Below are 56,858 nucleotides of genomic sequence, written 5' to 3'. Positions count from 1 at the left end.
CGCGACCTGGCCGCCGCGTACGCCCCGGCCAGGGAGAAGTCCCCCGTGGCGCGGCTGCTGGCACCGGGGCTCGGCCACCTATGGGCCGTCACCCGTTACGAGGAGGCGAGGGCGGCGCTGGCCGATCCGCGCCTGGAGATCAACTCGGGCAGCTTCCTGCGTCCCGGCGTGCCCGAGCACTGCGCCCGCTATATGCGCACGATGTCCGAGATGAACGGTCCCGAGCACACGCGGCTGCGGCGGCTGGTCGCGCCCGCGTTCACGCCGCGTCGGGCCCTGGAGTTCGCGCCGCGCGTCGAGGCCATCGTCGGACGCCTGCTCGGCGAGCTCCAGGAAGGCAAGGCCGACCTGCTCGCCGGCTTCGCCAGGCCGCTGCCCATGGAGGTGATCTGCGAGCTGGTCGGCATCCCCGCCGCCGACCGCCCCGCCTGGCGCGAGTACGGCGCCGCCGTCGCGACCGGTCACGGTGAGGCGTTCGCGAAGGCCATCCCGGCGATCATCGAGGGCGCGAAGGCGGCGATCGCCGAGGCCCGCAGGGCGCCGTCCGCGAACGTGGTCTCCGACCTGGCCCGCATCGCCGGCGAGGACGGCGACCGCCTCTCGGACGACGAGCTGGTGACGATGGTGTGGCTGCTGGTCCTCGCGGGCCAGACCCCCGCGAACCTCATCGCCAACGCCCTGGTCACGCTGTTCCAGCACCCCGATCAGCTCGCCGCGCTGCGCGCCGACCCCGCGCTGATGCCGCGCGCGGTGGAGGAACTGGCCCGCTGGTGCACCCCGCAGATCATGACCGTGCCCAGGTTCGCGGCGGAGGACGTCGAGATCGGCGGCGTGCGCATCCCCAAGGGCGAGCCGGTGACCGTCTCGGTCGTGGCGGCCAACCGGGACCCGCGCGCGTTCGACGACCCGGACAGGTTCGACATCACCAGGGAGCCGGTGCCGCACCTCGGCTTCGGCCACGGGCCGCACTTCTGCGTGGGCGCCGGGCTGGCCCGCGTGGAGGTCGCGGTCGCGCTCGGCGCGCTGCTGCGGCGCTTCCCCGGCATGGAACTCGCGGGCGAGGCGGCGTACCTGCCGGATCCGGGGACGCAGCGGCTCGCGGCGCTGCCGGTGACGCTGGGGGCGGCGCGGCGCTGAGGACCGGCGCGGACGACCTCATCGCCCAGATCGACGTCGGGCTCGGCGGCGACACTACTGCCGGCCCGGCCGGATCACGGCTCGCCCGCCGCGCACCTGGCGCGTCAAACCTGGCGGACGCCGTCGCGCCAGACCGCCCAGACGAGCGGCACGCCCGGCCGGTAGGCCAGGTGGACGTGGCTCGGCGCGTCCAGCAGCACCAGGTCGGCGCGGGCGCCGGGCGACAGCCGCCCGATGTCGTCGCGGCGCAGCGCCCTGGCGCCGCCCAGCGTCGCCGCGACCACCGCCTCGTCCGGCGTCATGCGCATCTCGCGCACGGCCAGCGCCACGCAGAACGGCATCGAGCTGGTGAAGCTCGACCCCGGGTTGCAGTCGGTCGACAGCGCCACCGTGACACCGGCGTCGAGCAGGCGGCGCGCGTCCGGGTACGGCGAGCGGGTGGAGAACTCCGCGCCCGGCAGCAGCGTCGCCACCGTCGAGCCGCTCGCCAGCGCGTCCACGTCGGCGTCGTCGAGATGCGTGCAGTGGTCGGCCGACGCCGCCCCCAGCTCGACCGCCAGCCGTACGCCGGGTCCGGGACCGAGCTGGTTGGCGTGCACGCGCGGCGTCAGACCGGCCCGCAGCCCCGCCTCCAGCACCGCGCGCGACTGGTCGCCGTCGAACGCGCCCCGCTCGCAGAACACGTCCACCCAGCGCGCGTGCGGGGCGCACGCCTTCAGCATCGGCCCGGCGACCAGCTCCACGTACGCGTCGGGGTCGCCGGCGTACTCGGCCGGCACCACGTGGGCGCCCAGGTACGTCACCTCATCGGTGTGACCGGCCGCGATCCGCAGCGAGCGGGCCTCGTCCTCCACCGTGAGCCCGTAACCCGACTTGACCTCGATCGTCGTGGTGCCCTGGCGCAGCGCCTCGGCGACGTACCTGGCGACGTTCGCGTCCAGCTCGGCGTCGCTCGCCGCGCGGGTCGCCGCCACCGTCGTACGGATGCCGCCCGCCGAGTACGGCTGCCCCGACATGCGCGCGTCGAACTCGGCGGTGCGGTCACCGGCGAACACCAGGTGCGCGTGCGAGTCCACGAACCCGGGGATCGCGGCCCGCCCGCCCGCGTCCACCCGCTCGTCAGCGTCGGGCACGCGGGACTCAGGCCCCGCCCAGACGACGCGGCCCTCGTCGAAGACGACGGCGGCGCCGGTGATCGTGCCCAGCTCGGGATCGTTGGTGAGCAGGCTGCCGATCCCGGTGATGGCGACGGACGCGACGGACGCGACGGACGCGACGGACACTGCACGGCTCCTTTCGTTGGGGATGTCGCGGAATGCTACGGGCGGGTGACGCGGGCGATCGCGCGGGACAGCGCGCCGGGCACGTCCGGCACCAGCAGGTGCGCACCGTCGCGGACGACGGGACGGCCGCCGACCACGACGTGCCGGACGTCGGCGGCGGACGCGGCGAACACCGCCGTCTCGGCGCCCAGCTCCGGCGGCGGCCCCGCCGTGCGGACGGAGTCGAGCGCGACCGTGACGAAGTCGGCGGGCGCGCCCGCCTCGATCCGGCCCGCCTCCGGCCAGCCCAGGCTCGCGTGCCCGTCGAGGGTGGCGGCGCGCAGCAGCGCGGCGGCGCTCCACGTGCCGCGGCGCAGCGTGCGCAGCCGCTCGTCCAGCTCCACCGCCCGCGCCTCCTCGAACAGGTCGATCACGGCGTGGCTGTCGCTGCCCAGGCTGATCGGCGACCCGGCGGCGGCCAGGTCGGCGGCCGGGCCGATGCCGTCGGCCAGATCCCGCTCGGTGGTGGGGCACATGCAGACCGTGGTGCCCGAGCCGCCCAGCGTGGCGATGTCGTCGCCGGTCAGGTGGGTGGCGTGCACGGCGGAGGTACGCGGGCCGAGCGCGCCACGGTCGGCCAGCAGCCCGGCCGGGGTGCGGCCGTGCGCGGCCAGGCACGCCTCGTTCTCGGCGGGCTGCTCCGACAGGTGCACGTGCAGCGGCGCGTCGCGCTCGGCCGCCCACCGCGCCACGGTCGCGATCTGCTCGGCGGGCACCGCGCGTACCGAGTGGACCGCCGCGCCGATGCGGGCGTGCGCCCGCTCCTTCAGCTCGCTCGCGCGGGCCGCCCACGCGTCCGCGTCGCCGTCGCTGAAGCGGAGCTGGTGCCGCTCGGGCGGCGCGCCGAACCCCGACGACAGGTAGCAGGTGTCCAGCAGCGTGATCCTGATCCCGGCCTGCGCCGCCGCCTCGATCAGCGCCTCGCCCATGGCGTTGGGGTCGCCGTACGGCGTGCCGCCGGGGGCGTGGTGCAGGTAGTGGAACTCGCCGACGCAGGTGATCCCGGCCAGCGCCATCTCCGCGTAGACGGCCCTGGCCAGCTCCAGGTACGCGTCGGGGTCGAGCCGCCCGGCGACCTCGTACATGGTCTCCCGCCAGGTCCAGAACGTGCCGGAGCCGCGCTGCGCGATGCCGCGCAGCGCGCGGTGGAAGGCGTGCGAGTGCGCGTTCGCCAGGCCGGGCAGCGTCAGCCCGCGCAGCACCTCGGCCCCGGGCGGGGGAGCGGCGAGGCCCGTACGGACGCCGCAGACGCGCCCGCCGGACACTTCGATCACCACCCCTGAGGCGACCGCGCCCCCGACCCAGGCGTGCTCGGCGAAGAACGTCACCGGCATGCCAGCCCCTCCAGCACGTCGGCCAGCGCCTCCACCCCGGCCACGCAGTCGTCCTCGCGAGCGTGCTCGGCGGGGGAGTGGGACACCCCGGTCGGGTTGCGGACGAACAGCATCGCCGTCGGCACCTTCGCCGCCAGGATGCCCGCGTCGTGCCCGGCGCCCGTGGGCAGCACCGGCACCTCGTACGCGCGGCGCGCGGCCAGCAGCCGCACCAGTTCGTCACGGAGCGCGGGCGCGAAGTCCACGACCGGCGTGAACGACTCGCGCTCCAGCCCGACCTCCACACCCTCGCGGGCGGCGTGCTCGCGCGCCGCCTCCTCGATGCCGGAGAGCAGCCCGGCGAGCGCGTCCTCGTCGGCGGCCCGCGCGTCCAGCCAGGCCCGCACCAGGCTCGGCACCGCGTTCACGCCGTTCGGCTCGACCAGCAGCTTGCCGAACGTGGCCCGCGCGCCCGCCGCCGCGGCCCGCTCGCGGGCGGCCAGCGCGGTCGCGGCGTAGGCGAGCATCGGGTCGCGACGGTCCTGCATGCGGGTGGTGCCCGCGTGGTTGGCCTCGCCGCGGAAGTCGAAGCGCCACCGCCCGTGCGGCCAGATCGCCGACGCCACGCCCACCGGCGAGCCGGTATCGGCGAGGTAGCGGCCCTGCTCGACGTGCAGCTCCACGAACACGCCGACGCGGGCCAGCCGCTCGTCGTCGGGGCCGATCGCCTCCGGGTCGTAGCCGGCACGCTCCATCGCCTGCGCCAGCGTCACCCCGTCGGCGTCGCGCAGCGCGGCCGCCCGCTCCGGCGTGAGCTGACCGGCCGTCAGCCGCGAACCCGCACAGGCCACCCCGAACCGGGCGCCCTCCTCGTCGCCGAAGTTCACCACCGCGACAGGACGCGACGGGCGGGCGCCGCGCGCCGCCAGCTCGTCCAGCGCGGCGAACGCCGACACCACGCCGAGCGGCCCGTCGAACGCGCCGCCGTCCGGCACCGAGTCCAGATGCGACCCGGTCACCACGGCGTCGCCCGCCGCCGGATCGCCCAGCCAGGCCCACTGGTTGCCGTTGCGGTCGGTCTCGACCGCGAGGCCGCGCGCCTGCGCCTGCTCGCGGAACCAGGCGCGGCACTCGGCGTCCGCGCCGGTCCAGGCGAAGCGCCGGTAGCCGCCGGAGCCGGCGTGCCGGCCCACCGGCAGCAGCTCCGCCCACATCTCCTGGAACGACGACGGCATCAGGACTCCTTCATCGGCACCCGCACGCCGGTGCGGCGGGCGACCTCCTCGGCCTCCTCGTACCCGGCGTCCACGTGCCGGATCACGCCCATCCCCGGGTCATTGGTGAGCACCCGCCGGATCTTCTCCCCGGCCAGCGCGGTGCCGTCGGCCACCGTCACCTGCCCGGCGTGGATGGACCGGCCGATGCCGACGCCGCCGCCGTGGTGGATCGACACCCACGACGCGCCGGAGGCCACGTTCACCATGGCGTTGAGCAGCGGCCAGTCCGCGATCGCGTCGGACCCGTCGCGCATGCCCTCGGTCTCCCGGTACGGCGAGGCCACCGACCCGCAGTCGAGGTGGTCGCGGCCGATCACGATCGGCGCGCGCAGCTCGCCCGAGGCCACCATGTCGTTGAAGCGCTCGCCCGCCCGGTCCCGCTCGCCGTAGCCGAGCCAGCAGATCCGCGCCGGCAGGCCCTGGAAGTGCACCTTCTCACCGGCCATGCGGATCCAGCGGGCCAGCGGCTCGTTCTCCGGGAACAGCTCCAGGATCGCCCGGTCGGTCGCCGCGATGTCGGCCGGGTCGCCCGACAGCGCCGCCCACCGGAACGGGCCCTTGCCCTCGCAGAACAGCGGCCTGATGTAGGCGGGCACGAACCCGGGGAAGTCGAAGGCCCGGTCGTAACCGGCCAGCTTCGCCTCGCCCCTGATCGAGTTGCCGTAGTCGAACACCTCGGCGCCGGCGTCCTGGAAGCCGACCATCGCCTCGACGTGCCGCGCCATCGACGCGCGCGCCCGCTCGGTGAAGCCGGCCGGGTCCTTGTCCCGCTCGGCCGCCATGTCCTCGAACGCCACCCCGAGCGGCAGGTACGCCAGCGGGTCGTGCGCGCTCGTCTGGTCGGTCACCACGTCGATCGGCGCGCCCTCGGCCAGCATGCGCGGCACCACGTCGGCGGCGTTGCCGAGCAGCCCGATCGACAGCGGCCTGCGCGCGTCCCTGGCCTCGGTCGCCAGGCGCAGCGCGTGCGCCAGGTCGTCGGCCTGGACGTCCAGGTAGCCGTGGTCGAGGCGGCGCTGGATGCGCGACGGGTCGCACTCCACGCAGATCGCGACGCCGCCGTTCATGGTGACGGCCAGCGGCTGCGCGCCGCCCATGCCGCCGAGCCCGGCGGTCAGCGTGATCGTGCCGGCGAGCGACCCGCCGAACCGCTTGGCCGCCACCGCGGCGAACGTCTCGTAGGTGCCCTGCAGGATGCCCTGCGTGCCGATGTAGATCCACGAACCCGCGGTCATCTGGCCGTACATGGTCAGGCCCGCCGCCTCGAGACGGCGGAACTCCTCCCACGTCGCCCAGTCACCGACCAGGTTCGAGTTCGCGATCAGCACGCGCGGCGCCCACTCGTGCGTCGTCATCACGCCGACCGGGCGGCCCGACTGCACCAGCATCGTCTCGTCGGACTTCAGCGTGCGCAGCGTCCGCACGATCGCGTCGAAGGAACGCCAGTCACGGGCGGCGCGGCCGGTCCCGCCGTACACGACCAGGTCGTCGGGGTGCTCGGCCACCTCGGGGTCGAGGTTGTTCTGCAGCATCCGCAGCGCGGCCTCCTGCTGCCAGCCCAGGGCCGTCAGCTCGGTGCCGCGGGCGGCCCTGACCGGGCGTGCGCCTTCCATGATGCTTCCTCTCTGTCTGTCGGCTGTGTCAGCGAGCCTGTACGGGCTCGGAGGACGGATAGATCATTTCCACGGGCGGCTTCGAGGTACGCCTGGCCCACGGGTAGTACAGCGCGGCGGTGGCCACCAGGCCGACGATCCACGAGATGTCGGCGCCGCCGAGCAGCTCGGTGATCGGGCCCGTGTACAGCTTCTGCGCGAGGAACGGGATCTGGATCACCACGCCGAAGGCGTAGCTGACCAGCGCGGTCATGTTCCAGCGGCCGTAGCGTCCCGCCGGGTCGTACAGGGCGGGGATGTCCACCCGCTCCTTGGAGATCAGGTAGTAGTCGGTGAGGTTGATCGCGCTCCACGGCGTGAACACCATCAGCAGCGCGAGCACGAAGTTCTTGAAGTTGTCCAGGAAGTCCGCGCTGGCCAGCAGCGCCACCGCGATCGAGACCGCGGTGAAGCCCACGATGTACAGGGCGCGGACCACGGGGGAGACGCGCGAGCGGCCGTTGAACGCGGTCACCGTCGTCAGCAGGCACATGAAGCCGCCGTAGGCGTTGAGCGTGTTGACGGTCAGCTTGCCCACCACGATCACGATGTAGATGAGCAGCGCGATGGCGGCGGGCCCGGCCAGCTCGCCGACGAACCCGACCTGGTCGCCGACGAACACCGCGCCCGAGACGGCCGCGATCAGCGCGCCCAGCGACATCGCCCACTGCGAGCCGATCACGCTGCCGAGGAACGTGCCCCAGAACGTGGCCCGCTCGCTGGTGCTGCGCGGCAGGTAGCGCGAGTAGTCGGCGACGTACGGGCCGAACGTCAGCTGCCAGGCCGCGCCCAGCCCCACGGCCAGCAGGAACGTCGGTACCTCGAACGGCTTGGCGCCGATGACGGCGCCCACGTCGTACGTGGTGAACACCTTGACCAGCAGGTAGCCGAGGCCGGCGATGCCGACCACGGTCGCGATCCTGCCGACGCTGTGGATGAGCCGGTAGCCGGTCACCGCGACGATCGCCGTCAGCACGCCGAACAGCAGGATGCCCGCGGTCGTCGGCAGGTGCAGGACCCGGGCGAGCGCCTGCCCGGCCAGCACGCTGCCGGTGGCGGCGAAGCCCAGGTACATCAGCACGACGAGGACGAGCGGCAGGACCGCGCCGAGCACGCCGAACTGCGCCCTGCTGGAGATCATCTGGGGCAGGCCGAGCCGCGGCCCCTGTGCGGAGTGCAGCGCCATCACCGCGCCGCCGAGCACGTTGCCGATCAGCAGGGCGATGATCGCCCAGAGGGCGTCGGCGCCGAACACGACGGCGAGCGCGCCGTCCACGATCGCCGTGATCTGCATGTTCGCGCCGAACCAGAGAGTGAATTGGCTGCGCGGCGTGCCGTGCCGCTCGGCGTCCGGGATCACGTCGATCGTCCGGCGCTCCACGGCTGGAGCCGCGCCCAGGGTTTGGTGGTCTTTCATGGCGGTCCGCCTCTCGCGCGTCACGCGCCCTGGGGGATACGGGGGGTCGAGGGGAAATGTACAGTCCTGTATATACAGATCGCTACCCTGGGAGGGAAGATAAACTTCGGTCATCGGTCACGGAGATCTCTCCGCCCGCTGTCCCCCGACCCGAGGATCCGCCGCGACATGGTGCCCATCTCGGTGGTCGAGTCCGAGCTCGCCGCCCAGTTCCAGCAGCTCGGACCCGCGTCGGCGCCCGCGTACGAGCGGGTCAAGAAGGTCATCGCGGCCGGCGTGCGCTCCGGCCGCTGGGCCCACGGCCAGCAGCTTCCCTCCGAGCACCAGCTCGTCAGCGCGCTCGGCCTGTCCCGCATGACCATCAACCGCGCCCTGCGCGAGCTCATGCACGAAGGGCTCATCGAGCGCAGGGCGGGCGTCGGCACGTTCGTCGCCGTGCCCAAGGCCGCCTCCGCACTGCTCCAGGTCAGGAACATCGCCGACGACATCCGCCGCCACGGCCACCGCCACCGCACCGAGGTGGTCTTCGTGCGCGAGGAGTCGTCGGAGGACGCCGACCCCGAGCTGCGCGACGCCGCCGGGCCGGTCCTCTACCGCTCGCTCATCGTGCACTTCGAGGAGGACACCCCGATCCAGCTCGAAGACCGCCTGGTCAACCCGGCCGCCGTGCCCGGCTACCTGGAGCGCGACTTCACCCGGCAGACCCCCCACGCCTACCTCAACGAGGTCGCCCCGCTCACCAGGGGCGAGCACATCGTCGAGGCCGTGCTCGCCGACGCCGCCGAACGCCGGCTGCTGCGCATCGGCCGCTACGAGCCGTGCCTGCTCGTACGCCGCCGCACCTGGTCAGGCGATGTGCTGGTGAGCGTGGCCCGGCTGCTCCACCCCGGCTCGCGGCACCGCCTCGAGGGCTCCTTCGGGGCCGACTGGTCGCTCGGCCACGCCGTCGATCGCTGACCTCAGCGGGTCGCCTCGATGAGGGCGCGGTGCGACGGGATCAGTCCTTCCGGCAGGTCGCCGGGGTCGCACCAGCGGGCCTCGAGGATCTCCATCGAGTTCAGCCGCAGGGTGCCGCCGCCTTCGTACACGGCCGCGTACGCGACCTCCATCCTGAGCCGGAACCCGCTCCTGAGCTGCACCAGCTCGCCCACCCGCACCTCGAGCCCGGTCTCCTCGCGCACCTCGCGCGCGACCGTCTCCTCGAACGTCTCCCCGCGCTTCGCGCCGCCCGTGGGCAGTCCCCACGGGCGATTCTCCCCCAGAACCGGTGCCGCAGCAGCAGCACCCTGCCCTCGCGGTCGCGCACCACCCCGGTCACCCCGACCATGAACTTGTCCTGCGTCAGGTAGAGCAGCCGCCACTGCACCGACCCGCGCAGGCTCCGCCACAGCCGCGCGATCAGTCTCTTCACCCGGGTCCTCTCAGGTGGGCAGCGATGCGGTGGTGGTGAAGGTGGGGGCGAGGTGCGCGGTGTCGTTGAACCTGCGCAGGATCCACCGCTTCTCGGTCAGCACCAGGTGCGACACCGAGGCGTTGTCCACCCCCAGGAACGCGAACGGCCGCGACCCGCTCGCCGCCGCCAGCGCCTCCGCGATCACGCCGCCGTGGGTCACCACCACGATGCGCTGGTCGGGGTGGGCGCCGGCCAGCTTCTCCAGCGCCTTGCGCACCCGGGCCGAGAAGGCCGCCGCGGGCTCCGCGCCCGGGATCACGTCCCAGCGCTCCTCCGCCGACATCCTGCGGGCCAGCGGATGGCCCTCGGCCACCATGCGGCGCAGCAGCCCGCCCTCCCACTCGCCCAGATGCACCTCGCGCAGCTCCGGCTCCACCACCGGCGTCAGGCCCAGGCGGGCGGCCAGCGGCGCGGCCGTCTCGGAGGTGCGGCGCAGCGTGCTCACGTAGATCGCGTCGATCGGCTCGGCGGCCAGCCGCAGCGCCACCCGCTCGGCCTGCTCGCGGCCCTCCGGCGCCAGAGCGGGATCGCCCTGCCCGTCGACCAGGGGGAACGGCCGGTCGGGGCGGGCCGGCTCCGACTCGCCGTGCCGCACCAGCAGCACCTCGGTCGCGCCCGGCGGCGTACGGAACCGGTGTTGCCGGTACTCGACCGGCTCGTCGCGCTCACTCCTCACAGTCACCGGACCTTATCCCTTTCCCGCGCCCCCGTCATGATCGTCTCGTACGTGCGTGATTGAATCGGCGATCGCCCGGCCACGAAAGGGGAGCGCATGGCGGTGGACAGGAAGCGAAGCGTGATCTTCGGCGAGGCCGTCGAGCAGTACGAGGCCGCCAGGCCCGGCTACGCCGAGCGGCTCGTCACCGACGTCCTGGACTACGCCCCCTCAGGACCCGTGCTGGAGGTCGGCGCGGGGACGGGCAAGGCCACCGCCGGCTTCGCCGCCCGCGTGAGCGACCTGACCTGCGTCGAACCCGACCCGAGGATGGCGGCGGCGCTCACCGCCAAGTGCCCCGGCGTGCGGGTGGTGAGCGGGACCTTCGAGGAGTACGTACCGGATCGGCCCTTCGCCCTGCTCTACTCCGCGCAGGCCTGGCACTGGGTGGACCACGACCTGCGCTGGGACCTCGCCTGCGCGGCGCTCGCCCCCTCCGGGGCGCTCGCGCTGTTCTGGAGCCACTACGTGCCCGCCGACCCCGAGCTGCACGCCGCCCTCGTCCGGCTCGCCCACCGCTACGGCGTCACCAGCCAGAGCCTCCACCAGGACGAGGGCGACCGCGCCGCGGAGGCCCATCGGCTGCTGGCCGCCGATCCCCGCTTCACCGGCCTCGACCGGCGCCGCTACACCTGGACCGAGCGCTACGACACCGCCCGCTTCGTCACCTTGGCCGGCACCCTGTCCGCGTACCGCATCCTCGCGCCGGACGTGCGGGAGCGGGTACTGGGGGAGATGGGTGCGCTGGTGGGCGACGGCCTCGACATGACCTTCACCACCGACCTCGTCCTCGCCCGCCGCACCTGACCGCCTGTCCGGTCCCGCACCTGACCGCCTGCCCGCTCCCGGACCTGACCGCCTGCCCGGTCCCGCGCTCTGCTCCGGCCCGGATTCGCCGCCCCGCGCCCGGTCGCGGGGCGGCCAGAAGCGCTCTGGTACTGTGACGTCCGCAGACGTGATCGTTAGATCTCCGGGTTCGTCCCGGGGAGGTGAGACCCATCACCGCCGTGTCAGGCCGGGTGCTCCCTTCCAGCGACCGTGCGGCCCACCGGGACTAGGTGACCGCGGGAGCGCCCGACGGCATCCCGAAAGGCTCCCATGCCAGTCTCCTCCTCGTCCCTCCCGAACGAACGCATCGTCGCCAGGCTGCGTGCCGCGGGATGCGTCTTCGCCGAGGACGAAGCCGCGCTGCTCGTCTCCACCGCCGCCACCGGCGCGGCACTCGCCGCCATGCTCGAACGCCGGGTCGCGGGCGAGCCCCTGGAACACGTCCTCGGGTGGGCGTCGTTCTGCGGGCTGCGCATCCACGTCGAGCCGGGCGTGTTCGTCCCCCGTCCCCGTACCGAGTTCCTCATCGGACGCGCCGTCGCCCTGGCCCGCGAGGTGCCGGGCAGGCCGGTGATCCTCGACATGTGCTGCGGCACCGGCGCGATGGGCGCCGCCATCACCGCCGCCCTCGCGGGCACGGTGGAGGGGCCGACCGGGCGGGTGGAGCTGCACGCGGCCGATCTCGACCCCGCCGCCGTGCGCTGCGCCCGCCGCAACCTGCCCGGCGCGTGCGTCTACCAGGGCGACCTGTACGACCCCCTGCCCCCGTCACTGCGCGGCCGGGTGGACATCCTCATCGCCAGCCCGCCGTACGTCCCCTCGGAATCCCTCGCCCTCCTGCCCCCTGAGGCCCGGCTGCACGAGCCCCGCTCCGCCCTGGACGGCGGCGCGGACGGGCTGGACGTCGTACGCCGGGTGATCGACGGCGCCCCCTCCTGGCTGGCCCCCGGCGGGCGCCTGCTCGTGGAGACGAGCCGCGACCAGGCGGCGGCCACGGCCGCGGCGGTGTCGGCGGCGGGCCTGCTCGCCAGGGTCGCCACGTCGGAAGAGTTCGACGCCACCGCCGTCATCGGCACCCTCCGCCGCCCCACCTCCTGATCTTCCTCGGGAGCGGGACGCGGCGTCAGATGCCGTGGATGCGGCGGCCGGTGACGTGCTGGGGCGTGATGCGGATGTAGAGCGGCCGGTCGCCGCCCGCCCACGGCGTGACGCCCGTACGGGCCAGCTCGGGCGTGTCCTCAGGCGGCATGTGGTGCGCCGGCCCCTGGATCAGCACGCTCCACCCCTCCCTGGCGGCCTCGTCGATGTGGTCGATCTGGAACGCGATGACGATGTCCACGCCTTCGAGCCCCGTACGCAGGTCCTGGTCCATGGGCCCGCCCGTGGCGGTGCGGAAGACGATGGCCCCGTCGTGCAGCTTGTAGTTGACGGGCAGCACGGTCGGCCCGTGCGAGCCGTTGAACGCGACCCGCCCGATGCCGCCGGGCGCGATGAGCCGCAGCGACTCGGCCTCGTCCAGCGTCTCCAGGGTCGGGTGCGCGGTGGCGGGGCCGCGCCCGGGCGGCCGGTCCTGCCCGCCGCCGAGCAGCTCGTCCACCGTGGTCTGCAGCGCGTCGGCGAGCCGGTAGAGCACGCCGCCGTCGGGCGTGTCGGCGTGCTCTTCGAGGTATTCGAGATACCCCGGCGACATGCCGGCGCGCTCGGCGACCTGCTCGCGGGTCAGGCCGAGGCGTTCGCGGTGGTGGATGATGCGTCGTCCGAGGTCGCCGGTGCCGGACATGATGGCGTCTCCTAGCGTGAAGGTGCGGCACGCGGTCCCGTTCACGCGTGCCTCGTGGTGGTCGGCGTCGATGAACAGCCGCCGGCCCCGGTAGCAGACGGGCATGGACACCTGGCCGAGCCGGCCGGGCAGCAGCGGGTCGAGGTACAGCCCGTCGCGGTGCGGCTCCAGCCCGAGGTAGCAACGTTGCAGCAGGTCGAGGGTGCCGCCCATGGCGCCCAGGTGGATGCCTTCCGCGGTGGTGCCGCCCTGGACGTCATTGAGGTCGCTCTGCAGCGCCTCGATGAAGAACTCCCACGACCGTTCCCTGTCGAGACGGGCCAGCGCCCAGGCGTGCACGACGGCGCTGAGCGTGGAGCCGTGGCTGGTGCGCCTCAGGTAGTACGCGATCGTGCGGGGGATGAGGCCGTCGTCCACCTGGTAGCCGAGGTGCTGGAGCAGCCCGGTCAGCTCGTCGGCGGTCAGCAGGTAGCAGAGCATCAGCGTGTCGGCCTGTTTGGACGCCTTGTAGCGGTTGACGTCGTCGCCTTCGGCCTCCAGCGCCCGGTCCAGCCGGCGCACGCCCCGGTAGCGGCTCCAGTCCAGCTCGTCGAGGCCGGCGTAGCCGGTGAACTGGCTGATGACGCCGTCGTGGAAGTCGACCCGCAGCCGGCCGCCGACGTCCTCCCAGCGGGCGAGCTCCCCGGGGCGCAGCACGATGTCGGGGCAGATGACGGTGGTCTCCTGGGCGCGGTGCATCAGCCAGGCGGTCATCACGTTGGTGTAGGCGTTGTTGTCCAGTCCTGGCCGCTTGGCGCCCGGGCAGAACTCGTGGTACTCGTCGGGCCCCATGACGCCGCGGATCTCGTAGCGGCCGTCCACCTCGGTGGCGAGCGAGGCGAAGAACCTGGTGATCTCCAGCAGCAGCTCGGCGCACCAGGGCGGCATCGAGCCGGTGGCCAGGTAGTGCTGCCACACGTTGTAGGCGACGGCCAGGCCGACGTGCCGCTGCAATCGCGAGTGGTCGGGCAGCCAGCGGCCCGAGCTGGGGTTGAGGTGCAGGGTCTGGGTCTCCTCGCGGCCGTCGCTGCCGCTCTGCCAGGGGAACATGGCGCCGTCGAGCCCGGACTGCCGGGCGGCGTCCCTGGCCTCGGGCAGCCGCCGCCACCGGTAGCGCAGCAGCCCTTCGGACACCTCGGGGAGGCGCAGGCCGAGCCAGGGCTGCACGAACAGCTCGTCCCAGAACACGTGCCCCCGGTACGCCTCCCCGTGCAGCCCGCGCGCGGGCACCCCGGCGTCGAGGTCGGCGGTGTGCGGGGAGAGCGTCTGCAGCAAGTGGAAGATGTTCACGTGGACGAGCCGCGACAGTTCGGGGCCGTCCACGTCGACCTTGGCCCGGCTCCACAGCCGCCGCCACGCGGCCATGTGGCGGGCCAGCAGCTCGGGGAAGAACGGCGCCCTGCGCACGTGCCGCAGCGCCGACGAGCGGGGGTCGTGGCAGGCGTGGTCGCGCGACGACGTCAGCGCCACGGTCTTGACCAGCCGGACCGGCCGCCCCTCCGGCAGATCCAGGACGTGGTCGGAGCCGATGTGGTCGCGCGCGAGCACCGGCCGCGCCGGCGGGCCCGTCTCGGCGTCGATCCTGGCGGCCAGCGCCACGGTGATCCGCGACGAGCGGGTGACGGCCGTCAGCCAGGCGAGGTGGTCCTCAGAGCCGGTCTCGTGGCAGGTCAGGTGGTCGCCGCGCAGGTCGCGGTAGCGGGCCACGCCCTCGTTGGCGACCCGTCCCTCCAGGGCGGCCCGCACCCGCAGCGGTCCCGACCAGTTCTCGGCGGTGAACGTGTTCTCCTGCGCCGCGAGGTACGGGTCGTCCATCGACACCAGGCGGCGCTGGCGTACGAGGGTGACGCGGCCGTCATCGTCGCGCCAGCGCAGCTCCCGCAGCAGCACGCCGCGCCGCATGTCCAGCTCGTGCCGGTAGAGCAGGAGATCGGCCGTCTGCGGCCGGAACCAGTCGCCGCCGGGCGTGGCGAACCACAGCGGCAGCCAGTCGGGCAGGTTGACCATGTCCTCGTTGGTGACGCTGTGTCCGGCCACGAGCGAGTCGATCCTGTCGTAACACCCCGCCAGATACGTGCCCGGCGTGCGCGGCTCGCCGTCGGGCGTCGCGCCGCGCGTGGCGAAGCGGCCGTTGCCCAGCGTGCACAGCGCCTCGCGCAGCCCCTCGCTCTCGGGGTCGAACCCCTCGTACGTCAGCGTCCAGGCGCTCATCGCCGGCCCACCGGCACCCGCCCCGCGACGTCGGCCTCCGCCAGGTCGGACACCACCGCGTCGGCCCCGGCGGCGAGCAGCGCGGCGGCCCGCGTACCCGTCCTGTCCACCGCGACGATCCGCCCGAACCCGCCCCTGCGGGCCGCCTCGACGCCCGGCACCGCGTCCTCGACCACGCCCACCGCCAGGGGCGGCAGGCCGAGCCGCCGCGCGGCCTCCAGGAACAGCGCCGGATCCGGCTTGCCCGGCGCGCCGAGCCTGGCCGCGTCCGTGCCGTCCACCAGCACGTCGAACAGGTGCAGCACGCCCGCGGACGCCACCATCGCCCGGCAGTGCCTGCTCGCCGACACCACCGCGGTGCGGCAGCCGCGCCGCCGCAGGTCGTGCAGCAGCTCGACCGTCGAGGGGAACGCGGCCACGCCATGCTGTTCGATCTCGCTGACGAACAGCTCGTCCTTGGCCCGGCCGAGCCCGTGCACGGTCGGCGCGCCCGGCTCGTCGTCCGGCCCGCCCTCGGGCAGCGAGATGCCGCGCGAGGCCAGGAACGTGCGCACGCCGTCGAGCCGCGGCCGCCCGTCCACGTAAGCCAGGTAGTCGCCGGGCACGTCGAACGGCGCGGAGCGGCCGCGCAGGAAGCCGTCGAACACGTGCTTCCACGCCGCCGCGTGCACCCGGGCGGTGTCGGTGACCACGCCGTCGGTGTCGAAGACGACGGCCCGCAGGCCGGTCAGGTCGAAGGTGGTCATGCCGGGACGCTACCCGCGCAGGCCCGCCTCAGCCATGGACCTTGGACCTCACCTGGCGGGACCTTCGCAGGCCGCGGACGCGAACCACCACCGCCCCGGGTACGTCTACCTCATCAGACGGCCCTTGAGCAGGAGGTACCGCATGGAAGCGATCACCCGGCGCGTGCTGCCCCTGCTGGCCGCGATCACCCTCGGCGCGGCGGGCTGCGCAGGCGCCTCCGGCGGGCAGGCCACCGCCAGGGTTGGCCCGGGCGGCGAGCCCACGCCGTCCGCCACCGCGCCGGTGCCCGCCTCGGGCACACCCGCGCCGTCGGCCACCGTTCCCGTGCCCACCTCGGGCAAGCCCTCGCCGGCCCCGCAGAAGTCCGGCGCCTCGGCCTCCACCCGCCTGCTCATCGCCGGCCGCTACCAGCCGCTGTGGCCGTTCTCCGGCCCCGACGAGGTCGCCGCCTGGCAGCGCGCCTACCAGGCGGACGGGCACCAGCCGTGGCACCTCGACCCCGCCGAGACCGCCATCGCCTTCTCCCGCGACTTCCTCGGCTTCACCGAGATCGACCAGGTCGTCAAGACGGTCGTGGACGGCGAGCACGCCCGCGTCCACGTCGGGCTGAAGGGGGAGGGGTCCGAGCCGATGGTGGCGGCCGTGGTCCACCTCATGCGGTACGGCTCCGGCGACCAGGCACCCTGGGAGGTGGTCGGCACCGACGACACCACGCTCTCGCTCACCACGCCCGCGTACGGGGCCTCCGTCACGTCGCCGCTGACCGTCGGCGGCCGCATCACCGGCGTGGACGAGAGCATCAGGCTGCGCGTCCTGCGCCCCGGCGCCGACGCTCCGCTCGGCGAGCGCTGCTGCGTGGCCGCGGGCGGCGAGAAGGCGCCCTGGTCGGCCACGCTGTCCTTCAAGCCGGATCACGGACGTACGCTGACCGTCGTCGCCTCGACCGGCGGCCACGTCGCCGAGGTCGAACGGTTCGCGGTGACCGGGGTGACCCTGCCGGAGTGACCGGGTGACCCTGCCGCGGTGACCGGGGCCGGCCTGGTGCGGTGACCGGGAATCGGCCTGACGCGGTGGCCCGGCACCCGGCCGTACCGGACGTGCGATAGTAAGTGAACGCACATTCGGTAACGCGTTTTCCCCGGAGGCACCACCATGGGCAGGCCCCGCACGACCAGCGACGAGGCGATCCTCCAGGCCACCGCCCGCGCGCTCGGCAGGCACGGCCCCCAGGGCCTCACGCTCGCCGCCGCCGCGAGCGAGGCCGGGCTCGCCCCCGCCACGCTCGTCCAGCGGTTCGGCTCCAAGCGGGGACTGCTGCTCGCGCTCGCCGCGCACGCCGCCGACACGGCCGGGCGTCCGTTCGAACAGGCCAGGCAGGAGCACGGCTCGCCGCTGGAAGCGCTCCGCGCCGCGCTGATCCACCTGTCGGAAGGCGTGGCCACGCCGGAGGACCTCGCGGGCAGCCTCGGCTTCTTGCAGCTCGACCTCACCGACCCCGAGTTCCGCGCACACGCCGCCGAGCACGCCCGCCGCGTACGCGACGAGATCGCCGCCCTGCTCGACGCCGCCGTCACCGGCGGCGAGCTGGCCACGGGCACCGACGCCGCCGCGCTCGCCAAGGCCGTCCACGTGGCCTACAACGGCGCGCTCATCCTGTGGGGGCTCACCGGAGACGGGCCGCTGCCCGCCGCGATGGCCGAGGCCATCGACCAGGCACTCCGCCCCTATCTGACCGCCTGAGCTCTGGCCGCCTGAGCCTTGGTTGCCTGATCCCTGACCGCCTGACCCCTGGCACCCTGAGCGCTGGACGCCTGAGCTCAGGGCGGCTGAGGCCGGGAAGACAGCCGACCGCCGGTCACGTCTAACCTGGCGGTCGAAATCACTCGAATCCGCGACGCACCGGACTCAGACGGGACCGGCGGCCCCGACGCGAGAGATGATCGACAGGCGAACGACCAGCGCGACGCTTCGAGGTGTTCATGAGTCACGTGGAAGAAACGGCAGAATCCGCGCCGGGCTCGCTGGCCGAGCTGGCCCGCCGCTACGGCCTGCGCCCCGCCATCGCGCGGCCGCCGTTCCCCGTCTACCTGCGCCAGCTCTGGCAGCGGCGGCACTTCATCCTCACCTACGCCATATCACGTAACGTCTCGAAGTACTCGGGCTCAGCGCTCGGCCAGCTCTGGCAGGTCATCACCCCGCTGCTGAACGCCGCCATCTACTACGTGATGTTCGGTCTCATCCTGGGCGGCAGAGCCGGGGTGGAGAACTATCCGGCGTTCCTGCTCACCGGGATGTTCGTCTTCACCTACACGCAGCGCACGGCCACCGCGGGCGCCAAGTCGATCTCCGGGAACCTGTCGCTCATCCGCGCCCTGCACTTCCCGCGCGCCTCGCTGCCCCTCGCGTACACGATCCAGGAGCTGCAGCAGCTCGCCGTCTCCATGAGCGTGCTGCTGGTCATCGTGGTGATCACCGGTGAGCCGCCCACCTGGTTCTGGCTGATGATCCCCGTCGTGCTGGTGCTGCAGACGCTGTTCAACATCGGGGCCGGACTCGTCCTCGCCCGGCTCGGCTCCCAGGTGCGCGACCTCAACCAGCTCCTGCCGTTCATCATGCGCACCTGGTTGTACGCCTCAGGCGTGTTCTTCGCCATCCACGACAAGGTGGTCAACAGCGCCGGGCTGCCCGAATGGGTGGCGACCGTGATGTACCTCAACCCGGCGGCCTCGTACATCGAGTGGATGCGCGACATCCTCATCGGCAGCCACACGCCGCCGCCGATGGTGTGGGCGGCGTGCCTGGCCTGGGCGGTCCTCGCGCTCGTCATCGGCTCCTGGTACTTCTGGCGCGCCGAGGACCGCTACGGCCGCGGCTAGGAGCCGCTTCCGCAGATGAAGCCTGCCCGGCTCACCGCGATGAGCCGGGCCCGCCTCACTTGCCCGTACGGCTCGTCGTCTTGCGCGGAACCCGGGTCTCCCCCTCGCTCGGCGTCTCGACCAGCGGCGTGTCCACGAGGTGCTCGACCAGGAACCAGACCTGCATCTCGCCGGTCCTGATCACCTCGGAGACCAGCAGGTCGTTGGTGCCGTCGTCACCCAGCTCGGCGGCGCGCGAAGCCGCGTCCCGCGCCGCGAGCAGGATGGTCTCGTGCGCCTCGACCAGGCGCGAGAGCATCGCCGGCACCTCCTCGGCGCCGTTCGGCGGACGCGGGACCACGGTGATCTCGGCGACGTGCCGCGGGTCGCCGACCGCGATGCCGCCCAGCGTCTGCACCCGCTCCGCGATCTCGTCGATCAGCTCCAGCTGCTCCTTGGCGTGCTTGTCGAGCAGCAGGTGCAGCTGGTAGAAGGTGGGGCCGCGCATCAGCCAGTGATGCTTCTTGTACAGGGCGTACAGGATCTGCGTGTCGGCCAGGATCTGGTTCAGCCGCCCGCAGGAGTAGTGGCGGGCCTCCTCGGACAGGGCCAGCGGCCACATCCGCACTGTGCCGAATTCCTGGATCTCGGTGCCGTCCACGTGCAGCCACGGCTGGCTGCTCGCTTTCTTGGACGCTTTACTGCCTTTGGGTGGCACGATCATCTCCCGGTGCGGTGGTTTTGAGCCGGTCCGACCTCGAACCTTCCCGTACGTCCGCCGATAGAGCCCTAGCCTGTGCCAGCGCACGGCAAAAGCTTGTTCACGCCCGGATCAGCTCATGATCGGGCGGCGGGGGAGCCAGACCGTGCCGCGTCCGTACGGACAAGCCGTCGCGGCGCAGCACGTAGCGCGGCCTTTCACCGTCCAGCAGCGCGTCGAGCGGCCTCCAGGCGTGGACCCAAGCCGGCACCGAGCGCCGGCAGCGCTGCGTCCCGGCGCTCGTCCAGCACGCAATGGCAGCCGCTCCTCCGATCCCAGCCGGCCGAAGCCGAGGTCGGCGGGCGGGAAGCGGGGGACGAGTCCATGCCTTGGCCGAGGCGGAGTCGGATGCCTCGTGGAGGGGCGATATCGGATTGCCTTGGGTGGTGTGGCGCTGTCAGGCTCTCCGTCATGCCCGCTTTCTCCGCCTTCGACGGCACCACCCTCGCCTACCACGAGTCCGGCTCAGGCAGCCCGCTCATCTGCCTGCCGGGCGGGCCGATGCAGCACTCCGGCTACCTCGAAGACCTCGGCGGCCTGTCCGCGCACCGGAGGCTCGTCAAGCTCGACCCGCGCGGCACGGGCGATTCGGCCACGCCCGACGACCCCGAGACGTACCGGTGCGACCGGCTCGTGGACGACGTCGAAGCCCTGCGCGCCCACCTCGGGCTCGACCGCCTGACCCTGCTCGGCCACTCGGCGGGCACCAACCTCGCCCTCATGTACGCCACCCGCCACCCCGCCCGCGTCGCCGCCCTCGTCCTCGTCACCCCCAGCCCTCTGGCCGCCGGCATCGAGGTCACCGGCCAGGAACGCCTCGAGGTCGCCCGCCTGCGCGCCGCCGAGCCGTGGTTTCCGCAGGCGTACGCGGCGTTCGAAGCCATCGTCGCCGGCACCGGCACCGACTGGGACGTCATCGACCCCTTCTTCCACGGCCGCTGGGACCACGAGACCCGGCGCCACCAGGTGTCCCAGGCCGCCGCACGCAACGACGAGGCCGCCGCCGTTTTCAGTTCCGCGTACGATCCTCCCGCCACCAGGAAGGCGATGGCTGCGCTGCGCATGCCCGTGTTCGTCCTGGCAGGCGAGGTCGACGTCAACACGCCGCCTGTTGCCGCCTCCCGGCTCGCCGCGCTGCTGCCGGGCGCCGAGCAGGCCGTCCTGCCCGCTGCCGGGCACTTCCCCTGGCGCGACGATCCGTCCCGCTTCGCCGAGACGATCGAAACGTTCCTCAAGACCGCTCTGTAGCGGTGGCCAGGCCGCACTTGGAGGTGAAGCCGTCCCGGCGTGGAGCCACACCCGGCGACAAGGCCGCACTCAGCGGTGAGGCCGAGTACGGCGGTGGGGCCGCGCGCCCGAAGGGAAGACCGCGCCTGACGGGGAGGCCGCGCCTGATGGCGGTAAGGCCGGGTCCGGGGCGAGGTCGCGTCCGGTGGGAGGTGAGCCGCTGGCGCTGCTGTGGCAGGCGTACGAGGCCGCCATCGGGCTCGGGGGACTGGCCGTCGTGGTGCTGGCGGCGGTCCTGTGGCAGGGCCGCACGCATGTGCTGCAAGCAGCGCCGGCCGTACTCGCCGCCACCGGGCTGGTGGGCGTGGCCGTGGTGGCGATGCTCGCCGTTCGGGACGGCTTGTCGGCACGGTTCCGGTTCAGGAGGTTCGAGGCGGCGGACGCCCCGTGTCGCCGCTGTGGTTCACCGCCGTCTGCGTGGTGGCGGCGCTGCTGCTGTGCTGGACGCACGTGCTGCGCGCCGGTGGCGCGCGGCGCGCAGCACGTGCGACGCCCCCGTGATCGGCCCCGAGATCAGATACCGTGATCAGCCCCGAGAGCAGATACCGTGATCAGTCGCCGTGACCGGCCGTCGTGATCAGCCGCAGTGATCACACGCGGTCCGCGGCGATCAGCAGGTACTGGAAGCTGCCGCTCTTGTACGCCTCCAGGAACGCGTTCTCGATCCCCGTGGCCAGGTGCGTCCTGGCCCGCAGCTCCCAGTAGGGGATGGTGGCCGCGGTGAGGTCGATGACGCTGACCGGGACGAGCCGGTTGGCCGCCATCTCCTTGAAGTACGTGCTGCGAGGATGGATGTCGCAGATGTAGTGGGCGTTGATCTGGCTGATGGCCCGGGAGGGCAGACCGTAGGCGTCGTTGTAGCAGCCGGTGATGCAGACGTACCGGCCGCCGCGCGCCAGCAGCCTGGCGTGCTCGGCGAACAGCAGCGACAGTTCGACGTACATGGTGCTCTCGTTGTTCCAGGCGGCGTGGAAGGCGCCGGTCGGGAAGCCCGTGTCGAGCATGTTGCGGAAGTGGAAGCGCACCCTGTCGGCGACGCCGCGCTCCTCGGCCTGCCGGTTGGCGAAGGCCACCTGCGATTCGGAGATCGATACGCCGTCCACCTCGCAGCCGAACCGCAGGTGGGCGAGGAGGCTGGAGCCGCCCCTGCCGCACCCGGCGTCGAGCACGCGATACTCGGGGCGCGGTGGCCCGAGGTGCGCCATCAGCGTCTCGGCCTGGGCGGTCTCCAGCCGGTGCAGCTCCTTGACCACCCGGCTCTCCCGGGTCGCGGCCGGGCCCTCCAGCACCGACCAGTCCACCTCACCGATCCCGTAGTGATGGTGGTAGAGGCCGTCCACCTCGCCGAGGCGCAGGTTGACCGGGTTCTCCTCGGTGTTCCAATAGTCGGCGACCGACTGCTGGTAGCGGCTGGTCAGTACGGGGGCGGCGGGCGGCGTCATGGTCATCAGCGGGCTCCTTCTCGGTGTTGGAGATCGGGACGGCGGCGCGGACAAGGACGGGACACGGCGGCTCTGGCAAGCCGGTCATGAACGGGCGGTCAGGACTGGTAGCGGCTGGAGCTGCCGTGCCATTCGAGGCACCCGGCCATCCACGCCTGCGCGCCCCGCAGGAACCGCTTGAGCTCGGGGGAGGGGATCGCGGACAACGCCTGCCGGCTCTGCTCGAACCCGCGGACGAAGTGGTTGTGCAGGTGAACGGCACGCTCGGTGGCCTCGCGGGCCGAGCAGCCGTCCTCGGCGGCCATGAGCAGGATGACGTTGGAGTCGGGCAGCTCGTCGGCCGCCTCCTTGGCCGCCGAGTGCAGGTCGTTGACGAGCACGCTCGCGGTGCCCGCCTGCATGAGCGCGGTGTGGAAGCGCGGCTCGCCGAACAGCTCGGCGGGCAGCCGGTAGCCGCCGACCAGGTCGATGAGGGTCATCGAGGTGTAGAAGCTGTCGTGCTGGCGGGCGGCGAGGTAGCGCCAGACGGGCGGCGGAGCCTCCAGGTAGCGCCAGGCGGCGTACGCGGCCCAGCTCACGTACATCTGGCTCGTGATGTTGCGCACCCGCATGATCTGGGAGTCGGTGGCGTGGCGGGCGACGTGGCTGAGCGCCGAGCGCAGCGCCACCAGCACCGGATCGGCGGCGATCGCCGCCTCGAGCTGCTCGGTGTAGCGGCCCGCGTCGGGCGGCGGGTCCATCGCGGACGTCACCAGCGCCAGCCGGGGCGGCAGCTCGGTCGGGGTGGCGCCGAGGTCGGTCTCGTCGGCGTAGTAGTCGTCGGCGGCCCACCAGGCGGCGTTCATCTGGGCGGCGACCAGCAGGCGGTCGGGATCGTCGGTGTCGGGGTGCGCGAGCATGGCCAGCCGGCCGAACCCGGTGGCCGCGAACTCCTCCATCCTCCCCTCGTGCAGGCCGATGCGCCCGGCCCACGCCACCAGCCGCCGGTCCACCTCCGCGCCGAGCGCGTCGTCCACGCGCACGGTCTCGGGGCAGTACAGTGGCGGGTACGTCCCGGTGCCCCACTCGCGCTCCTGGTAGGGCAGCGGCGTCAGGTCGTACCCGCGCGGGCCGGAGATCGGCGGAGCGGCGGGCTCGTGACCGTCCCCCTCCTCGTACGCGCGCCGGTGCGGCAGCAGCGCGGCCCGCGGGCTCGACGAGGACGCGCCCAGCCCGGCAGGTCCGGCCAGCAGCCGCGCCACCGCAGCGTCGTGGGGAGATATTTCCGGCATGTCACGCCTCTTCCTCGGGCTGGGTTCGGCCGGTCAGGGGATCTCCGGGTGTCGGGCCGGTCACGGGGCCTCTTGGGACCGGACCGGTCGCGGGCTCTCCTGGGGTCTGACCGGCCGCGGGTCCTCTCGGGGTCCGGTCGGTCAGGGGATCTCTTGGGGCCCGGCGGGTCACGAGCGGGGCGCGGCGATGTCGACGTCCTCCAAGATCCCGACCGCGTCCGGCACGAGGATCGCCACCGAGAAGTACGCGCTGACCAGGTACGAGATGATGGCCCGCTCGTCGATCCCCATGAACCGCACGTTCAGCCCCGGCTCGTACTCCTCGGGGATGCCCGTCTGGTAGAGGCCCACCACGCCCTGGTCCTCCTCGCCGGTCCGCAGGGCCAGGATCGACGTCGTACGCGACTTCGAGATGGGGATCTTGCCGCAGGGGAAGATGGGGATGCCCCGCCAGGCCGGCACCTCGTGACCGTTGACGTCGGTGCTGCCCACCACCAGCCCCCGCTTGTTGCACTCGCGGAAGAACGCCGCGATCGCCTTCGGATGGGCGAGCAGCAGCTTGGTCTTGCGGCGCATGCTGATCAGCTCGTCGAGGTCGTCCGGCGTCGGCGGGCCCGACCAGGTGTAGATGCGCTGGTCGTAGTCGGTGTTGTGGAGCAGCCCGAACTCGCGGTTGTTGAGCAGCTCCCACTCCTCGCGCTCGCGCAGCTCGTGGATGGTCAGGCGGAGCTGCTGCTCGAGCTGGTTCATCGGATGGTTGTACAGGTCGGCCACCCGGGTGTGCACGCGCAGGATGGTCTGGGCGACGCTCAGCTCGTACTCGCGCGGGTGCAGGTCGTAGTCGACGAACGTGCCCGAGATGGCAGGCTCGCCGCTGTGGCCGGCCGCGATCTCCACCGCCGCCTCACCCCTGCGGTTGGCGGGCCTGCGCAGGATCTCCAGGTAGCGGGCCAGGTGGTCGCGCAGCGCGGGGGAGCGGTCGGCGATGCGGCGCAGCTCCCAGCGAGGGGCGACCAGCACCGTGCAGGCCGTCGCCGCGCGGTAGGTGCACGGCCAGCGCGGCTCGTCCTCGGTCAGCGCCTCGTCGCCGAACTGGTCGCCGCCGGCGATGATGCCGAGGAACTGGCGGGCGCCGTACGGGCCGGTGCCCAGGCGTTCCAGCCGGCCGTAGGCGATCACGCAGGTCTGCGTCACCGGGCGGCCCGCCTCGGCGACGATCTCACCCGGCTGCACCTCGCGGACGGTGAACGCCGAGGCGATCTCCGCCAGCACGCCCGCGTCGCCGAAGCCGCGCAGTGCCGGGATCTCCGTCAGCGTCTCCGGCACGATCCGCACGTCGTCGGCCCCGTCATGGGCCACGGCCACCCGGCCGCGCCCGATGCGATGCGACAGCCGGCGGTTCACCCGGTACGTACCGCCGCGCACGTCCACCCAGGGCAGCATGCGCAGCAGCCAGCGCGAGCTGATGGCCTGCATCTGCGGGACGGTCTTGGTGGTGGTGGCCAGGGTTCGGGCGGCCCTCGTGTCGAGGCTCAGCCGCGTCTCCGTCGGCTCCGATGGCATCTTTCCTCCGGGCTGGTCGGCAGGGGCGGACGCCACCCAAAGTAGTGATATTGATACGCAGCGTAGGAGTCTCTGGGCAGACAGGAATGCTGGCGACCGGGGAAGATCGATGTCACGGGCTCGCCACCCTTGGACGAGCCCGTTCACGGGAAGCCCGGGGACGGTTCTACCACCCCTGGCCGCGCAGGAACGCGGCGCAGCGGGCGGTCCAGTCGGCCGCCACCGGGTTCTCCTCGGCCAGGCCGATGCCGTGCTTGCCGCTCGGATAGACGTGCACCTCGTGGGCGACCCCGTGACGGGCCAGCTCGGCGGCCAGGGCGTACGTGCCCGGCACCGGCACGGACTCGTCGTCGGCCGTGTGCCACAGGAACATGGGCGGCGTATCGGCCGACACCCGGGAGGTCAGCGACAGCTCGGCGCGCAGCGACGCGGGCGCGCCGGGGCCGAGCAGGTTCTCGGCCGAGCCGCGGTGGCCGTCCAGCTCCGCCACCGGATAGCAGAGCACGGCCAGGCCCGGCCGCGGGTCGGCCCGGTCGATCTCGTCACGCGGGCCCTCGGGCAGCGCCGGGCCCGGTTCGGTGGCCAGCAGCCCCGCCAGATGGCCGCCCGCCGAGAAGCCGAGCACCCCCACCCGCGCCGGGTCCACGCCGTGCGCGCCCGCGTGGTGACGCACCCACCGCACCGCCCTGGCGGCGTCGAGCAGCGGCAGCGGATGGCGGTGCGGGGCGAGGCGGTAGCGCAGCACGTACGCGGCCACGCCGAGCCCGTTCAGCCACCGGGCCACCGGGGCGCCCTCATGGTCGGCCAGGTGGTGGTAGCCGCCGCCGGGGAACACCACGACGGCCGGCGCCGGCCGCCGCGCGCGTACGGGGAACGCGGTGATGGTGGCCTCGCCGCCCGCCGGCCACAGGGGGTGCTCGCTCACGTGTGCGCCTTTCATCGTCGTCGTCCGGGCACGGATGTTAGCGACCCGGCGCGGGCGCACCTGCCCCGGCCTACTCTCGCGGCGAAGACCGTGCGACGATCATCGTGCGTCCCGAAACCACGGCGCAGGAGGGCCGGATGTCCGTTCTGTCGTACGAGCCCCTGACCCCCACGAGCTTCCTCCAGCGCTCCGCCGCCGTCTTCGGCCACCGCCTGGCCGTCGTGGACGGCGACCTGGAGCTGACCTACGCCGAACTGTGGCAGCGCGTGCAGCGGCTGGCCGGCGGGCTGGCCGAGTCCGGCATCGGCCCGGGCGACCGGGTCGCGTGCTGGCGCTCAACGGCCACCTGCTGCTGGAGTCCACGTTCGGCGTCCCCGCCGCGGGCGCCGTCATGGTGCCGCTGAACATCCGCCTGTCCGCCGGCGAGCTCGCCTACATCCTCGACCACGCCGAAGTGTCGCTGCTGCTGCACGACGACGAGCTGGCCGGCCTGGCCAAGGCGGCCGCCGGGCAGAGCACGGCGGCGCCCCGCCTGGTCTCGGGCACCGCGTACGAGAGCCTGGTCGCGGGCTCACAGCCGCTCCACGTGCCCGTCGCCGACGAGCGGTCCCCGCTGTCGATCAACTACACCAGCGGCACCACGGGACGCCCCAAAGGCGTCGTCTACCACCACCGCGGCGCCTACCTCCAGGCCCTCGCCATGGCCCTGCACACCAGGCTGGAGGCGGCGAGCAGCTACCTGTGGACGCTGCCGATGTTCCACTGCCACGGCTGGTGCTTCCCCTGGGCGGTCACGCTGGCCGGGGCCCGGCACGTGTGCCTGCCCAAGGTCGATCCGGGCGAGGCGTGGCGGCTGGTGCGCGCCCACCGCGTCACCCATCTGTGCGGTGCGCCGACCGTGCTCACCTCGCTGCTCGCCCATCCCGACGCACCCGACGAGGAGCTCGACCCGCGCCCGCTGGCCTGCGTGGGCGGCGCGCCGCCGAGCCCCGCTCTGCTGCGCCGCGCGCTCAGGGCCGGGATCGACGTCATCCACCTGTACGGGCTCACCGAGACGTACGGGCCCGCCGTGATCTGCCAGCCGCAGCCCGAGTGGAAGGGCCTGGACGCCGACGAGTACGCCGCGCTCGCCGCCCGCCAGGGCGTCGGCAACGTCATCGCCCAGCCCTTGCGCGTCGTGGCCGAGGACGGCGGCGACGTGCCCGCCGACGGCGCCACGGTGGGCGAGATCGCGGTACGCGGCAACGACGTCATGCTCGGCTACCACCGCGACCCCGCCGCCACGGAGAAGGCCGCGCCCGACGGCTGGTTCCGTACCGGGGACCTGGGCGTGGTGCACCCCGACGGCTACGTGCGGCTCGTCGACCGCGCCAAGGACGTCATCTTCTCCGGCGGCGAGAACATCGCCTCCGTCGAGGTGGAGAACGTCCTGACCGCGCACCCCGCCGTGCAGGAGGCCGCCGTCGTCGCCCGCCCCGACGACCACTGGGGCGAGGTGCCCGTGGCCTACGTCACGCTCGCGCCGGGAGCGAGCGCCGGCGAGGCCGAGCTGATCGAGGCCGAGCTGATCGAGGCCGAGCTGATCGCGTACGTACGCGCCCGCCTCGCCCACTACAAGGCGCCGAAGGCCGTCTACTTCGGCGATCTGCCCAAGACCTCGACAGGAAAGATCCAGAAGAACGTGCTCAGGCGGCGCGCCGCAGGTTAGGGAGCCGCCAGAAGGGAAGGTCGCCTCCACGGAGCCGACGACGGCCTTGGGGGGTGTCATGGTCGATTCCGCTAGCGTGTTCCGGCGCAAGCCGGTTGAGCAGATCGCCACCGAGCACGAGGGGGAGCTGGCCAGGACGCTCGGCCTGTGGCAGCTCACCGCCATCGGCGTCGGCGGCATCATCGGGGCCGGCATCTTCGCCCTGGCCGGGGCCGTCGCCCACGAGACGGCCGGGCCCGCCGTGCTGGTGTCGTTCCTCATCGCGGGCGTGGCCAGCGCCGCCGCCGCGCTCTCGTACGCCGAGTTCGCCGGCCTCATCCCGAAGGCCGGCTCCGCCTACACCTACGGTTACGCGGTGCTCGGCGAGATCGTCGGGTGGTTCATCGGGTGGGACCTGCTGCTGGAGTACACCGCCATCGTCGCGGTCGTCGGCATCGGCATCTCCGGCTACTTCGGCTTCCTCGTGCAGAACCTCGGCATGACCCTGCCGCCCTGGATGCTCGGCGCGCCGGGCACAGGCGAGGGGCACGTCGTCGACCTGTTCGCGGCACTGCTGTGCCTGCTCATCGCGTTCCTGCTGAACCTCGGCATCCGCGCCGCCGCCAGGTTCGAGACGTTCGTGGTGGGGGTCAAGGTCGCGGTCGTGCTGCTCGTCATCGTCGTCGGGTTCTTCCACATCAACACCGCCAACTACACGCCGTTCTTCCCGTTCGGCATCAGCGGCGCCATCACCGGCGCGGCCACGGTGTTCTTCGCGGTCTTCGGCTACGACGCCATGAGCACCGCCGCCGAGGAGTCGCGCGACGCCCAGCGCCACATGCCCAAGGCGATCATCTACTCGCTGATCATCGCGATGGTGCTGTACGTGCTGGCCACCCTGGTGCTCACCGGCATGCAGAACTACCGGGAGATCGACCCGGAGAGCGGCTTCTCCTCGGCGTTCGCCTCGGTCGGGCTGTCCGGGCTCGCCTCGCTCATCGCGGCCGGCGCGATCGTCGGCATCCTCACCGTCATGTTCACGTTCATGCTCGGCGTCACCCGTGTCTGGTTCGCGATGAGCCGCGACGGGCTGCTGCCCGCCTGGTTCGCCAAGCTGCACCCGGTGCGGCGGGTGCCCACCCGCGTCACCTGGATCGTCGGCGCCGCCTCGGCGGTGATCGCCGGGTTCCTGCCCATCAGGGAGGCGGCCGAGCTGACCAACATCGGGATCCTGCTGGCGTTCGTGGTGGTGTGCGCGGCGGTGATCGTGCTGCGCTACCGGCAGCCCGATCTGCCGCGCACATTCCACATGCCCGGCATGCCCGTCGTGCCGGCCATCGGGGTGCTCTTCTCGATCTGGCTGATCACGTTCCTGGACCCGCTCACCTGGCTCCGCTTCGCCGTCTGGTTCGTCATCGGCCTGATCATCTACTTCACCTACAGCCGCCGGCACTCGGCGCTGAACTGACTCAGGCCCACTCGCCCAGCGCCGCGACGGCGAGCGTCTGCTGGGCGCCGAACTCCTCGAACGTCCCGGCCGTTTCGAACCCGAGCCGGGACGCCAGCCGCAGCGACCGCTCGTTCGCCGTCTGCGTCACCACCAGCACCGGCCGGTCCGGCAGCTCGGCCGCCGCGGCGCGCAGCGCCGCCGTCGCAGCCTCGCAGGCCGGCCCGGCGCCCCAGACGAAGCGGCGCAGCACGTAGCTCAACTCCAGCTCCCACCCCGCCTCGGTCACGTGTCCCGGGCGCTCCGGGTCGCGGCGGTCGAGGGTGAGGGTGCCGAGGAAGCGGTCGGTCTCCGGGTCGGCGACGACGTAGCTCCCCGGCCCGGTGGCGGCGGCCACGCCGTGGGCGTCGAGGAACGACTCCACCTTCGCGCGGGGACGGGGGCCGCCGAGGTAGGTGCGGACCTCCGGATCGGTCATGATCTCGACGATGCCCGCCCGGTCGGCCTCCCGCGCCGGGCGCAGCAGCACCCGGGCGGCGGGGATCAGCGTGGTGGACAGCGTGGGCGGTGCGCTCATGAAACGGTGATCATAACGGTCAGGAGGGGCGGTGGCGCCAGTGATCGTCGGCCAGCGACCAGGCGACCGCCCACTCGCGCAGCCGTACGCGGTCGAGGGCGTGGCGGAAGATCGCGAACGTGCACAGCACGAGGCAGGCGGCCACGCCGAGGATCATCAGGGCCGTCGCCGCCGCCGTGATGCGCAGCTCGGCCTCGCTGGGCGGCGGCGGGGCCGGTCGGCCGGCGCCGTCGATCCAGATCGTGAGCTGCGAGCCGGCCTTGGCAGGGGAGAGCACGGACACCTTGCCGGTGTGGCGGCGGCCGGACGGCGCGGTCCAGCCGGCGGCCACCATCCCGCCGCCGCCCACCTCGCCGAACGACAGCGCGGTCACCGGCGTGTCGGCCAGCAGCGTCGCCCGCACCTGCCGGCGGTCGGCGCCCGCGGCCTGCGCGCCCTCGTACGCCTGACGGGCCGCCGCCGTCGCCGGCCACAGGGCGAGCAGGATCAGCAGCATCGCCACCGCCAGTCCCGCGCTCTCCCACCGGTCGGTACGCCGGCGCAGCGGGTTGCCGTCCAGCCGGTAGCGCCGTACGAGTCGCGTCACCCCGTCGATCACCAGCCTCATCGAGCACCCCCTGCACGGACTTTAAATCCTTCCCCGCCCCGCCGCCGGGACTCCGCGTGGACATCGCCCCTGCTGCGCAGGCTGAAGGGGGAGAGAAGGGGATGAGCCGGGCGGTCAGTCCTGGCGGCGGGCGGGACGCGCCCGTACGTGCATGCGCTCGCCCTGCGGCCCGAACAGCGCCAGCACCTCGGACGGCTCGTCGCCGGGGTTGGTGAACGCGTGCGGCGTCCGCGTGTCGAACTCGGCCGCCTCCCCGGGCAGCAGCGTCGTGTCGTGCCGCCCGAGCAGCAGCCGCAGCCGCCCCGACAGCACGTACACCCATTCATAGCCCTCGTGCACCTGCTGCTCGGGCTCATAGCCCGGGTAGCGGGGCGGGATGATCTGCTTGTACGCCTGCAGCCCGCCCGCGCGGCGGCTGAGCGGGATGTACGTCATGCCGTGGCGCTTGATCGGCCGCATGTGGACGCGCGGATCGCCGGTCACGGGCGCGTCGATGAGCTCGTCGAGCTGCACCTGGTAGGCCCTGGCGAGGAGCAGCAGCAGCTCGAGCGTGGGCTTGCGGCCGCCGGACTCCAGCCGCGACAGCGTGCTGACCGAGATGCCGGTGCTCTTGCCGAGCTGGGCCAGGGTGAAGCCGCGTTCCTGGCGCAGCGCCCTCAGCCGGGGGCCTACTGACTGGAGCACCTCGTCGAGTTCCATGCACCCAGCTTGCCATTTCGGCAAAGAATTTTGCCAACTCGCCTGTGGGGGCCGCACAGTTGCGCGCATCGGGACAAAAGAAAGGCGCGACATGAACGCGACGACATACGACGTGGTGGTGATCGGCGGCGGGGCCGCGGGACTGAGCGGGGCGCTGGCGCTGAGCCGGGCCCGCCGCAGCGTGCTGGTGATCGATGCGGGGCGGCCGCGCAACGCCCCCGCCGAGGGCGTGCACGTCTACCTCGGGCGCGAGGGCACGCCGCCGCGCGACCTGGTGGCGGCCGGTCGCGAGGAGGTGGCCGGATACGGCGGGCGGTTCGCGACCGGCACCGTCACGGCCGCCGAGCGGCTCGCGGACGGGCGTTTCCGCCTCACGCTGGACGACGGCGGTGCCGTGGAGGCGGCCAGGCTGCTGGTCGCCACCGGATCGACCGACGAGCTGCCGCCGCTGCCCGGCCTGGCCGAGCGGTGGGGCAAGGACGTGCTGCACTGCCCGTACTGCCACGGCTGGGAGGTGCGCGACCAGGCCATCGGCGTGCTCGGCACGAGCCCGCTCGCCGTGCACCAGGCGCTGCTGTGGCGGCAGTGGAGCGCCGACGTGATGCTCTTCACGCACACCATGCCCGAGCCGACCGGCGAGCAGCGCGAGCGGCTCGACGCGCGCGGTGTCACCGTGGTCGAGGGTGAGGTGGCCGAGCTGATGATCGAGGACGGGCGGCTCGGCGGCGTCAGGATGGCCGGCGGCCGCGAATACCGTCGCCAGGCGCTCACCGTGGCCACCAGGGTGACCGCGAACGTCGGGGCTCTCGCCCGGCTCGGGCTGGAGACGGCCGAGATGGAGATGGGCGGCCACGTGGTCGGCACGTACGTGCCGGTCGATCCGACGGGGAAGACCTCGGTGCCGGGCGTGTGGGCGGCGGGGAACATCACCAGCCCCACCGAGCAGGTCATCGGGTCGGCGGCGGCGGGCGTGAAGGCCGGGGCCGCGATCAACGCCGACCTCATCGAGGAGGAGACCCGCGCCCTCGTCGCCGCCCGCAGGGCCGCCCCGGGCGTCGCGGAGGCGGCGCTCACCCCCGAGGAGCTGTGGGACGCCCGCTACTCGGAGAAGGAGCGCCTCTGGAGCGGCGAGCCGAACGCGGTGCTCGTCCGCGAGGTGCGCGACCTGCCGCCCGGACGGGCGCTCGACCTGGGCAGCGGCGAGGGCGGCGACGCGGTGTGGCTGGCCGGGCGCGGCTGGCGGGTCACCGCGGCCGACGTGTCGGGGGTCGCGCTGCGCCGGGCGGCCGAGCTCGCCGAACGCGCCGGGGTGGCGGGCAGGATCGACTGGCAGCAGCACGACCTCGGCCAGTCGTTCCCCGAAGGGACGTACGACCTGGTCACCGCCTGCTACCTGCACTCGCCGCAGGACCTGCCGCGCGAGAAGATCCTGCGCGCCGCCGCCGCGGCCGTCGCCCCCGGCGGGGTGCTGCTGGTGGCCGGGCACGCCGGCTGGCCGAGCTGCGCGGAGAACCCGCTGCCTGACGTGCACTTCCCGACCACACGCGAGGTGTACGAGTCGCTGGAGCCGGCCGAGGGCGAGTGGGAGATCCTCACCGAGGAGGAGTTCGACCGCCCTCACACCGGCCACGGCGGTGAGCAGGGCACCCGCAGGGACAACGTGCTGAAGCTCCGCCGCTTGCGATCTACTTTGTAAAGGCGCCGGGCTCGGCGCGGTACGCCGTCCCCTTGCCCGACAGCGTCACCGAGGGGACGGCGGCCGGCACGAACGCCGACTCACCCGGCCGCAGCACCAGCTCGTCGCCGAGCCGCGCCTCGCCCTCCACGCACAGCACGATCTGCGGCACCCCACCGGGCAGCTCATGGCCGGACTCGCCGGTCAGCTCGTGGCGGGTGAGCGCGAACTCGGGGCCGGCGGCCGGTAGGCGTACGCGCCGGGCGCGTCCTGCGCCGGCTCGACCAGGTGCGGAGCCGTCGGCGCGAAGTCCACGACGCGCATCAGCTCGGGCACGTCCACGTGCTTGGAGGTCAGGCCGCAGCGCAGCACGTTGTCGGAGTTGGCCATGATCTCCACGCCGATGCCGCCGAGGTAGGCGTGGGGGACGCCGGCGCCGAGGTAGAGGGCCTGGCCGGGGGCGAGGTCGACGTGGTTGAGCAGGAGCGCGGCCGCGATGCCCGGGTCGCCGGGGTAGTCCCTGGCGATGCCGGCGTAGGGGGCCAGCTCGTCTTCGGCGTCGGGGGAGACCTTCAGCAGGGCGCGCTCGACCTCGGCGCGCAGCGGGCCGGCGGCGTCGTCCAGCATGGCCGCGAACACCTCGCGCAGCGCCTGGCCGGGCTCGCCGCCGGTGAGCGCGTCGATCCAGGGACGCAGCCCGGCCACACCGAGCCGGTCGAGCAGGGCGGCCGTCGCGGCGGGGTCGCGGAAGCCGCACAGGCCGTGGAAGGGGGTGAGCGCGCACACCATCTCGGGCTTGTGCGAGGCGTCCTTGTACGTGCGGGTGCGGTCGTCGAGCGGGATCCCGCGCGCGTTCTCGGCGGCGAAGCCGGCCTGCGCCTGCTCGGTGGTGGGGTGGACCTGGAGGGAGAGCGGGCGCTCAATGGCCAGGACCTTGAGCAGGTAGGGCAGCTCGCCGCCGAAGCGGGCGGCGACCGGGTCGCCGAGCGTGGCGGCGGGGTCATGGGCGATCAGCTCGCCCAGCGGGACGTCGCCGACGGTCGAGGGGGCGCCGGGGTGCGCGCCCATCCAGAGTTCGGCCTGCGGTTCGCCGGTCGGCTCCGTGCCGAACAGGCGCGGCAGGGCGGTGACCGAGCCCCAGTCGTAGGGGCGGATGGTGGTGGCCAGGCGCATGGGTGCGGTGGCCGGTGGCAGGTCGGGTCGTGGCACGGCGTTGGCTCCAATCATCGTTCATGGAGCGTAGAACGCGCGGGGGCGGCGTGCGTACCCGGGGGCGGGCCGCGCGAGGCGGCCCTTGATGGATGGTGCCGGGTGGTGCCGGGTCAGGTCGCGCGCGGGCCGAGCAGGACCGGCATGGCGCGGGTGCTGTTGCCGAGCAGCGTGTCCAGCGGCGGCAGCTCCTCGACGGGCCTGGCGAGCCGCATGCCGGGGAAGGCGGAGAACAGCGCGCGCAGCGCGATCTCGCCTTCGAGCCTGGCCAGCGGCGCGCCGAGGCAGAAGTGCGGCCCGTGCCCGAAGGCGAGGTGCTGGGCCGGCGGCCGGGTGATGTCGAAGGTGCCGGCGTCGGGTCCGAACTGGTCGGGGTCGCGTCCGGTGGAGGCGAAGCAGGCCAGTACGGGCTCCCCCGCGCGCAGCCGTACGCCGTCGATCTCGACGTCTTGGACGGCGTAGCGCATCGGGAAGTACGCGATGGGCGAGTCCCAGCGCAGCGTCTCCTCGACGGCGGCGCTGTACGGGCACTGCCCCGACCGCAGCAGATCGAGCTGGCCGGGCCGGGTGAGCAGGGCGCCGATGGCGTTGGTGATGAGGTTGACGGTGGTGACGTGCCCGGCGATGAACAGCAGCTCGATGGTGGCGAACAGCTCGTCCTCCGACAGCCGCCCGCCGTCCTTCTCGTGCAGCCGGAACAGGTCGGTGATGAGGTCCTCTCCCGGTGTGCCGCGGCGCTCGTCGATGATCTGGTCGAGCAGTTCGCGCAGCTCCTTGCGCAGGCCGGGCGAGTCTTCCAGGTCGCCGACCTGGGCGACGGCGTCGGTGAGCCGGTGCAGCTCGTCCTGGTGCTCGGGCGGGATGCCGATCAGCTCGGAGATGACCTCGCGCGGCAGCGGGTAGGCGAACTCGGCCCGCAGGTCGACCGGCTCGTCGGGCGGCTGCTCGACGAGGTGATCGATGAGCCGGCCGGTGAGCTCCTCGATGCGCGGGCGCAGGGCGTTCAGCCGGCGCTGCGAGAACGCGGCGGTGAGCGGCATGCGCAGCCGGCGGTGGCGCTCGCCTTCGGCGTTGAGCATCGAGGTGTCGGTGACGATGCGGTCGATGGCGGTGCCGGGCTTCAGCGCGTCGCGGCCGGACCAGTGGCGCAGCTCGCGTGACATGTCCGGGTGCGTGAGGACGGTCATGACGGTGGCGTACCGGGCGGCGGCCCAGACCGGCACGCCTTCGGCGATGACGGGCACGAGCGGTCCCGCGGCGCGCAGGCGCTCGTTGTCGCCGTGGATGTCGCGGGTGGCCGGGTCGAGGATGAAACGGTCGTCGGTCATGGTCATCCCGTTCGTCGTGGGCTCACCGCGAGCGCGGTGACGTCCATACCGGGGTCTCGGCCGAGGTAGAGGTCGCGGACCAGCTCTCCGGCGGCGGGCGCGTTGCACAGGCCGTGGCCGGAGAAGCCGGTGGCGTACAGGAAGGCCGGCGGGGCCCGGCTGGTGGCCGATGAAGGCGGTCTTGTCGGGGCTGGCGTCGCGCAGCCCGGTGACGGCGGTGTGCAGGGCCAGCCCGGCCAGGCTCGGGTACGTCTCGGCGAGCCGGGCGGCGACGTCGCGGCGCCAGGACTCGCGGTCGGATCCCGGATAGCCCATGCCGATGAGCAGCCGGCCCTCGCGCACGCGGACGAGCAGGCCGCTGGCGGCGTGCAGGGTGACCGGGATGTCGGGCGTGCCGGGCGGGAGCGGGTCGGTGGTGAGCAGCTCCTGCTCGATGGGCTCGGTGAGCGGCAGGTCCACGCCGGCGCAGCGGACGAGCGCGGCCGACCAGGCGCCCGCGGCGCAGACGACGGCGTCGGCGGAGATCTCGCCTTCTGCGGTCTGGACGCGGCCCGCCTCGATGTCGATGGCGGTGACCGGGCAGCCGGTGCGCAGCGTGGCGCCCGCCTTCTCCGCGGCCACGGCGTAGGCGTTGACGATGGCCGTGGTGTCGGAGATGAAGGCGTCGGGCGAGTAGGCGGCGGCCTGCAGCGGCAGGTCCCCGATGAGCGGGTTGCGCTGCCGTGCCTCGTCGGCGCTGATGAGGCCGACGTTCACGCCGGCGGCCTGCTGGGCGGGCAGGTCGGCTTCGAAGGCGGCGACCTGCTCGGGCTGGGTGAACAGCACCAGGTAGCCGACCTGGCGCAGCGGCAGCTCGATGCCGGGCCGTTCCGGGAAGGCGTGGTAGGCGGCGAGGCTGCGGACGGCGAGCGCGGAGCTGACCGGGTTGCCGGCGAAGTAGGAGCGTACGACGTCGGCGGTGGCGCGGGAGGCGCCGGAGCCGAGCGCGCCGCGCTCCAGCAGGGTGACCTCGACGCCGGCCTCGGCGAGGTGGTAGGCGGCCGACAGGCCGATGACGCCGCCGCCGATCACCACCGCCCGCGATCCGGCGCTCATGCCGGCACCTGCAGTCTGCGCAGGTGGTCGCCGGCCTCCCACGGGAACAGGTGCAGGTTCCAGCCGCCGAGGCAGTTGCAGTACAGGGCCATGTGGGCCATGATCGCGATGTAGTCCTCGTGGCTGTCGAGGCGTTCGAGGCCGTCCAGCAGGCGCTGGGTGAAGTCCCACAGGCGGTCGAGGCCGCAGTAGCCGAGGAACTCGGCGGGCGTGTGGGCGAGCTGGCGGGTCATCTGGCGCAGCCACGGCATGGGCATGCCGTCGAGCGCGGCGCGGACGAGGCCGCCGTAGCAGCTGTAGCCGAGCGGGCGGGTCTCGCCGTTGACGAACAGCAGCGTCGTCAGGACGGTCTCGTAGCTGCCCGCGCCGGACGGGATGCGGCCTTCGTGCAGGTCGAGCAGCTCTCTGGGCGGGTCGAGCCAGATGCGTTCGGTCTCGGCGTGCACTTCCTTGGCGAGCTGGTTGAGCTCGGGGTCGCCGACGGGCAGGCGGGGCAGGACGTGGCCGCCGCTCTCGCCGGCGCGGCGGACCTCGGCGATGACGGGTTCCTTGGTGGTGTAGACGGACCTCCACACCTCGCGGCCGGCGTGGACGAGGGCGTCGAGGTCCTCTTCGACGACCTGGCCGATCGGGGTGGCGGTCATGGGCTCGGTGAGCTCGCCGTACTTGATGCCGAGGTGCTGCAGGCGCGAGCAGAACAGGGTGCCGTCGGGCACCGTACGGCGGTCCACCTTGTACTCGGCGGCGGTGTGTAGCAGGGCGTGGACCGGGGCGACGTGGTACAGGTGGTACCCGGCGACCAGGGCGTGTCCTTGGAGGCTGCGGTAGGGCAGCGCGTCCCACAGGGCCTGGGCGAGCGAGGGGTTGCGCTGGTCGAGTTCGGCGGCCACGGTGATGCCGAGGCTGGGCCACGATATTTCCACATGCTTAGTCTCGTTCACACTACGTCACTCTAACGTCACGTTTGGTGGCGATCGTGTGGGGGTGGGAGTGTTGACCGCCCTTTGACCTGGGCGTTCGCGCGGGTCAGGCGAACGGGCCGTGCTCGCCGGCCCAGATGGAGGCGGGGTCGACGTAGGGGCGCAGCAGCTCGGTCAGCTCGCGGTCGGGGCGGCCGTCGAGCTCGTGGGCCGCGGCCCTGCGGGCGACGCCCGCCAGCACGTCGGCGACCTGCAGGCGCTCGTCCAGCTCGGAGTTGATGAGGCGCAGCCCGGCCATGCGGCCGCCGAGGATCCGCCGCATCTGATCGATCCGCTCGTCGGTCAGCGTGGTCTGGCGGTCGTGCACGACGACGACGGGGCCGCGGCCGTCGCCCCAGGAGGTGACGGCCGCGGCGATGGCGGGGATGAGCGGGTCGAGCGCGGGGAAGACGTAGGGGTCGGCGAGCAGGCGTTCCCTGAACTCCTCGACCCGGTCGCGGGCCCGCCACAGCGCGCGCATGACCTCGCCCGCGGGGCCGCCGGCCGCGCGCATCTCCTCGACCAGCAGGTACGCGTCGGCGACCGAGATGGTGATGCCGTGGCCGTTCTTGGCGCGCAGCAGATAGTTGAAGGAGTCGAGGAAGGCGGCCCACAGGCCGGGGCCGAAGGCGCGGGGGCCCTCGCGGTAGAGGGTGACGGCGGCGGCTCTGGCGCGCGGGTCGAGGCCGATGCGCGGGGTGTGGTCGTCCTGCAGCAGGCCGGCGACCTTGCCGACGATGTAGAAGGTCTTGTCGGTGAGGAAGACGCGCACGTGGCCGAGCACCGGGCCGCCGGGGCCGAGCAGCCAGAGCAGGGCGGCGCGGTGCTTGTCACGCAGGACGTGGCCGGCGCGGTATTCGGTGGCGGGGGTGGGCGCCCGTTCGCGCAGCTCGGCGACGCAGGCGGCGGCCGTGTCGCGGTCCATGAGCACGCTGGCGTGCGCGAAGACGCTGCTGTTGCCGCCGACGAGTTTCTCGCCCTCCGCGCCGGACTCGTCGCACGCGACCTCGAGGGGTTGCGACACGTTGCTGAATCTAGCCGGGGCGGTGGGCCCGCCGCGAGGAGATTTTCCGCCGGTCGGGCGGGGTGCCCGGCGATGAGCGGTGTGCGGGGTTCTGGGAGAATCGCGGGACGCCCTGCTGGAAGGAGCGCATCGACCGCATGCCTGCCGACACGTTGACCCGTCTGGTCCGCGAGATTCACGAGGAGGCCGAACGGGCACGCGCGACCCCGGCTCCCGAGCTGACCTTCTCGCTGTGGCGCCGCTTCGCCGACACCGGCGACCGGCTGGCGTACGAGGGCGCCTACTTCGAGCGGCGCCGCCGGCTCGCCGCGCTGCTGCTGGCCGCCCACCTGGACGATCGTCCCGACCCGGCGCTGGACGACCTGCTGTGGTCGGTGTGCGACGAGCGCTCGTGGGTGCTGCCCGCGCACGAGCCGGAGGGCGGCGACCCCAACGCGTTCGTGGACCTGTTCGCCGCCGAGACGGCGCAGACGCTGGCGGAGGGCGTGCGCCTGCTGGGCGGGCACGTGGACGCGCGGGTGCGCGACCGGGTGCGCGAGGAGGTGGAGCGGCGGGTCTTCGCGCCGCTCGCCGAGCGGACGATGTGGTGGGAGTCGGCCCGGCACAACTGGTCGGCGGTGTGCGCGGGCGCGGCGGGCGCGGCGGCGCTCGCGCTGGACGCCGGTCACGTGGTGACGCGGCTGAAGGGCGCGATGAAGGCGTTCTTGTCCGGTACGGGGGCCGACGGCGCCTGCCTGGAGGGCCCGGACTACTGGGCGTACGGCTTCGGGTACTTCGTCTACTTCGCCGAAGCGCTGCGCGAGCACACCGGCGAGGACCTGCTCGACGATCCGCACGTACGGGAGATGGCCGCCTACCCGGCCCGGGTGGACCTCGGCGACGGCACCAGGCCGGCGTTCGCCGACGCGCAGGCGCGCGGCGCGTACCCGGCGGGGCTGCTGTCGCGGCTGTCGGAGCGGCTCGGCGTGCCGCTGCCGGTGCGGCGGGGCGAGCCGTCGTTCCACGACGACGCCTGCTACCGGTGGGCGCACCTGTCGCGCACGTTGTGGTGGACCCGGGAGGAGCCGCCCGCCGAGCCGGAGCCGCACTCGTACCTGCCGGACGCGGGGATCGTGGTGGCCAGGGCGGGCCGGTCGGCGTTCGCGGCCAAAGGCGGGCACAACGACGAGCCGCACAACCACCTCGACGTCGGCACGTTCGTGCTGCACGTGCGCGGCGAGACGCTGCTGGACGACCTGGGCGCGCCCGAGTACACCCGCGACTACTTCCGCGAGGGCCGCTACCTGGTGCCGCAGGCGTCGGCGGAGTGGCACTCGGTGCCGCTGGTCGAGGGGCAGGGACAGGTGCCGGGGCGGGAGCGGCGCGCCGAGGTGATCGAGCACGCCGCCTCCGGTGACGCGGTGACGTTCGCGCTGGACCTCACCGCCGCGTACGAGGTGCCCTGCCTGGAGCGGCTGACCCGCACGTTCCGGTGGCGGCCCGGCGGGCTGGAGCTGACCGACGCCTTCGGCTTCACCACGCCGGACGCGCTGGTGGCCGAGCTGTTCGTCTCGCGCCGCCGTCCGGTGCTCGGCGAGGGCAGCGTCGCGTGGGGCCCGGTCACGCTCCAGGTGCCGGACGGGTGGCGGGCGGAGGCCGACGAGCTGGAGGTACGCGGCCACGACGGCGAGCCGGAGACCGTGCACCGGGTGCGGCTGTCGGCCAGGGTGGCGACCGGCGAGCACCGCTTCGTCTTCACGCTGCCCGAGTGAGCCGGGCCGAAGTCGGCCGGGCCGGAGTGAGCCGTGCCGGGCCGAGTGGCGCGGGACCGGGGCGCGCCCGGCCCGGTGTCAGGACTCGGTGGCGGGCGCGGGGTCGGTGGCGACGATCACGCGGCGGGGCGGGCCGCCGCGCCCCGGCAGCGCCATCGTGATGAGCGCGGCGGCGAGGGCCGCGCCGCAGCCGATGAGCATGCCGGTATGGAAGCCGTCCTGCGACGGCAGCGGATGCCCGCCGAAGTCGATGGTGAGGTGCGAGAGCACGACCCCGACCACGGCGGCCGAGACGGTGGTGCCGATGGAGCGCATCAGCGTGTTGAAGCTGTTGGCCGCGCCGGTCTCGGAGCGCGGCACCGCGCCCATGATGAGTGCGGGCATCGAGCCGTACGCGAAGCCGACGCCGATGCTGCACACGCAGCTGATGACGAGCAGCCCCCAGGTGGAGCCGAGCAGGACCACCGACAGGCCGTAGCCGAGCGCCATGACGAGGCTGCCGGTGATGAGCGTGACCTTGGGGCCGCGCGCGGCCGACAGGCGGGCGCCGACCGGCGAGACGATCATCATCATGAGGCCGGAGGGCGCCATCCACAGACCGGCGGCCAGCATCGACTGGCCCAGGCCGTAGCCGGTGGCGGCGGGAAGCTGCAGGATCTGGATGACGATCAGCGACTGGGCGTACATGGCGAAGCCGACCACGATCGAGGCGACGTTCGTCACCAGCACCTGCGGGCGGGCGGTGACGCGCAGGTCCACCAGCGGGTCGCGGGTGCGCAGCTCCCACCAGCCCCACAGCGGCAGCAGCAGCGCGGCGGCGGCCAGCAGCCCGAGTGTGGGCGCGCTGCCGAAGCCCCAGTCGGCGCCCTTGGAGACGCCGAGGAGCAGGCAGATCAGCCCGGCGCCGAGGCCGAGCGCGCCGGCGACGTCCACGCGGCCGTGCGCCGAGGCCGGTGTGTACGGCACCAGCAGCCGGATGAGCGCGGCCACCAGCAGCCCGAGCGCGGCCGTGGCCCAGAAGAGCACGCGCCAGCTCGCGTACTCGGCGACGGCGGCGGCGAGCGGCAGGCCGAGCGCGCCGCCGATGCCCAGGGAGGAGCTCATGAGCGCGATGGCCGAGCCGAGCCGGTCGGGCGGCAGGACCTCGCGCAGGGCGCTGATGCCGAGCGGGATCAGGCCCATGCCCATGCCCTGCAGGCCGCGTCCGGCGATCATGGGGGCGAGCGAGCCGGCCAGCGCGCAGGTGACACAGCCGAGGACCAGCGGCACGGCGCAGACGAGCATCATGCGGCGCTTGCCGTACAGGTCGCCGAGCCGTCCCATGACCGGGGTGGTGACGGCGCCGGCCAGCAGGGTCACGGTGATCACCCAGGAGGTGTCGGACGCGCTCGCGTGCAGCATCTCCGGCAGGCGGCCGATGAGCGGGACGACGAGGGTCTGGGTGAGTGAGGCGACGATGCCGGCGACGGCCATCACGGTGACGATGCCGTGGCGGCCGTCGCGGGCGGCGGGTTGGCTGGGCTCTTCTTCCACGCGGTTCCCCCCCGATGGTGTTCACGTCACGTCTATCTTGAAAGCGATGTGCACCATACACATAACGTGTTAAATGCACACATTGTGGGTGCTGCACATTTCTGTGGAAGATATGCTGACCCGCACCCATGGTTGGGAGAAGGACTGGCATGGACGAGCCCACGGACTCCCTGGCCGCCGTCGAGTACGAGACCATGCGGCTCGGCCGGCACCGCCACCTCGACCGCAGCGCGTACGTCCTGCTCAGCCGGATCCGGAGGGAAGGCCCGATGTCCATCGGGCAGCTCAGCACGGCGCTCGGCCTCGACGTCTCCACGCTCAACCGGCACACCGCGGCCCTGCTGCGCGAAGGGCTCGCGGAGCGCATCGCCGACCCCGACGGCGGCATCGCCCGCAAGTTCCGCCTCACCCCCGCGGGCGAGCGATTCCTGGACGGCGAGCAGGCCAGGAACCTCGACGGGCTGCGCGAGGTGCTGGCCGGCTGGCCGGACGACGACGTCGCCGCCTTCGCCGCCTATCTGCGGCGCTTCAACGGCGACGTCGAGCGCTCCGCCTCCCGGCCCTGGCCCCACCACGCCCGCAAGGGCGTGGCCGGCCCCTCGGGCGGTTAGGCCCGCGGAAGCGCGCCCCGGCTCTGCGGGGAACCGGGCCGGCTCCGCCTGATCCGGCTACGCCGGCAAAAGCGCGGCCTGAACCGGTTACTCGTATTGAGCCCGCTGAAGAGCTGCCTGAGCCGGTTGCTCCCGTCACACCCGCTGAAGAGCTGCCTGAAACGGTCGCTCCCGTCACACTCGCTACAGCGCGGCGCTTGAACCGGTTGCTCCCGTCACATCCGCTACAGCGCGGCTTTGAGCCGGTTGCTCCCGTTACACCCGCAGGGGAGCGGCCGCTTCGGCCTGGCCCGGTTCCCCGCGCAGCGGGAAGTGGCAGGCGACCTGGTGCTTCCCGCCTTGCAGCGGCGGCTCGGTCGCGCAGATGTCCTGCGCCAGCGGGCAGCGGGTGCGGAAGCGGCAGCCGGTCGGCGGGTTGAGCGCGCTCGGCAGCTCGCCCTTGATGGTGGTGTCGGGGCTCGGCACGTGATCGGGGTCCGGCGACGGCACGGCGTCGAGCAGCGCCTGCGTGTACGGGTGGCGCGGCGCGCGCACGACCTGGTGCGCGGGGCCGATCTCCACCATCTTGCCGAGGTACATCACGCCGATCCTGTCGGCCATGTAGTCGACGACCGACAGGTCGTGGCTGATGAACACGTACGACAGGCCCAGCTCGCCCTGCAGGTCCCGCATGAGGTTGAGCACCTGCGCCTGCACCGACACATCCAGCGCGCTGACCGGCTCGTCGGCCACGATGAGCCGCGGGTTGAGCGCCAGCGACCTGGCCAGCCCGATGCGCTGGAGCTGGCCGCCGGAGAACTCGTGCGGGTAGCGCTCCAGCGCCCGCCGCGGCAGCCCGACCTGGTCGAGCAGCTCGCTCACCCGGGCCCGCCGCGAGGCGGCGTCGCCCACCCCCTGAATCTCCAGCGGCTCGGTGAGTATCGCGTCGATGCGCATGCGCGGGTTCATCGCCGCGTAGCTGTCCTGGAACATCAGCTGCACCTGGCGGTGCATGCGGTGGCGGGCGCGCCGGTCGAGGGTGGCGATGTCGGTGCCGTCCACCACGATCCTGCCGCTGGTGGCCGGTTCGAGCCCGGCGACGAGGCGGCCGACGGTGGACTTGCCGCAGCCGGACTCGCCCACGATGCCGAGCGTCTCGCCGGGCACGACGTCGAACGACACCCCGGCCACGGCGCTGACCCTGCCCTTGGCCCTGCGCAGCCCCGCGCCGCCCGCCTCGTACTCCTTGACCAGGTCGCGCACGCTGAGGATCGGCTCGGCGGCGGAGGCGGCGGACTGCTCGCGCCCGGTGGGCGGGGCGAGCACGACCGGCTCGGTGACCGGATGCAGGCAGGCGAAGGCGTGCCCGTCGCCGGCCGGGACCAGCTCGATGTCGCCGGTGCGGCACTCGTCGGTGGCGAAGCGGCAGCGCGGCGCGAACCGGCAGCCGGTCAGCGGGCGTGACAGGTCGGGCGGCAGGCCGGGGATGCTGTAGAGGCGGCCGCCGCCGTCGGCGGCAGACTCCGGCAGTGCCCGCATGAGCGCCTCGGTGTAGCGGTGCTTGGGCGCGCGGAACAGCTCGGCGGTGGTGGCGGTCTCCACGACGCGGCCCGCGTACATGACGGCGACCCGGTCGGCGCGGCCGGCGATCACCCCGAGGTCGTGGGTGACCAGGATGACCGCCATCTTGAACTCCTCGCGCAGGTCGTCGATGAGCTCGAGGATCTGGCGCTGGGTGGTGACGTCCAGGGCCGTGGTGGGCTCGTCGGCGATGAGCAGGCGCGGGGAGCGGATGAGCGCCATGGCGATGACCACGCGCTGGCGCATGCCGCCGGAGAGCTGGTGCGGATAGTCATCGACGATCTTGTCAGGGCGCGGCATGCCGACCCGGCGCAGGATCTCGATCGCCCGCTCGCGCGCCTCGGCCTTGCCGACCTTCTGGTGCACGCGCAGCGGCTCGGCCACCTGCGCGCCGATGCGCATGGTGGGGTTGAGCGAGGTGAGCGGGTCCTGGAAGACCATGCCCATCTCCACGCCGCGCACCCGGCGCAGCTCGGCCGGCTGCATCGTGCGCAGGTCGCGGCCGTCGAAGAGGATCTCGCCGCCGACGACCGAGCCGCCGGTGGGCAGCAGCCCCATGATCGACAGCACGGTCATGGTCTTGCCGCTGCCCGACTCGCCCACGATGCCGAGCGTCTCGCCCTGGCCGACCTCGAGGTTGACGCGATCGAGCGCGTGCACGGTGCCGCGCCGCAGCGCGATGTCGGTGCTGAGGTCGCGCAGCCGCAGCAGCGGCCCGCTGGTGGGGTGCCCCATGGTACGGAAAACTCCTGTCAACGCCGCCGGAGGCGGACCTCGAAGACGTCCCTCAGGCCGTCGCCGATGAAGTTGAAGGCGAGGACGATGAGGATGATGGCGATGCCCGGCGGGTACAGCAGCCACCAGTGGCCGCTGAAGGTGTCCGACAGTCCGTCCGACAGCATGCCGCCCCAGTTCGCCGCGGGTGGCGGCACGCCCAGGCCGAGGAAGGACAGGTAGGCCACGTACAGGATGGCGTCGGCCACCTGGAAGGTGGCGTTGACGATCACGGTGCCGATGGCGTTGGGGATGATGTGCCGGCGCACCGCGCGCCCGCCGGTGCCGCCCATGCCGCGCATCGCCATGACGTACTCGCGGGTGCGCAGCGTCAGCGCCTCGCCGCGCACCAGCCGGGCGGGGCCGAGCCAGGCGAAGGCGCCGATGATGACGATGAGCATCGGCACGGTCGGCGTGACGATCGAGGCCATGAGCATGAACAGGAACAGCGCCGGGATCGACATGAACGCGTCGACCACGCGCATCATGACCGCGTCCACCCAGCCGCCGGCGAAACCGGCGACCGCGCCCCAGACGGTGCCGACGACCGTGGCCAGCAGGCCCGCCGCCAGGCCGACCACGATGGACGTCTGCCCGCCCAGCATGAGCCGGCCGAGCTGGTCGTAGCCGACGCCGTCGGTGCCGAGCGGATGCCCGTCGGTGCCCGGGGTGAGGAACACCTTGGTCAGGTCGGTGTGCACCTGGTCGGTCTGGTAGAACAGCGGCCCGAGGAAGCTGAAGGCGGCCAGCACCACGAACAGGCCCACGCCCACCAGGGCCAGCCGGTTCTCGCAGAAGACCTCCAGGCCCTGGCGCCACATGCCGCGGACGGGTGCCTCGTCCTCGTGGGGGATCGCGGTCATGAGCGGCCTGCCTTGAGCCGGACGCGCGGGTCGACCGCGGCGTAGAGCACGTCGGCGATCAGCGCGCCCACCACGGTGGCCACCGAGATCAGCAGCGTGACGCCGAGCAGGATCGGGTAGTCCCGCTTGAGCGCCGCCTGCCAGAACAGCAGCCCCATGCCGGGGTAGTTGAACAGCCGCTCGACGACCAGGGCGCCGCTGAACAGCGCCGGCAGGTACATGCCGAGCAGTGTGATGACGGGGAACAGGCCGTTGCGCAGGGTGTGGCCGACGATCACGCGGGTTTCCGAAAGGCCCTTGCTGCGGGCCGTGCGTACGTAGTTCTCGTTCAGGTTGTCGACCATGGACGAGCGCACGTAGCGGGAGTAGACCGCGACGGTGAGGATCGCCAGCGTGACCGTCGGCAGCACCAGCCCCTCGGGCTCGGCCAGCATCTCCGCCAGCGTGAAGCCCTGCGGCGCCTCAGGCGGCAGCAGCGGCCACACCTGGGAGAACAGGATGATCATCATGAGGCCCATGAAGAAGATCGGGGTGGCGTAGGCCAGCAGCGACAGCCCGTTGATGGTGTAGTCGGGCCAGCGGTTGCGCCGCACGGCCTGCACCACGCCGAGCGGAATGGCCACCACGACCGCCAGCAGGGTCGAGGCCAGCGACAGCAGCATGGTCTTGGGCAGCCGCTGCCCGATGGCCTCGGCCACCGACTGGTTGAGCTGGAAGGAGTAGCCGAGGTCGCCGGTGACCAGCCGCTGCAGGTACATCGCGTACTGCTGCCACAGCGGCCGGTCGTACCCCATCTCGTGGTTGAAGGCCGCGATCTGCTCGAGCGTCGCTTCCTTGCCCAGGATGGCCCTGGCCGCGCCTCCCGGGAGCAGGTGCAGGATCACGAACGTGATCAGCGTCACCAGGATCACGATGACCAGGGCCTGGCCCAGGCGGGTGAGGAGGTACCGGGCCAAGGGTCAGCTCTTCCAGGACCAGTCTTGGAAGTACATGAGGTTCATCGGGTCCTGCGGCTCGACGCCCTGCAGCTCCGACTTGTACGCCGAGATCTGGTAGACGGGGTTGGGCATCCACAGCACCGGCAGGTCCTTGGCCAGGAAGTCGTTGTACTCCTGGAGGGCGCCGGCGTCGGCGGAGAACTGCGCCTTCTCGATGAGCTCGTCGGCTTCGGGGTTGCTGTAGCTGCCGAGGTTGACGGGGGCGTCGGTCTGGAAGAGCCGCTCGCCGGAGGCGAAGGCCGGGTAGTACCAGCTGCCCTGGGAGCCGAAGAACGACATGTCCCAGTCGCACTTGGACTCCTCCGGCTTGCAGGCGGGGGTGACCGCGACGGAGTCGGGCACCTCCTTGATCGTCAGCTGCACGCCGACCTTGGCCATCTGCGACTTGATCTCGGCGAACATCTTGGTGGTCGCGGAGAAGCCGGACTGGCTGGTGACGGTGAAGCTCAGCGGGGTGTCCTTGGCGATGCCCTCACCGCACAGCGACGGGTCGGCGCAGGTGGTCTGCCCGTCGGGGACGACCTTCCAGCCGTGGCTCTCCAGCAGCTGCTTGGCCTTGGCCGGGTCGAACGGGTAGACGCAGCCCTGGCCGGGCGGCGTGCCCTGCTTGGCCGGGACCGGGCCGCAGGTCGGCTGCGCCATGCCGGCCCAGATGACCTTGCTGATCGTCGGCTGGTCGATGAGCATCTGCAGCGCCTGGCGCAGGTAGAGCTGCTTGAACAGCGGGCCCGTCTTGGGGTTGTTGAAGTTCAGCTGCAGGTACGTGATCGACCACCCGTACCAGGGGGCGACCTTGTACCCCTTGGACTCCAGGTACGACTTCTGCGACAGGTTGGCCGGCGGGATGTAGCCGTAGTCGATGTCGCCGGCGCGCAGCACGTTGAACTCGGCGTCGTCGCCGGTGAACGGGCGCAGCACGATCTTGTTGATCTTCGGCTTGTCGGGTCCGGAGTAGGCGTCCTGCTTGGCCAGCACCACCTCGCCGCTGGGCACGTAGCTCTCCAGCTTGAAGGGGCCGCTGGTGGTCTTCCACAGCGGGTTGGTGGCGTAGGACTTGGGGTCCTTGGAGGCGGCGGTCAGCTCGTCGAACGTCTTCTTGGGGTCGCCCTTGTCCCAGGCGTGCTGGGGGAGGGGGACGATGCGGTTGAGCTGGTTGCCGACGAACCAGGCGGCGTTGTAGGCCTTCTTGGTGGTGATGGAGAAGGTCTTGTCGTCCTTGACCTTGAACTCGGCGACGTTGTCGGGGAAGCCGCCGGGCCGGTAGGAGGCCCACTTGTCCTTGTTGGCGGTGACGAGGTCCCACCAGAACCGCACGTCCTTGGTGGTGATCGGCTTGCCGTCGGACCAGGTGTCGTCCTTGAGCGTGATGGTCAGCGTCTTGCCCTTGTTGCTGACCACGGGCGGCTCGGCCAGCGACCGCGTGGTGTTGATGTTGTCCTCGGAGCTGCCGTCGAGCTGGAAGCTGTAGAGCTTGCGGTACAGGGCGGTGGAGAAGATGTCGTTCTCGCCCTGGGTGAATCCGGGGGCCGAGATCGGCAGGATCCAGTTCGGCGTGCGCAGGGCGACGGTCACGGTGTCCTTGGCCTGCGCCGCTCCGCCCTGCGGCGAAGCGCCGCCGGCGCCCGCGCTGCAGGCGGTCAAACCGAGGCCGATGGCCATCACGCCGCTCACGATGCGGGTTCTCGTCCCCATGTTTCTCCTCGTCGAGACGTGCGCGGGCCCTTCTGGGGGCCTTCAGTCCGGAGAATGTATAGAGGTGCAAGTAGTAAGTCAATGTGAAAAATCCACTTTGTTCGGGACACTTATTTCGGGATAGAGTCCGCGGCGGAGCTATCCGCCGATGAGATCCGTGCGGAACGTCCGCGACATCCGCGCGACATCTTTCGGTGATCGTCTCCGTGCCCGATGATGGGCGTCTGCTGTGATGGCCCGCCGCCGGGCCCAGGGGTCGGGCCCGCTCGCGGGCCCCCGTGCTCGCCCTGCACACTGCCAGGGGAGAGGAGAGAGATGCCGGAGCCGCCCGCCAATCTGCGCGAGCAGGCGCTCAGCCTGCTGGCCAGTGGCAAGGCCGCCTCCCGGGCGGACCTGGTGGAGCTGCTGGAGGTGGCTCCCTCGACGGTTTCCAGCGTCGTACGCCGCCTGCTCGAGGAGGGCGCGATCCTGGAGGAGGGCGTGGGCGCCTCCACCGGTGGGCGCCGCCCCAAGATCCTGCGGCTGCGCGAGGACGGCGGCGTGTACGCCGTGGCCGAGCTCGGCGGCCGGCACGCCCGCGTCGGCCTGTGCGCGCCCTCGGGAGAGCTCCAGGTGGCCGAGGAGTTCGCCTGCGATATAAGCGCAGGCCCGCAGGCGATCTTCGACGAGATCACCGAGGCCTTCGACCGCATCAGGGCCGCGCACGCGCCAGGCCGCCGGCTGCTCGCCGTCGGCATGGCCCTGCCCGGCCCGGTGGACTTCCCGCACGGCCGCCTCGTCGGCCCGGCCCGCATGCCCGGCTGGAGCGGCTACGACGTGCAGAGCGACCTGCGCGAGCGGTTCCAGGTGAGCGCCGTCGTCGACAACGACGCCAAGGCCGCCGCCATCGGCGAGTACGTCACCCGCCGCGCCACCGGCGACATGATCTACGTCAAGGCCGGCAGCGGCATCGGCGGCTGCCTGGTCACCGACGGCCGCATCTACCGCGGCGGGCGCGGCCTGTCCGGCGACCTCACCCACGTGCGGGTGGCCGACAGCGGCGAGCGCGAGTGCTCCTGCGGCAGCCGCGGCTGCCTGGAGACCGTCGCGAGCGGCGCCGCGCTCGCCCGCGAGCTGGCCGGGCGCGGCCGGCCCGTCACCAACCTGCGCGACGTCGTGGCCGCCACCGTGGACGCCGACCCCGCCGTGGTCACGCTCGTCCGCCAGGCCGGGAGGCTGCTCGGCGTCGCCCTGTCGGGCCTGGTCAACTTCCTCAACCCCGACAGCGTCGTCATCGGCGGCGCGCTGTCCAGCCTCGACGTCTACGTCGCGGCCGTCAAAGGCATGCTGTACGAGCGCTGCCTGCCGCCCCTGACCCAGTCGCTGACCATCGAGCCGAGCGCCGCCGGCCCCGACGCCGCCCTCATCGGGCTCGGCCGCCTCCTGCGCGAGACGGCCGGCGTGAACCTCTCACCCGAGCAGCGGCCCGCCGCCGACGCCACCACCACCTCCTAGCCCCGAATCTTCTGGAAAGCAGCACCGTGTCCCTGCGCATCGCCATCTGCGGCATCCACATCGAGTCCAGCACGTTCTCGCCGCACCTGAGCGGCACCGCCGACTTCGACGTCACCCGAGGGCAGGCCCTGCTGGGCCGCTACGACTGGCTGGAGCAGCCGTGGGCCGCCGAAGTGGAGTGGGTGCCGCTCGTGCATGCCCGCGCCTTGCCCGGCGGCGCCGTCGAGCCCGCCGCGTACGACGCCTGGCGCGAGGAGATCGTCCAGGGCCTCGGCCAGGGCACGTTCGACGGCGTGCTGCTGGACATCCACGGCGCGATGAGCGTCGTCGGCCGCGAGGACGCAGAAGGCGACCTCATCACCGCCATCCGCTCCGTCATCGGCCCCGAGCCGCTGGTGTCGGCCGCGATGGACCTGCACGGCAACGTCTCCCACGTCCTGTTCGGCGGCTGCGACCTGCTCACCTGCTACCGCACCGCGCCCCACGTGGACGTCTGGGAGACCCGCGAGCGCGCCGCCCGCAACCTCGTCGAGGCGCTGCACCGCCTGCGCGCCGGCGAAGGACGGCCGCACAAGTCGCTCGTGCACGTGCCGATCCTGCTGCCCGGCGAGATGACCAGCACCCGCGTCGAGCCCGCCCGCGGCCTGTACGCCCGCATTCCCGAGGTCGAGTCCAGGCCCGGCGTGATCGACGCGGCCATCTGGATCGGCTTCGCCTGGGCCGACGAGCCGCGCTGCACCGGCGCCGTCGTGGCCACCGGCACCGACGCCGCCGCCACCGAGCAGGCCGCCCGCGAGCTGGCCCAGGCGTTCTGGGACGCCCGCGACGACTTCGCCTTCGTCGCGCCCACCGGCACCATGGACGAATGCCTCGACGCGGCGCTGAAGGAGGGCGCGGCCCGGCCGTACTTCATCAGCGACTCCGGCGACAACCCCGGCGCGGGCGGCGCCGACGACGTCACCTACGCCCTGTCGCGCCTGCTGGCCAGGCCCGAGATCCGCGACGGTTCCGTCCGTGCCGTCTACGCCTCGCTCTTCGACCCCGAGGCGGTGGCGCTCATCGGCCACCTGCCGGTGGGCTCTTCGGTCAGGGTGCGCGCCGGCGGCCGGGTGGACACGCGCCCGCCGGGCCCGATCGAGCTGGAGGGCACGCTGGAGGCCGTGGCCGACGACCCCGACGGCGGCCGGGTGGTGAGCGTGCGGGTCGGCGGGCTCAGCGTCTTCCTCACCTCGCGGCGCATGCAGTACCGGCTGCTGGAGTCGTACCGGCGGCTGAGCGTGGACGTCGCCGATGTGGACGTCGTCACCGTGAAGATCGGCTACCTGGAGCCCGAGCTGTACGAGGCCGCCGCCGGCTGGATGCTGGCGCTCACGCCTGGGGGCGTGGACCAGGACCTGCACCGGCTGCCGTACCGCAGGCTCAACCGTCCCATCTTCCCGCTCGACGCGGACGCGACGCTCACGCTGTAGCGCTCACCGCTGATCGGCGGGAGCGCGGAGCTTGGCCATGATGCGGTCGAGCTCGGCCAGGTCGTCGGGACCGAGAGCCAGCAGGGAGCGCGGCGGCCGGGCCATGATCCGCTCGGCCTCCTCGGCGGCCGCCGTCCCCGCCGGGGTGAGTGTGACGATCTTGCTGCGCCGGTCCTCGGGGGAGACGCTGCGGGTCACGTAGCCGCGCCGCTCCAGGTCGTCCACCATCAGGCTCGTGTACGGCTTGTCGGTGGCGAGGTCGGCGGTCAGCTCCCGCATGGTCATCGGCCCGGACGACAGCAGGTGGCGCAGCGCCTTGACCCGGTAGAAGCTCATGCCGAGGGCGTCGGCCACCTCCTTGCGGCGGTTCTCCTGCCGCAGCACGAGGTCCTGCATGGCGGCCCAGACCCGGCTCACCGCCTCCTGGCCGTGCTCGTGACCCTGCCGCTCGTCGGAGGGCTCGCGGTCCGGGGTGTCGGTCATGACGTGGTCGCCGTTCTGTCGGGGGAGTGGGCGAGCCGTTCGGCGGTGCGCGTGGCGCTGCGGCGGGCCCAGCCGGTCGTGGTCAGGATAGCGAGCAGCACGATCGCCGAGCCGCACCCGGTGACGATCCACCAGCCGATGCGGCTGGCCTCAGGGAAGTGGGTGGCGAACGGTCCCGCCACCGCCGAGGTGACCAGCGAGCCGATGACCGCGACGCCGAGCGTCTGCCCGATCTGCCGGCTGGTCGAGGTCACCGCCGCCGCCACTCCGGCCTGGGCGCGCGGCATGCCGGAGACGGCGGTGTTGGTGATCGGCGCGTTCAGCATGCCGAAGCCCAGCCCGAACAGCACGTACGCGGCCATGAGCCGCCAGAGCGGGGTGCCGGCCGCCAGCCCCGTCATGATCAGGCCGCTGGCCCCGATGGTGATCCCGGCGAGCAGCAGCGGGATGCGGGTGCCGGACGCGGCCACGATCCGGCCCGAGAGCGGCGAGCAGATCACGGTCAGGCCGGCCATGGGCAGCGTGTAGAGGCCGGCGTGCAGGGCGGACAGGCCCAGCACGTTCTGCAGGTAGAGGGTGTTGACGAAGAGGAAGCCGCCGAAGGCGGCGAACCCGCACACGGCGGTCACGGTGGCGCCCGCGAACGGCACGCTGCGGAAGAACCGCAGCTCGATCAGCGGCTCCTCGGTGCGCAGCTCGTAGCCGATCAGGCCGGCCAGCGCCAGCGCCGCCACCGCGAAGCAGCCCAGCGTGCGCGGCGATCCCCAGCCGGCGGCCGGCGCCTCGATCAGCCCGTACGTCAGCGTCACCAGCATCACGATGACCAGCACCTGACCCACCGGGTCCACCCGGCGCGGGCGCGGCGCGCGCGACTCGGGCACGAACAGCGCGCACAGCACGAACGCGGCCACCCCCACCGGGATGTTGATCCAGAAGATCGACTGCCAGCCGACCGCGCCCACCAGCGAGCCGCCCACGAGCGGCCCCAGCGCCATGCTGACGCCGCTCACGCCACCCCACACGCCGATGGCCCGCGCCCGCTCGCGCGGCTCGGTGAACGTGTTCGTGATGATCGACATGGCGACCGGGTTCAGCATCGACCCGCCTACGGCCTGCACGGCCCGCGCCGCGATCAGCCAGCCCAGGCCGGGCGCGAGCGAGCACAGCAGCGAGCCCAGCGTGAACAGCGTCAGCCCGGTCTGGAACGTCCGGCGCCGCCCGATCCTGTCGGCGGTGGAGCCGGACAGCATGAGCAGGCCGGCCAGCACCACCGTGTAGGCGTCGATGATCCACTGCAGGCCGGAGACGGAGGCGTTGAGATCGCGCCGGATGGAGGGCAGCGCGATGTTCACGATCGTGACGTCCAGGCCGACGATGAACAGGCTCATGCAGCAGATGGCCAGGACGAGCATCCGCCGCCGGGGGCTGAGCACGGGGGTCACGGCCGTGGGGGAGGACCGATCAGTTATAGGCACACAACGATTATATTCGCGTAACTAAAGATTCGTCCCAGGTGGGGGATGTTCGACGGCCTTGGACGCTACCGGCAGGTTCTGCTCTCCGGCGCGCAGTGCTTGATCTCGGGGTAGCCGGGCGACGGCCTGTCGAGCAGCGGCCGGTGCCCCCTGCGCAGGTGCCGGTCAAGGAAGGCCGTCACGTAGGCGCGGGTGACCGCCATGGCGCGGGCGCCGGAGATGCCGGCGCTGGCGTCGAGACCGAGCTGATCGACCAGCACGCCGAGGTCCGTGAACGACAGGTGCTCCGCCCCGGTCAGCAGGAGCCGGCGCTTCCACCCGGTGAGCCGCTCCCAGTCCCGCTCCCACGTGGCGGCGGCGGCCTCGCCCTGCCCGGGTGTGTAGGTGGACGGCTTGCCGAGGAACACGAACGGCCGCGACAGCCCGCCCTCCGGGATCGCCATGTCCGTGGTGCCGTCGATGTCGATGCCGGCCCGTACGCGGGAGTCGCTCAGCAAGGCCGGGATCGTACCGGCCCCGCCGACCGAGTGACCGGCCATCGCGATCCTGGACGGGTCGATCAGGCGGGCGCCCTTCCACGCCGCCCGCGGCCCGGTGAGCCGGTCGAGCACGAACGACACGTCGCGCGCCCGGCTCTTCACAAGGCCCACCCACCACTCGGGGGTCTTCTCGATCTCGCAGGTGACGCATGTGGTGACGCGCCCGTCGGGGAAGGTCGTCGCGATGCTCTCGTAGGTGTGGTCGATCGCGGCCACCACGTACCCTCTGCTCGCCAGCTCCTCGGCGAGCCCGGTCAGCTCCGAGCGCGGCTTGCCGTGGCCGGGGGAGAGCACGACCAGCGGCAGCCCGCGCTCCCGCCCGGCCGGGCGGGCGTCGGTGTAGGCGTGGGTCCTGGTCGTGCTGAGGATGCCGGGAGGAACGCTGGTGATTTCCCGTCCTTCAGCAGCAGCTCGGACTCCTTGGGCGTCATGTACTGCGCGCGGTGGCGGCCCGGCGACTTCGCCGGGTACCAGACCGACACCATGAGCTCGCGGTACTTCACGCTCGGCAGCCACGGGTCAGGACATGAGGTGTCCTTCAGGTGCAGGGCCGTGAAGCCCACCGGGCTGGAGCCGGTCGGCGCGGGCAGGGCCGGGGCGGCGGCCGTGGCCTGGGCGGGGGTCGTGTTCACGGCCGGGGTCATCAGGGCGAGCAGCCCCGCGACGACGGCCGCGCCGCGCTGGAACCGGGTGCGGGCATGACTCATGACGGTGTCCTTTCTCATGGGGTACTTCTTCGGGGCGTTTCATGGCAGGGGTGAGCGCCCCCGTGACCCGGGGGTGCGTCACAGGGGAGGGGTCAGGGCAGGCGGTGGCGGGTCCACCAGAGGCAGAAGCCGGTGAGCAGGGCGGTGGCGGTCAGGAAGAGCGCGGTCTCCGCCCATTGGAGCGGCCAGAAGCGGCCGGCGGGGTAGTACGTGATCCGCTGCTGGTAGCCGTGGTCGGCGAGCTCGTCGAAGCACGCCTCGATGGCCGGTACGTCGAGTCCCGTCCGTACCGGTCGATCCGACCCAGGTGGCGGCGGCGCGCAGCGACGCACCCAGTCGGGCAGGGCGGCGACCGTGCGGCCGGACGCGTCCACGGTCTCGTTGACGACGACCCAGGCTCCCGGCGGTCCCGCCACGGGCACCGCGACCCGCACCAGCGCGAAGACCGCGACGGTGACCGCCATCGCCGGCACGGTGCGGCGGACGACGGCACCGGCGGCGATGCCGGGCACGAACGCGAAAGCGGCGTAAGCCATGGGCGCCACGCCGCGCGCGCCGAAGAGCCGCGGATCGACACGCGTGAGGAGCTCGACGCTTCCCGCGCCGACGGGCAGGGCGGTGACGTCGGGCCACCACGTCGTCTCCGCCGTGTCCGCGATCGTGTCGAGAGGACCGGCCCACCAGGTGACCGCCAGGCTGAGCAACTCTGATGCGGCCACGGCCGCCAGGCCGACGACCGCCAGCTTGGTGACCAGCCAGCGGGTACGGGTGACGCGTACGGACGACCAGCGTCGTCTGCCGCTCGGTGTGCGCGGCGGTGACCACGTGCTGGTCGGCGGGCAGCCTGGCGGGGTAGCGGCGGGGACCGCTGAGCCGGTGGTGCACCGCCAGCAGCTCCTCGACCTCCCCTTCGACCCTGATCCGGCCGCCGGCCAGCACCACAACGCGATCGCAGACGCGTTCAAGATCGGTGATCAGATGGGAGGAGAGCACGACGCTGAGTCCGTGCTCCGCGACCGCCTCCATGAGATCCTGCAGGAACTCGCGGCGGGCGAGCGGGTCGAGCGTGGCGACGGGCTCGTCGAGGAGCAGCAGCTCAGGCCGCTTGGCCAGGCCCAGCGTGAGGGCGAGCTGGGCGCGCTGGCCGCCCGACAGCTTGCCGGCTCGCTGCCCGGGGTCCAGGCCGAGGCGGGCGATCCTGTCGCGGGCCAGGGCGTCGTCCCAGCCGGTGTTGAGCCGGGCGCCGAGGCGGAGGTGGTCGGCGACGGTCAGCGCGGCGTAGACGGGGGCGTCCTGGGCGACGTAACCGACCTTGGCGAGCTGGCCGGCACCGCTGCCGGGGCGGCCGCCGCACACCTCGATCGTGCCCGAGGTGGGGGTGAGCATCCCGGCGGCCAGATTGAGCAGCGTCGATTTGCCCGCGCCGTTGGGGCCGACGAGGCCGGTCACGTGCCCGGCCGGGATGTCGAACGTGCAGCCGTCCAGCGCGGTACGCCGTCCGAACCGCTTGGTCAGCGCCCGAGCCCGGATGCTCGGAGCCTGGTCGGTGGTCGTGCCGGCCGTTCCGCCGCTGGGCTGCCTTTGCCTGGCACGGTCACGCTATGTTCTCTTGAGCGACGCCGCGAAAGGTGGTCATGAACAGGGCCTCGATGCTCTCGTCGTCCAGCCCGGCCCTGCGGGCGTCGGCCAGCCAGCGCTGCAACCGCTGCCGCAGCGGGCCGTGCGCGGCCAAGGTGGTGTCGGCCAGCGTCCTGGTCACGAACGTGCCGACACCGGGACGGGCGGCGACCAGCCCTTCGTGTTCGAGCTCCCGGTAGGCCTTGAGCACGGTGTTGGGGTTGATCGCCAGCCGGGACACCACGTCTTTGACGGTGGGCAGCCGGTCTCCTTCGCGCAGCATGCCAAGGCGTAGCGCGTGCCGTACCTGCTGGACGAGTTGCAGGTACGGCGACAGGCCGGAACGGCCGTCCAGATAGAACTCGATCACGTGACTTCCTCCATTTATCTATATCTATAGCACTTTGGAGGAGGGGTGAAGACCGAGTCCGGATCGAGACGGCACACGCTCCAGCCCGTGAACGGCACTATCAGTGCGAAGGCGCGGTGACCAGGCCGGCCCGCCCGCACCGCACACCCGCGCCCCAGCCCGCGTCCCACCAGATGGGCCGCCGACGACCCCACCGGCACACCCGCCCCTCCTGCGGCGAGGTACGCCCCGAGCACCCAGGCGGGATGCCCCAGCCCGGAGACGCCGGCGTGGCCGCGCCCGTCAGCACGGCGATCCCGTCGAGCCTGCCCATGGTGAGCGCGTCCAGCCGCCACGCGAGCGGGATAGACAGCGGCAGCGCGGCGCGCAGCAGGGTCCGTCGCGATCAACATCGGGCGGCGCCTGACCCGGTCACCCAGGAGCCGGTGGGCAGGCCGAGTACGAGTACCGTGATCGTGGTCGGGGAGCTGAGCAGGCCCACTTCGCCGGGGCGGGCGCGCCGAGAGCGGTCACCGCGAGCAGCGGCAGCTCCACGTACCCGGCCTGCGGCCTGGCCGGCGCGCATCGTACGGGCCGCTACGTCCTCTACGCCCGCACGGCCGTCGCCGAAACCCTGCTGTC

The 56,858-nt window shown here is 72.7% G+C and carries 48 protein-coding genes and 2 pseudogenes (1 of these 50 running past the window's edge); 16 read left to right on the top strand and 34 right to left on the bottom strand.

Translation table 11 applies throughout. The annotated features are described in order from the left end of the window. Window positions 1-1,137, top strand: the 3' portion of a protein-coding gene (locus WBK31_RS17935) for a cytochrome P450 (RefSeq protein ID WP_406675268.1). It extends 45 nt beyond the left edge of the window; only the last 1,137 of its 1,182 coding nucleotides appear in the window; its start codon lies off the left edge, out of view; the stop codon is at window positions 1,135-1,137. A 104-nt stretch (window positions 1,138-1,241) separates the two neighbouring features. On the opposite strand, the gene hutI is transcribed toward WBK31_RS17935, so the two are convergent. Genes hutI through WBK31_RS17910 form a run of 5 tightly spaced genes read right to left on the bottom strand, consistent with a single transcriptional unit; the run spans window position 1,242 to window position 8,118 of the window. Continuing rightward, window positions 1,242-2,420: an imidazolonepropionase gene (hutI, locus tag WBK31_RS17930; RefSeq protein WP_364052543.1), complete on the bottom strand. Its 1,179-nt coding sequence runs from the start codon at window positions 2,418-2,420 to the stop codon at window positions 1,242-1,244. Window positions 2,421-2,455: 35 nt separating this feature from the next. Then, window positions 2,456-3,793 carry a formimidoylglutamate deiminase gene (locus tag WBK31_RS17925; RefSeq protein WP_406675267.1) on the bottom strand — a complete coding sequence of 446 codons (1,338 nt, stop codon included), beginning with the start codon at window positions 3,791-3,793 and terminating at the stop codon, window positions 2,456-2,458. Beyond that, window positions 3,784-5,007, bottom strand: coding sequence for an allantoate amidohydrolase (locus tag WBK31_RS17920; protein ID WP_364052537.1), 1,224 nt, complete (start codon window positions 5,005-5,007; stop codon window positions 3,784-3,786). The genes WBK31_RS17925 and WBK31_RS17920 overlap by 10 nt, the downstream gene beginning before the upstream one ends. Then, window positions 5,007-6,662 carry a urocanate hydratase gene (gene hutU / locus WBK31_RS17915; RefSeq protein WP_364052534.1) on the bottom strand — a complete coding sequence of 552 codons (1,656 nt, stop codon included), beginning with the start codon at window positions 6,660-6,662 and terminating at the stop codon, window positions 5,007-5,009. The genes WBK31_RS17920 and hutU overlap by 1 nt, the downstream gene beginning before the upstream one ends. Window positions 6,663-6,690: 28 nt before the next feature. Beyond that, window positions 6,691-8,118, bottom strand: coding sequence for a cytosine permease (locus WBK31_RS17910; protein WP_364052531.1), 1,428 nt, complete (start codon window positions 8,116-8,118; stop codon window positions 6,691-6,693). Between the two features lie 168 nt (window positions 8,119-8,286). Between WBK31_RS17910 and hutC the strand changes: the two genes are divergently transcribed. Then, window positions 8,287-9,075 carry a histidine utilization repressor gene (hutC, locus tag WBK31_RS17905; RefSeq protein WP_364052528.1) on the top strand — a complete coding sequence of 263 codons (789 nt, stop codon included), beginning with the start codon at window positions 8,287-8,289 and terminating at the stop codon, window positions 9,073-9,075. Between the two features lie 2 nt (window positions 9,076-9,077). On the opposite strand, the gene WBK31_RS17900 is transcribed toward hutC, so the two are convergent. Both WBK31_RS17900 and WBK31_RS17895 read right to left on the bottom strand, forming a co-directional pair. Beyond that, on the bottom strand, window positions 9,078-9,479 hold the full coding sequence (locus tag WBK31_RS17900; protein ID WP_406675266.1) for an NUDIX domain-containing protein: 402 nt from the start codon (window positions 9,477-9,479) through the stop codon (window positions 9,078-9,080). Window positions 9,480-9,539: 60 nt separating this feature from the next. Then, complete coding sequence (locus tag WBK31_RS17895; protein WP_364052522.1) at window positions 9,540-10,253, bottom strand: histidine phosphatase family protein; 714 nt, start codon at window positions 10,251-10,253, stop codon at window positions 9,540-9,542. A gap of 90 nt (window positions 10,254-10,343) precedes the next feature. Between WBK31_RS17895 and WBK31_RS17890 the strand changes: the two genes are divergently transcribed. Together WBK31_RS17890 and WBK31_RS17885 are read left to right on the top strand one after the other, a co-directional pair. Continuing rightward, a complete protein-coding gene (locus WBK31_RS17890) occupies window positions 10,344-11,093 on the top strand; it encodes a class I SAM-dependent methyltransferase (RefSeq protein WP_406675265.1) in 750 nt (249 codons plus the stop codon). 291 nt (window positions 11,094-11,384) lie between these two features. Beyond that, a complete protein-coding gene (locus WBK31_RS17885) occupies window positions 11,385-12,212 on the top strand; it encodes a putative protein N(5)-glutamine methyltransferase (protein ID WP_406675264.1) in 828 nt (275 codons plus the stop codon). Between the two features lie 25 nt (window positions 12,213-12,237). Here the strand turns inward: WBK31_RS17885 and WBK31_RS17880 are convergent, their stop codons facing one another. Together WBK31_RS17880 and WBK31_RS17875 are read right to left on the bottom strand one after the other, a co-directional pair. Beyond that, a complete protein-coding gene (locus tag WBK31_RS17880; protein ID WP_364052513.1) occupies window positions 12,238-15,144 on the bottom strand; it encodes a pyridoxamine 5'-phosphate oxidase family protein in 2,907 nt (968 codons plus the stop codon). Continuing rightward, window positions 15,141-15,890, bottom strand: a complete 750-nt coding sequence (locus WBK31_RS17875) for an HAD-IA family hydrolase (protein WP_364052510.1) — start codon at window positions 15,888-15,890, stop codon at window positions 15,141-15,143. The genes WBK31_RS17880 and WBK31_RS17875 overlap by 4 nt, the downstream gene beginning before the upstream one ends. 142 nt (window positions 15,891-16,032) lie before the next feature. On the opposite strand from WBK31_RS17875, the gene WBK31_RS17870 reads away from it, so the two are divergent. From WBK31_RS17870 to WBK31_RS17860, 3 genes are all read left to right on the top strand, one after another. Continuing rightward, the gene (locus WBK31_RS17870) at window positions 16,033-16,896 is read left to right on the top strand and encodes a hypothetical protein (RefSeq protein ID WP_378788481.1); all 864 of its coding nucleotides are present in this window, start codon (window positions 16,033-16,035) and stop codon (window positions 16,894-16,896) included. Between the two features lie 147 nt (window positions 16,897-17,043). After that, window positions 17,044-17,631 carry a TetR family transcriptional regulator gene (locus tag WBK31_RS17865; RefSeq protein WP_364052504.1) on the top strand — a complete coding sequence of 196 codons (588 nt, stop codon included), beginning with the start codon at window positions 17,044-17,046 and terminating at the stop codon, window positions 17,629-17,631. A gap of 239 nt (window positions 17,632-17,870) precedes the next feature. Next, window positions 17,871-18,767, top strand: a complete 897-nt coding sequence (locus tag WBK31_RS17860; protein WP_406675263.1) for an ABC transporter permease — start codon at window positions 17,871-17,873, stop codon at window positions 18,765-18,767. Between the two features lie 55 nt (window positions 18,768-18,822). Here the strand turns inward: WBK31_RS17860 and WBK31_RS17855 are convergent, their stop codons facing one another. After that, entirely contained in the window at window positions 18,823-19,464 is a 642-nt protein-coding gene (locus tag WBK31_RS17855) for a Dps family protein (RefSeq protein ID WP_378788485.1), read from the bottom strand. A 453-nt stretch (window positions 19,465-19,917) separates the two neighbouring features. Here WBK31_RS17855 and WBK31_RS17850 point away from each other — a divergent pair, with 453 nt between their 5' ends. Further along, window positions 19,918-20,754: an alpha/beta fold hydrolase gene (locus WBK31_RS17850; protein ID WP_406675262.1), complete on the top strand. Its 837-nt coding sequence runs from the start codon at window positions 19,918-19,920 to the stop codon at window positions 20,752-20,754. Window positions 20,755-21,383: 629 nt separating this feature from the next. Here WBK31_RS17850 and WBK31_RS17845 read toward each other — a convergent pair. The 4 genes from WBK31_RS17845 to WBK31_RS17830 all read right to left on the bottom strand — a co-directional run bounded on the left by WBK31_RS17845 (window position 21,384) and on the right by WBK31_RS17830 (window position 25,994). Further along, on the bottom strand, window positions 21,384-22,241 hold the full coding sequence (locus WBK31_RS17845) for a geranyl diphosphate 2-C-methyltransferase (protein ID WP_406675261.1): 858 nt from the start codon (window positions 22,239-22,241) through the stop codon (window positions 21,384-21,386). A gap of 92 nt (window positions 22,242-22,333) precedes the next feature. After that, window positions 22,334-23,506 (bottom strand): family 2 encapsulin nanocompartment cargo protein terpene cyclase, encoded by a 1,173-nt coding sequence (locus WBK31_RS17840; protein ID WP_364052489.1) that lies wholly within the window; start codon window positions 23,504-23,506, stop codon window positions 22,334-22,336. 168 nt (window positions 23,507-23,674) lie between these two features. Next, a complete protein-coding gene (locus tag WBK31_RS17835; protein ID WP_406675260.1) occupies window positions 23,675-25,069 on the bottom strand; it encodes a family 2B encapsulin nanocompartment shell protein in 1,395 nt (464 codons plus the stop codon). Between the two features lie 166 nt (window positions 25,070-25,235). Then, complete coding sequence (locus WBK31_RS17830; protein WP_364052483.1) at window positions 25,236-25,994, bottom strand: alpha/beta hydrolase; 759 nt, start codon at window positions 25,992-25,994, stop codon at window positions 25,236-25,238. A 137-nt stretch (window positions 25,995-26,131) separates the two neighbouring features. On the opposite strand from WBK31_RS17830, the pseudogene WBK31_RS17825 reads away from it, so the two are divergent. The 3 genes and pseudogenes from WBK31_RS17825 to WBK31_RS17815 all read left to right on the top strand — a co-directional run. Beyond that, window positions 26,132-27,201 (top strand): annotated as a pseudogene (locus WBK31_RS17825) (AMP-binding protein); the annotation flags it as partial. Window positions 27,202-27,246: 45 nt separating this feature from the next. Beyond that, complete coding sequence (locus WBK31_RS17820; protein WP_406675506.1) at window positions 27,247-27,702, top strand: AMP-binding enzyme; 456 nt, start codon at window positions 27,247-27,249, stop codon at window positions 27,700-27,702. A gap of 58 nt (window positions 27,703-27,760) precedes the next feature. Next, window positions 27,761-29,149, top strand: coding sequence for an amino acid permease (locus WBK31_RS17815; RefSeq protein ID WP_378788492.1), 1,389 nt, complete (start codon window positions 27,761-27,763; stop codon window positions 29,147-29,149). Window position 29,150: 1 nt separating this feature from the next. On the opposite strand, the gene WBK31_RS17810 is transcribed toward WBK31_RS17815, so the two are convergent. The 3 genes from WBK31_RS17810 to WBK31_RS17800 form a co-directional block, all read right to left on the bottom strand. After that, on the bottom strand, window positions 29,151-29,705 hold the full coding sequence (locus WBK31_RS17810; protein WP_364052474.1) for a GNAT family N-acetyltransferase: 555 nt from the start codon (window positions 29,703-29,705) through the stop codon (window positions 29,151-29,153). Between the two features lie 19 nt (window positions 29,706-29,724). Further along, window positions 29,725-30,312 (bottom strand): hypothetical protein, encoded by a 588-nt coding sequence (locus WBK31_RS17805; RefSeq protein WP_364052471.1) that lies wholly within the window; start codon window positions 30,310-30,312, stop codon window positions 29,725-29,727. 114 nt (window positions 30,313-30,426) lie between these two features. Continuing rightward, complete coding sequence (locus WBK31_RS17800; RefSeq protein ID WP_406675259.1) at window positions 30,427-31,011, bottom strand: helix-turn-helix domain-containing protein; 585 nt, start codon at window positions 31,009-31,011, stop codon at window positions 30,427-30,429. 91 nt (window positions 31,012-31,102) lie between these two features. On the opposite strand from WBK31_RS17800, the gene WBK31_RS17795 reads away from it, so the two are divergent. Further along, window positions 31,103-32,707 carry an FAD-dependent oxidoreductase gene (locus tag WBK31_RS17795; protein WP_364052465.1) on the top strand — a complete coding sequence of 535 codons (1,605 nt, stop codon included), beginning with the start codon at window positions 31,103-31,105 and terminating at the stop codon, window positions 32,705-32,707. Here WBK31_RS17795 and WBK31_RS17790 read toward each other — a convergent pair. The 5 genes from WBK31_RS17790 to WBK31_RS17770 form a co-directional block, all read right to left on the bottom strand. Beyond that, window positions 32,697-32,858: a hypothetical protein gene (locus WBK31_RS17790; protein WP_378788495.1), complete on the bottom strand. Its 162-nt coding sequence runs from the start codon at window positions 32,856-32,858 to the stop codon at window positions 32,697-32,699. The two genes, WBK31_RS17795 and WBK31_RS17790, sit on opposite strands and share 11 nt — an antisense overlap. Before the next feature lie 32 nt (window positions 32,859-32,890). Beyond that, a complete protein-coding gene (gene manA, locus WBK31_RS17785; RefSeq protein WP_406675258.1) occupies window positions 32,891-33,895 on the bottom strand; it encodes a mannose-6-phosphate isomerase, class I in 1,005 nt (334 codons plus the stop codon). Window positions 33,896-34,008: 113 nt separating this feature from the next. Further along, a complete protein-coding gene (locus tag WBK31_RS17780) occupies window positions 34,009-36,318 on the bottom strand; it encodes an FAD-dependent oxidoreductase (protein WP_406675257.1) in 2,310 nt (769 codons plus the stop codon). Continuing rightward, on the bottom strand, window positions 36,315-37,241 hold the full coding sequence (locus WBK31_RS17775; protein WP_378788501.1) for a hypothetical protein: 927 nt from the start codon (window positions 37,239-37,241) through the stop codon (window positions 36,315-36,317). Before WBK31_RS17775 ends, WBK31_RS17780 begins: the two co-directional genes overlap by 4 nt. Window positions 37,242-37,344: 103 nt before the next feature. Then, entirely contained in the window at window positions 37,345-38,301 is a 957-nt protein-coding gene (locus WBK31_RS17770) for a hypothetical protein (protein WP_364052451.1), read from the bottom strand. A 137-nt stretch (window positions 38,302-38,438) separates the two neighbouring features. Here WBK31_RS17770 and WBK31_RS17765 point away from each other — a divergent pair, with 137 nt between their 5' ends. Further along, on the top strand, window positions 38,439-40,052 hold the full coding sequence (locus WBK31_RS17765) for a heparinase II/III family protein (protein WP_364052448.1): 1,614 nt from the start codon (window positions 38,439-38,441) through the stop codon (window positions 40,050-40,052). 78 nt (window positions 40,053-40,130) lie between these two features. Here the strand turns inward: WBK31_RS17765 and WBK31_RS17760 are convergent, their stop codons facing one another. Continuing rightward, on the bottom strand, window positions 40,131-41,585 hold the full coding sequence (locus WBK31_RS17760; RefSeq protein ID WP_406675256.1) for an MFS transporter: 1,455 nt from the start codon (window positions 41,583-41,585) through the stop codon (window positions 40,131-40,133). Window positions 41,586-41,734: 149 nt separating this feature from the next. Here WBK31_RS17760 and WBK31_RS17755 point away from each other — a divergent pair, with 149 nt between their 5' ends. After that, window positions 41,735-42,196, top strand: coding sequence for a MarR family transcriptional regulator (locus WBK31_RS17755; RefSeq protein WP_364052442.1), 462 nt, complete (start codon window positions 41,735-41,737; stop codon window positions 42,194-42,196). A 255-nt stretch (window positions 42,197-42,451) separates the two neighbouring features. Here WBK31_RS17755 and WBK31_RS17750 read toward each other — a convergent pair whose 3' ends face one another. The 4 genes from WBK31_RS17750 to WBK31_RS17735 are packed head-to-tail and all read right to left on the bottom strand — an operon-like array spanning window position 42,452 to window position 48,083. Then, the gene (locus WBK31_RS17750) at window positions 42,452-44,491 is read right to left on the bottom strand and encodes a dipeptide ABC transporter ATP-binding protein (RefSeq protein ID WP_378788508.1); all 2,040 of its coding nucleotides are present in this window, start codon (window positions 44,489-44,491) and stop codon (window positions 42,452-42,454) included. Between the two features lie 17 nt (window positions 44,492-44,508). Further along, entirely contained in the window at window positions 44,509-45,393 is an 885-nt protein-coding gene (locus WBK31_RS17745; RefSeq protein ID WP_364052436.1) for an ABC transporter permease, read from the bottom strand. Next, window positions 45,390-46,349 (bottom strand): ABC transporter permease, encoded by a 960-nt coding sequence (locus WBK31_RS17740; RefSeq protein ID WP_364052433.1) that lies wholly within the window; start codon window positions 46,347-46,349, stop codon window positions 45,390-45,392. The genes WBK31_RS17745 and WBK31_RS17740 overlap by 4 nt, the downstream gene beginning before the upstream one ends. Window positions 46,350-46,352: 3 nt before the next feature. Then, the gene (locus WBK31_RS17735) at window positions 46,353-48,083 is read right to left on the bottom strand and encodes a peptide ABC transporter substrate-binding protein (protein ID WP_378788509.1); all 1,731 of its coding nucleotides are present in this window, start codon (window positions 48,081-48,083) and stop codon (window positions 46,353-46,355) included. A 315-nt stretch (window positions 48,084-48,398) separates the two neighbouring features. Here WBK31_RS17735 and WBK31_RS17730 point away from each other — a divergent pair, with 315 nt between their 5' ends. After that, complete coding sequence (locus tag WBK31_RS17730; protein WP_364052427.1) at window positions 48,399-49,577, top strand: ROK family transcriptional regulator; 1,179 nt, start codon at window positions 48,399-48,401, stop codon at window positions 49,575-49,577. Window positions 49,578-49,603: 26 nt separating this feature from the next. After that, window positions 49,604-51,046: a M81 family metallopeptidase gene (locus tag WBK31_RS17725; RefSeq protein ID WP_406675255.1), complete on the top strand. Its 1,443-nt coding sequence runs from the start codon at window positions 49,604-49,606 to the stop codon at window positions 51,044-51,046. A gap of 3 nt (window positions 51,047-51,049) precedes the next feature. Here WBK31_RS17725 and WBK31_RS17720 read toward each other — a convergent pair whose 3' ends face one another. From WBK31_RS17720 to WBK31_RS17690, 7 genes and pseudogenes are all read right to left on the bottom strand, one after another. After that, a complete protein-coding gene (locus WBK31_RS17720; protein ID WP_364052421.1) occupies window positions 51,050-51,529 on the bottom strand; it encodes a MarR family transcriptional regulator in 480 nt (159 codons plus the stop codon). After that, the gene (locus WBK31_RS17715) at window positions 51,526-53,004 is read right to left on the bottom strand and encodes an MFS transporter (RefSeq protein WP_364052418.1); all 1,479 of its coding nucleotides are present in this window, start codon (window positions 53,002-53,004) and stop codon (window positions 51,526-51,528) included. Before WBK31_RS17715 ends, WBK31_RS17720 begins: the two co-directional genes overlap by 4 nt. 65 nt (window positions 53,005-53,069) lie before the next feature. Then, window positions 53,070-53,837, bottom strand: coding sequence for an alpha/beta hydrolase family protein (locus tag WBK31_RS17710; protein WP_406675254.1), 768 nt, complete (start codon window positions 53,835-53,837; stop codon window positions 53,070-53,072). Further along, entirely contained in the window at window positions 53,798-54,268 is a 471-nt protein-coding gene (locus tag WBK31_RS17705; protein WP_364052412.1) for a hypothetical protein, read from the bottom strand. The genes WBK31_RS17710 and WBK31_RS17705 overlap by 40 nt, the downstream gene beginning before the upstream one ends. 74 nt (window positions 54,269-54,342) lie before the next feature. Continuing rightward, window positions 54,343-54,969, bottom strand: coding sequence for a hypothetical protein (locus WBK31_RS17700; protein ID WP_364057587.1), 627 nt, complete (start codon window positions 54,967-54,969; stop codon window positions 54,343-54,345). 409 nt (window positions 54,970-55,378) lie between these two features. Continuing rightward, a pseudogene (locus WBK31_RS17695) lies at window positions 55,379-55,699 on the bottom strand (ATP-binding cassette domain-containing protein); the annotation flags it as partial. Window positions 55,700-55,844: 145 nt separating this feature from the next. Next, window positions 55,845-56,237, bottom strand: coding sequence for a GntR family transcriptional regulator (locus WBK31_RS17690; RefSeq protein WP_364052409.1), 393 nt, complete (start codon window positions 56,235-56,237; stop codon window positions 55,845-55,847). Window positions 56,238-56,858: the final 621 nt, after the last annotated feature.

This window comes from Nonomuraea sp. N2-4H, from assembly GCF_045291505.1.
Classification (GTDB): Bacteria; Actinomycetota; Actinomycetes; order Streptosporangiales; family Streptosporangiaceae; genus Nonomuraea; species Nonomuraea fastidiosa.
This window is presented reverse-complemented; position numbering and strand designations above follow the sequence as displayed.

Coding starts and splice junctions, on each gene's coding strand:
- WBK31_RS17925 (WP_406675267.1), bottom strand. CDS start 3,793: ATGCCGGTGACGTTCTTCGCCGAGCACGCCTGGGTCGGGGGCGCGGTC.
- WBK31_RS17920 (WP_364052537.1), bottom strand. CDS start 5,007: ATGCCGTCGTCGTTCCAGGAGATGTGGGCGGAGCTGCTGCCGGTGGGC.
- hutU (WP_364052534.1), bottom strand. CDS start 6,662: ATGGAAGGCGCACGCCCGGTCAGGGCCGCCCGCGGCACCGAGCTGACG.
- WBK31_RS17910 (WP_364052531.1), bottom strand. CDS start 8,118: ATGAAAGACCACCAAACCCTGGGCGCGGCTCCAGCCGTGGAGCGCCGG.
- hutC (WP_364052528.1), top strand. CDS start 8,287: ATGGTGCCCATCTCGGTGGTCGAGTCCGAGCTCGCCGCCCAGTTCCAG.
- WBK31_RS17890 (WP_406675265.1), top strand. CDS start 10,344: ATGGCGGTGGACAGGAAGCGAAGCGTGATCTTCGGCGAGGCCGTCGAG.
- WBK31_RS17885 (WP_406675264.1), top strand. CDS start 11,385: ATGCCAGTCTCCTCCTCGTCCCTCCCGAACGAACGCATCGTCGCCAGG.
- WBK31_RS17880 (WP_364052513.1), bottom strand. CDS start 15,144: ATGAGCGCCTGGACGCTGACGTACGAGGGGTTCGACCCCGAGAGCGAG.
- WBK31_RS17875 (WP_364052510.1), bottom strand. CDS start 15,890: ATGACCACCTTCGACCTGACCGGCCTGCGGGCCGTCGTCTTCGACACC.
- WBK31_RS17870 (WP_378788481.1), top strand. CDS start 16,033: ATGGAAGCGATCACCCGGCGCGTGCTGCCCCTGCTGGCCGCGATCACC.
- WBK31_RS17865 (WP_364052504.1), top strand. CDS start 17,044: ATGGGCAGGCCCCGCACGACCAGCGACGAGGCGATCCTCCAGGCCACC.
- WBK31_RS17860 (WP_406675263.1), top strand. CDS start 17,871: ATGAGTCACGTGGAAGAAACGGCAGAATCCGCGCCGGGCTCGCTGGCC.
- WBK31_RS17850 (WP_406675262.1), top strand. CDS start 19,918: ATGCCCGCTTTCTCCGCCTTCGACGGCACCACCCTCGCCTACCACGAG.
- WBK31_RS17845 (WP_406675261.1), bottom strand. CDS start 22,241: ATGACCATGACGCCGCCCGCCGCCCCCGTACTGACCAGCCGCTACCAG.
- WBK31_RS17840 (WP_364052489.1), bottom strand. CDS start 23,506: ATGCCGGAAATATCTCCCCACGACGCTGCGGTGGCGCGGCTGCTGGCC.
- WBK31_RS17835 (WP_406675260.1), bottom strand. CDS start 25,069: ATGCCATCGGAGCCGACGGAGACGCGGCTGAGCCTCGACACGAGGGCC.
- WBK31_RS17820 (WP_406675506.1), top strand. CDS start 27,247: ATGCTCGGCTACCACCGCGACCCCGCCGCCACGGAGAAGGCCGCGCCC.
- WBK31_RS17815 (WP_378788492.1), top strand. CDS start 27,761: ATGGTCGATTCCGCTAGCGTGTTCCGGCGCAAGCCGGTTGAGCAGATC.
- WBK31_RS17810 (WP_364052474.1), bottom strand. CDS start 29,705: ATGAGCGCACCGCCCACGCTGTCCACCACGCTGATCCCCGCCGCCCGG.
- WBK31_RS17805 (WP_364052471.1), bottom strand. CDS start 30,312: ATGAGGCTGGTGATCGACGGGGTGACGCGACTCGTACGGCGCTACCGG.
- WBK31_RS17800 (WP_406675259.1), bottom strand. CDS start 31,011: ATGGAACTCGACGAGGTGCTCCAGTCAGTAGGCCCCCGGCTGAGGGCG.
- WBK31_RS17795 (WP_364052465.1), top strand. CDS start 31,103: ATGAACGCGACGACATACGACGTGGTGGTGATCGGCGGCGGGGCCGCG.
- WBK31_RS17780 (WP_406675257.1), bottom strand. CDS start 36,318: ATGAGCGCCGGATCGCGGGCGGTGGTGATCGGCGGCGGCGTCATCGGC.
- WBK31_RS17765 (WP_364052448.1), top strand. CDS start 38,439: ATGCCTGCCGACACGTTGACCCGTCTGGTCCGCGAGATTCACGAGGAG.
- WBK31_RS17755 (WP_364052442.1), top strand. CDS start 41,735: ATGGACGAGCCCACGGACTCCCTGGCCGCCGTCGAGTACGAGACCATG.
- WBK31_RS17750 (WP_378788508.1), bottom strand. CDS start 44,491: ATGGGGCACCCCACCAGCGGGCCGCTGCTGCGGCTGCGCGACCTCAGC.
- WBK31_RS17745 (WP_364052436.1), bottom strand. CDS start 45,393: ATGACCGCGATCCCCCACGAGGACGAGGCACCCGTCCGCGGCATGTGG.
- WBK31_RS17735 (WP_378788509.1), bottom strand. CDS start 48,083: ATGGGGACGAGAACCCGCATCGTGAGCGGCGTGATGGCCATCGGCCTC.
- WBK31_RS17730 (WP_364052427.1), top strand. CDS start 48,399: ATGCCGGAGCCGCCCGCCAATCTGCGCGAGCAGGCGCTCAGCCTGCTG.
- WBK31_RS17720 (WP_364052421.1), bottom strand. CDS start 51,529: ATGACCGACACCCCGGACCGCGAGCCCTCCGACGAGCGGCAGGGTCAC.
- WBK31_RS17705 (WP_364052412.1), bottom strand. CDS start 54,268: ATGAGAAAGGACACCGTCATGAGTCATGCCCGCACCCGGTTCCAGCGC.